Here is a 57,337-nt window from a genome sequence, read left to right as displayed (position 1 = left end):
GTGGTCCTGCCCGCCCTCACGCAAGTGCACTTCGGCACGGAAGTACTTGCGCTCCTCCCCGGCGGCATCGCTCAGGACGAAGCTGGGCATGGCATAGGCGCGTGGGCGAATCTCGTAGACGAACACCTCATCGCTCGGCCCGACCTTGAGCGTCACTCGGCCAGCCTCGCCTTCCTCGACACTGCATTCATAACCCTGGCGACGCCACTCCTCGGCCACCGATTGGCAGGCCGGCAGCGCTACGTCAGCGATGAAGCGCTGCACATGTGAACGACGCGGGAACATCGCCAGGGTGCGCAGACGTCGCTGCCAGTTGCCCGCCGCCCGCGAAGCGGTCGGGGAAATCGCCAGCGCCTGGTAGCGCAGGTCACGCTTGGTGGCGTCGAGCTTGAGCGCCTTGAGCAGCCCGCGCATGCTCAGCAGCAACGCCAGGGTAAACGGCAGCGCACTGGCGATGGTCGCGGTCTGCAGCGCCTTGAGGCCGTCGGCCAGCAGCAGTGCGATGGCGACGATACCCATGCTTGAGGCCCAGAAGATCCTCTGGCGGATCGGTGTGCCCTCCTTGCCGCCGGAGGCCAGCATGTCCACCACCATCGCGCCGGTATCGGCCGAGGTGACGAAGAACACCACCACCATGACCACCGCCAGGGTGCTGATGATGCTGGCGAAGGGGAAATGCTCGAGGAAGGCGAACAGTGCAAGCGACGTATCCTGCTCCACCGCCGCGGCCAGGTCGGTCAACCCCTCGTCAAGGATCATGTGGATCGCTGTGTTGCCGAACACCGTCATCCACAGCAGGGTAAACGCAGTCGGCACCAGCAGCACGCCGGTCACGAATTCACGGATGGTGCGCCCGCGCGAGATGCGCGCGATGAACAGCCCGACAAAGGGCGACCAGGCCAGCCACCAGCCCCAGTAGAACAGGGTCCAGCCACCGATCCAGTCGGTGGGCTGATAGGCGTAGAGGTTGAGCGTGCGACTGACGATCTCGCTCAGGTAGCCACCCGTGTTCTGTACGAAGGTCTGCAGGATCAGCACGGTCGGCCCCAGCAGCATCACCATCAGCAACAGCAGCACCGCCAGGCCCAGGTTTAGCTCGGACAACCGCCGAATGCCCTTGTCCAGCCCGGACATCACCGACAGCGTGGCCAGGAACGTGGTACCGATGATCAGCGCGATCTGCACCGGGATGGATACCGGCACACCAAACAGGGCGTTGAGCCCGGTATTGATCTGCGACACGCCAAAGCCCAGCGAAGTGGCGACGCCGAACACCGTGCCGATGATCGCAAAGATGTCGACCGCATGCCCCAGTGGCCCGTGGATGCGCTCGCCGATCAGCGGGTAGAGTGCCGAACGCAGGGTCAGCGGCAAGCCATGGCGATAGCTGAAATAGGCCAGGATCAACGCGACGATGGCGTAGATCGCCCAGGCATGCAGCCCCCAGTGGAAGAAGGTGATACGCATTGCCTCGCCCGCCGCCAGCACCGTGCCGCCCTCACCCAGCGGTGGCTTGAGGAAGTGCATCACAGGCTCCGCGACACCGAAGAACATCAGGCCGATGCCCATGCCGGCGGAGAACAGCATGGCGAACCAGGTGGCATTGTTGTAGTCGGGGGTGCTGTGGTCGGGGCCGAGCTTGATATCGCCGTAGCGACTGATGCCCAGAAACACCACAGTGCCGAGAATCAGCGCCACACCGAGAATGTAGAACCAGCTGACATTGACGATGATCCAGCCCTGGATATGTGCGAACAACGCCTGTGCATGGGCCTGGAACACGCTGGCGTACAGCACCAGAATCAGCAGCAGGACCGCGGAAATCCAGAAAACCGGTGGGTTGATGGTGGGCTTGCGAGGTTGTTCGGGCGGACTTGCCATGTACGGGTAATCTCCATCAGGGCGCTTCATGCGCACGGTTAGCTACGACAAACGGTAGACGCTGATGGTTTTGCCCGTCGTGACATATCGGATGTTTCTGAATTTTTCAAAGCGCGCCCTCCTGAGCACACGCCCTCCTGCCCGCACATGCCGTGCTGCAAACAGGTTTTTCCCTGGTGCAAACCTGCGCCCGCGCAGGGCTTCTTGTACACTCGCCTGCATAAAATCCACCTGTACATTTTGGTGACAGCATGATCGAGGTAACCGAGGTTTCCATTGCCGAGCTGCGCAACGCGCTCGAGTCCGGCCGCACGACGGCGGTCGAACTGGTCAAGGCCTACCTGGCCCGTATCGACGCTTACGATGGAGCCGACACCGCCACCGCGCTGAACGCCGTCGTGGTGCGCAACCCCGAAGCGCTCAGGGAGGCCGAGGCCTCCGACGCCCGCCGCGCCGCCGGCACCACGCTTGGCCCGCTGGACGGCATCCCCTACACCGCCAAGGACAGCTACCTGGTCAAGGGCCTGACCGCCGCCTCCGGCAGCCCGGCGTTCGAGCATCTGGTCGCCCAGCGCGACGCGTTCACCGTCGAGCGCCTGCGCGCTGCAGGCGCGATCTGCCTGGGCAAGACCAACATGCCGCCCATGGCCAACGGCGGCATGCAGCGCGGCGTCTACGGCCGCGCCGAAAGCCCGTACAACGCGGCTTACCTCACCGCGCCCTTCGCCTCTGGCTCCTCCAACGGCGCCGGTACCGCCACGGCGGCCAGCTACAGCGCCTTCGGCCTGGCCGAAGAAACCTGGTCGAGCGGTCGCGGGCCGGCGTCGAACAACGGCCTGTGCGCCTACACCCCATCGCGTGGGGTGATCTCGGTGCGCGGCAACTGGCCGCTCACGCCAACCATGGATGTGGTCGTGCCTTACGCACGGACCATGGCCGATCTGCTGGAAATTCTCGACGTGGTGGTGGCCGACGACGCCGACACCCGTGGCGACCTTTGGCGCATGCAACCCTGGGTGCCAATCCCGGCAGCCTCGAGCGTGCGCCCCGCCAGTTACCTCGACCTGGCCGTCGGCGCCGGCGCGCTCAAAGGCAAGCGCTTTGCCGTACCGCGCATGTACATCAATGCCGACGCCGAGGCCGGCACGTCGGAAAAACCCGGCATTGGTGGCCCGACTGGCCAGCGCATCAACACCCGCGCCAGCGTCATCGACCTCTGGGAGCAAGCCCGCAAAGCGCTGGAGGCGGCAGGCGCCGAAGTGGTCGAAACCGACTTCCCGTTGGTCTCCAACTGCGAGGGTGATCGTCCGGGAGCGCCGACCGTGTACAACCGCGGTATCGTCAGCAAGGAATTCCTGCACGACGAGCTGTGGGAACTGTCCGGCTGGGCCTTCGACGATTTCCTGCGCGCCAACAACGACCCCAAGCTGAACCGTCTGGCTGACGTCGACGGGCCGAAGATCTTCCCGCACGATCCGGGCACCCTGCCCAACCGCGAGGACGACCTGGCGGCCGGCATGGACGAATACGTCAACATGGCCAAGCGTGGCCTCAAGTCCTGGGACCAGATCGCTACCGTCCCGGACGGCCTGCGCGGCCTGGAGCAAACGCGCAAGATGGACCTGGAAGACTGGATGGACGAGCACAAACTGGACGCGGTGCTGTTTCCCACCGTCGCCGATGTCGGCCCGGCTGATGCCGATATCAACCCAGCCTCGGCAGACATCGCCTGGAGCAACGGGATCTGGGTCGCCAATGGCAACCTGGCAATCCGTCATCTGGGTGTGCCGACAGTGACCGTACCGATGGGCGTGATGGCCGACATCGGTATGCCAGTGGGCCTGACCTTCGCTGGCCGGGCCTATGACGACAATGCCCTGCTGCGCTTTGCCGCAGGTTTCGAAGCCACCGGCTCGCGCCGGGTGATTCCACCGCGCACGCCACCACTGGGCTAAAGTCCGAACGCAAGCCACACTCGCCAGATTCAACCATTTGTGTAAAATTCAACACAATTAAGAATCTGGCGATTTCCCATGCCCACACTCCCCCTTCAGCAAGAACGCCATCTCACCCTCACCGTCCTCAAGGCTGCGCTCCAGGCCTTGGGCAGCGTTGCGCCGCGCAACCTGGAAATCCTCCTGCACGACCTCGACAATCCCGAGCACTCGGTGATCGCCATCGTCAACGGCCATCTTTCGGGCCGTCGAGTGGGCAGCCCGATCCTGGCCGCACCGGAACAGGACCAAGGCTTCAAGGCACTGATGCACGCCGGCCGTACTCAGGACGGCTGCGAGCCGGTGGTGCTGCCGGACTACCCCACAACCCTCAAGGGGCGCACGCTGCGCAGCGCCACGGCAATCTTTCGCGACAGCGGTGGCCACCCGTTCGCCAGCCTGTGCGTGAACACCGACATCACCGGCCTCGATGCCGCCATGACCTTTCTCCAGCACTTTCAGCCACTCGGCGCCCTCCCGGACACACACCCGCCCCGTGAGGCGGCCGACATGACGCTGCTGATGAGCGAAATCATCCAGGACTCGCTGCAGCGCTCGGGCCGAGGGCGGATGAACAAGCAAGCCAAGGTCGAGGCCGTACGAGTGATGCAGGAGCGCGGCCTGTTCATCGTCAAAGGTGGCGTGGAGAAGGCTGCCGACGCCCTGGGCGTGACCCGCTACACCATCTACAACTACCTGGAGCAGCTGCGCGGCGACGCCACGCCGGCTGCCCGCGAACGCTGAATGCGGAGCCCACCATGACCTTGCACGTCCAGACCCCTCTGATCGAATCCCGCCCGCTGTCACTGGCCGCCGGCCGTACCCTGTGGCTCAAGCTCGAGGCCCTGCAGCCCTCTGGCTCGTTCAAGCTGCGCGGCGTAGGCCATGCCTGCGAAGTGCACCATGCGCGTGGCGCCCGGCACTTCGTGTCGTCTTCCGGAGGCAACGCCGGCCTCGCCGTGGCCTATGCCGGGCGCAGGCTCGGCGTGCCGGTAACCGTGGTGGTGCCGGAAACCACCAGCACGCGCGCCATCGAACTGCTGAAACTCGAAGACGCCCAGGTCGTGGTCAAAGGCAGCTCGTGGCAAGAAGCCAACCAGCATGCGCAAGGCTTGCTGGGCCCGGGTGATGCGTTCATCCACCCGTTCGACGACCCGCTGCTGTGGACCGGACATGCCAGCATGATCGACGAAGTCGCCCAGGCCGGACTCAAACCCGATGCAGTGGTGTTGTCGGTAGGGGGCGGCGGACTGCTCAGCGGCGTGGTCGAGGGGCTCAAGCGCAATGGCTGGCACGACGTGCCTGTGCTGGCGGTGGAAACCGACGGTGCCGCATCACTGCACGCCGCCATCGCTGCGGGCCATCCGGTGGAACTGCCGGCCATCACTTCGGTGGCCACCTCGCTGGGCGCCAAGCGTGTGGCGGACCAGGCGCTGGCCTGCGCACAAAACCATCCACTGCACAGCGAGCGAGTAACCGACCATGCGGCGCTCCAGGCCTGCGAGCGCTTCCTGCACGATCACCGAATACTGGTAGAACCTGCCTGCGGCGCAGCGCTGGCCCTGGCCTACGCGCCCGAGCGCCTGGCGCAGTACAGCAACGTACTGATGATCGTCTGCGGTGGCGCGACTGCCACGCTGGAGCAGATTCGCGACTGGCTTGCAGCCTAGCGGCCAGTGCTCGCGAAACAAGGCCACTCCTGCAAAACCTGCAGGAGTGGCCGTTTCTTCAGGCGTGGTTGATATCCCGGTCCTTGGTCTCAGGCAGGAAGAAGATACCCAGCACCGCGGTCATCACCGCGATGACGATCGGGTACCACAACCCGTAGTAGATATCCCCCGTGGCCGCCACCATGGCAAAGGCCACCGTCGGCAGGAAACCGCCGAACCAGCCGTTACCGATGTGGTAAGGCAGCGACATCGAGGTGTAGCGGATACGCGCCGGGAACAGCTCCACCAACCAGGCAGCGATGGGGCCGTAGACCATGGTCACGTAGATCACCAGAAGGGTCAGCAGCAGCAACACCATCGGGTAGTGGATCTTCGCCGGGTCAGCCTTTTCGGGATAGCCGGCCTCCTTCAGCGCGCCGGTCAGGGTCGCGGTGAACGCATCGCCCTGGGCCTTGAGCTCGGCCGCCGCCAACCCTGTGCCTTCGAAGCTTGCAATGACCCGTTCACCGAGACGCACCTGCGCCACACTGCCGGGCTGTGCACGTTCGTTGTCATAGGGAATGGCGCGCTTGGCCAGCAGGCTCTTGGCGATATCGCAGGAACTGGTGAATTTGGCCTTGCCCACGGGATCGAACTGGAACGAGCACTGCGCCGGGTCGGCAATCACCACGACGGGGTTCTGCTCCTGGGCGACAAACACATCCGGGTTGCCGTACTCGGTCAAGCCCTTGAAGATCGGGAAGTAGGTGAGCGCGGCAATGATGCAGCCCGCCATGATGATCTTCTTGCGCCCTATGCGATCGGACAGGCTGCCGAACAGGATGAAGAACGGCGTGCCGATCAACAGCGAACCTGCAATCAGCAAGTTGGCGGTCTGGGGGTCGATCTTCAGGGTCTGCAACAGGAAGAACAGCGCGTAGAACTGCCCGGTGTACCACACCACGGCCTGGCCGGCAGTGCCGCCGAGCAGCGACATGATCACCACCTTGAGGTTATCCCAACGCGCGAAGGATTCGGTCAGCGGCGCCTTGGACGCCTTGCCCTCGGCCTTCATCTTCAGGAACACCGGCGACTCGTTGAGCTGCATGCGGATGTACACCGAAATCACCAGCAGCAGGATCGAGATCAGGAACGGAATCCGCCAGCCCCAGGCTTCGAACGCTTCGGTACCCATCACCGTGCGGCAGGTCAGGATCACCAGCAGCGACAGGAACAGGCCCAAGGTGGCGGTGGTCTGGATCCACGACGTGAAAAAGCCACGCTTGCCAGGCGGTGCGTGCTCGGCCACGTAGGTCGCTGCGCCACCGTACTCGCCGCCCAGCGCCAGGCCTTGCAGCAGCCGCAGGGAGATGAGAATGATCGGCGCCGCCACGCCGATGCTGGCATAGCTGGGCAGTATCCCGACCACGGCAGTGGACAGGCCCATGATAATGATGGTGATGAGGAAGGTGTGCTTGCGCCCGATCATGTCGCCGAGTCGGCCGAACACGATGGCCCCGAACGGCCGCACGGCAAAGCCTGCGGCAAACGCCAGCAAGGCGAAGATGAACGAGGTGGTTTCGTTGACGCCGGCGAAGAAGTGCTTGGCGATGATCGCCGCCAGCGAGCCGTAAAGGTAGAAGTCGTACCACTCGAACACGGTGCCCAGGGACGAGGCGAAGATGACCTTGCGCTCCTCCCGACTGATGCCGCGTTGGGGCGCACTGCCCGTCGATGTGCTGTCGATTGCCGCCATGGGTTGCCTCCGTCTTGTTCTTGTCAGGCCGGAGTACCTCAGAAAAACAGCATCGCACCCTGGCCCCGGGTCTAAGCAGGACTACGGTTGCGCGAAGCACGACAGGGCGGGCTGCCCAGGATCGCAGCAAGGTACGTTGAAGCATAATCGGGATTACGCGGATATCCACTGCGCCCTTGATGACGCTAGGGACGGGTAGCCTGCTCGCCAACAGGCCCTTTCAGCTCGACCTGGTTGCCATCGGGGTCATAACAGTACAGCGACAGGCCCTCGCCCTCGGCGCCGTATCGCACTTCGGCGGCATCGACCGCAACCCCGGCGGCTTGCAGGTAGCGGGTCAACGCCTGCTCGTCGAACGGTTCGATACGCAGGCAGAAGTGATGCAGGTTACGCCCGCTCTCGCCTGCCGCAGCACCGCCCGGGCGTCCCAACTCACCGTCCAGGCTCACCAGATCGATCATCGCGGTACCGGTGGCCAGATGGATCATGCCCAAGTCCGGCCGCTCCTTGCTCACCCGGCAGCCGAGTACATCCCGGTAAAACGCGACACTGCGCTGAAGATCGCGCACTCGCAGCACCAGATGATCGATATGACGAATAGCAAAGGGACGCATGGGACAGCTCCTGGTCGTAGCTCCGAAAGGCATCGCCAGCACCATAACCGATCCCTCGCAGACAGGACAATTCACGATCAGGTGCTAACCATCTACAGGCGCGCGCGCCCTCCTGGCCCGTCCAATGGACGCTCCCACGAACGGAGCACTCCATGAGCAGCCTTCCCTATCAACATGAACAACAGATCCTGCGCACCTTGCCGAACTGGAGCAAGGACCTGCACCCGCAGCACTTCAGTGCGCTGCTGGACACACAGCGCAGCCCCCACCTCTACCCCAGCGGTCACGCGTATGACTGGTACGCCTCGGCACTCCCCGAAGATCAGGCGGCCCTGCGCAATGCACTCGACCAGCGCGCCAAGAGCGTGCGCGCCCTGCAAGCCAGCCTTTCGGAGCTGAAGGGCATCAGCGATTTCTGTCGGCCATTACTGCAACAGTACTTCAGCAATGAGCACACGCCCGATGGCGAGGAGCATTCGGTCGATGTCATGCAGTACTACACGCAAGCTGCCAAGGTCGAACTACCAAAACCCGGCCAGACGGAAATGGTTTACACCCCTACAGGCACTCCTGTTTACCGTTCCGTGCTGGCTGCTGCACTGCACAACTTCAAGAGCGAGCTGGACAGGCCCCGATTCGCCGGCCTGCGGCACTTCAAGGGTGATAATCGAGAGTTCCTGATCCACAACCTGACGGACTTCATCGTCCTGACGCGGCGTCTGGATCTGGGCCAGCAATATCAGGCGCACCTGGCCTCGATCTATGACGGCAGCAAGGCCGAGCAGATCAGGCAAGATTCAATGCTTGCGCGCCGGGACGAGCTGAGGGTGCAAACTCGTATCGCCTACCTCAAAGGCGACATCAGCCAGACGACATACACCGCTCTGCACGAGCTCTGCGCCGATTTGCCCACGGACGGGAGCGAGACACACGAGGTCAAGTGCCAGTCGCTCAGTGTCTTCGGTTTTGAGCTGTACGAACTCATGCTCATTTCGATTGTGACCCCCAAGGCCAGATGCGTGGTGCTCTACCTTCCGGGGGACAGCAGCGAAACGCTGAAAGAGTTCAGATCAATGGCCGAATGTCATATCCACCTGCGCACACGCTTGCTCGATGCAAATGTACGCCAGACATTCGTCGGGTACACCGCACACGCCGTGCAACCTGCACTCAGCACGCGGCTGCGCAATGCGCTGTACAGCAACACGACAGCGAACGATGCAGCGCTGATCGCGCGGACCACCGTCAACCTGGACACCAGCCTTACGGACCTGCCGTCCAGTCCGTGGAGTGAGCTGGAGAGACGCCATGTCAAACGTATGAAGGCCGATGCCCGCTCGATCGCGGTGCCGAGCGCCGACGTCGATGCCCAAGCCCGTCTGGAACGCCTTGAGTTCTGGGCTGTAATCGGGATGGACATCCTCAACATCGCCGCCGCCTATATACCAGGGCTCAACCCCGTCATGTCCCTGGTGGTCGGCGCGCAGATGATGGAATCGGTATTCGACGCGCTCCACGCCTGGGAAGAAAACGACAAGGCCCAAGCCATCGCGCACTTGAAGTCGCTGGCGATCAATACCGGCCTGCTGGTTGGCACGGTCGCGGGTGGCGCGGTACTGCAATCGCATTTCGTCGATTCGATGCACAGCATTCACGTCAATGGCCAGGAACGGCTGTGGAGCCCGAACATGGGGGGATACGCCAGTGACCTGCAGCTCCCCTCCGAGCTCGAACCCAACGCACGGGGTCAATATGTCTACCAGGACAAGACCTATGTACGCCTGGGCGAAGATCTCTACGAGCAGTTCCAGGACATGGACGGCCAGTGGCGCGTACGCCACCCAAGCGACCCGCACGCCTATAGCCCTCTGCTCGTTCACAATGACGCCGGGGCCTGGCGCGTGGCGCACGAAAATCCTCTGGCATGGGGCAGCGACACCCTGCTCGAGCGCCAGGGTTCGGTGGCGCACAGCCTCAGCGTAGAGCAACGCAACAGCGCGCTGCTCAGCACCGGATTGGGCGCAGACGTGCTACGTCGCCAATTGATGGAAAATACTCGTACGCCTGCACAATTACTGGACGCCTTCGAGCGTCTGCGCACATCCGAGAGAATCTCCGGCCTGACACGCAGCGTTCGCGAAGGAACGCGCTTCGCCGCGCTCAAGAATTTTGCTCTCAATGCCCTGACCCAACTGCCAGAATGGCCAAGCGATCACGTTCTGGAAGTGTTCGCAGGGAACGAGCGTGCAGGCGAATCCATCACCTACCCCAGGGCCAGCATGCCCGACGATCATGTGATTCAGCTCAGCAGGGAGGAGCTGGAGAATGGCGAACTAGCCAGCATCGTACTGGCTCAGATGGATGCCGAACCGGCCTCGCGCCTTGCACCCGTCGAAGCTGAACAGACGTCCCAGGTTCTGGTCTTGCAGGAGCGCCTCGCCAACCAGCTGGAAGCTGACCGCCAGTCGATCTTCGACAGCCTGCGCGCGGCCAAGGTCGAACACACTTCACTGGCGACCGAACGCCTGTCGCAGCAGTTCCCCGGCCTGCCCGAGGTCGCGGTGGATGAGATCGTCGAAAGTGCCAGCCCCCAGGAGCGTACGAGGATGAACAGCCGTGATGGGCGCATCCCTCTGCGCGTCGCCGAGGAAGCGCGCCTGATGCAAGCCAGCATCCGTCTGGACCGGGCCATCCTCGGTTTGAAACAGACTGATCTGGCGACCACGGATACCGTGATCCTGCGCGACGGCCTGCAAACACAACCACCAAAGACAGATGCCGCGCTGTTCGAACTCGCCACAGCCGACCGTAACAAGGCCCGCCAACTGATCGGCCAGCAACCGGTCAGGCCCGGCTTCCGCTCTCCCTTGCGCCTGAGTGACGGCCGGCTGGGCTATCGGCTCAGTGGTCGCGGCGTGCCAGGTCCGCGGGCGAGACTCCACGTACTGTACCCCGGGTCTACCGACGCGCGGATCAATGAATTGATAGCGTCCCTGGGCGAAGGCCGCGTACTGCGCGACAACATTTCTCGTCTTGAATATGAGTGGCGCACGCTCAGCCGGGATATCGACCGATGGGCGCAAGCTTCACTGGATGCTGGTATAGATACCGGCGTAGGCTGGGACCTGATGATCGCTTGGCGAAATACGCAGGAGCGCGAACTGGAGCTCACCGCTCTGGGTGGTGAGGTCTCGACACTGCCCAAGATCTCGGCGCGCTTCCCGAATGTACGCACATTACGGCTCAATCGGCTGGGGTTGACGGCTCTAGAGCCCGACCTGCTTGCCTGCTTCCCTGCTTTGGAAAGACTGGAGATACGTGGCAACCCACAGATAAGCGAACCCTCCCTGACACTGGCCCTGCAAGCGGCGCCAAACCTTCGCAGGCTGGTACTCGCCGACAATGGTCTGACCGGGCTCAGCACGCAGATGCAGGAAACCCTGGCCGCCATGCCTTATCTGCGTGATCTGGACCTAGGGTCCAACTCACTTTCCCTGAGTGCCGCAGATATCGACTTCCTCGCCGCGCGCCGCCTTGAAACCCTCAACCTGAGTAACAATCACATCACTCTCGATGCGTCCAGTGCCGGGCGTTTCCAGCACATGGTCGATGTACGGCACTTGAGCCTGCGAGGCAACCCTCTTGGCGTGGCACCAGATGTTGGCTACATGGCTCGGCTGTCGCACCTGAACTTGTCCCGTTGCAACCTGGAGCAATGGCCACAAGGGTTGACGACCCTCATGAGTCAAAGGCGGTACCAGTTGCGCGAGCTCGACCTGTCGACAAACCGCATCAGCACCCTGCCCGACCTCGACGACATCCTCGCCACGCCTTTCGCCCAGGGAATCAGGGCGCGCCAGGTGGGCCTGCGCTGGACCTTCAACTACAACGCGCTGGAACAAGAGGCCCGCTCCGGGCTTGCGCGCATCCAGCTCGTTGTCCACGAGCATGAAGGTGTAATGAGTCCGACAGAGGCATTCATGCAGGCCGACGCCACGCCAGCGCAACGCCTCCTCTGGGCGGATCTGTTCGGCGCTGGTGAAAATCAGGCGCTGCTGGACAAGTTGGGCTTGTTGCGCGAGTCGGCAGACAGTCAGCAACAACCTGCTTATATACGCAAACGGGTCTGGGCCTTGCTCAAAGCGGCCGGCGAGAGTACCGAACTACGCGAGAGGCTCAACGATGTCGCTGAGCAGTACCCCACCAGTTGCGGTGATGCCGGCACCGATGCGTTCAGCGCACTGGAGACGGAGGTCAGCTTGCAGAAAATCAGCCAGGGCAATTTTACCCTCAGGGACAAATGGACCTTGCTACGCCGACGCTACCGCCGTGAGCTGGTCAACAATCTGGCTGACCGCATTGCTCTTGCGCGCAGTTTGCGCAAAGCCGCTCTCCAACGGATGCTGGAAAACAACGGCGAAGACATCCCTGCACTGGATCCACTGGACGATACGGCTGCAGTCCCGGACCACGCGTTGCTCGAGCGGCCGGTAGACGACATAGAGATCCGCCTGGCATTGCGCCAGGCACTCGCTGACGAGTTGGACTATCCGGAGCCGAGCGACAACATGCTCTACAGGCCAACAGCCCAACTGTCCTACAAGGTCGAAGCCAACGTAAGCAACGAAGTGAAGCGCCTGGATCGAGACCCAGCGCAGGTCCGCCAATGGATCGTCGAGCAGCCCACTTGGCAGCTCAGTCTCCGGCGCGCCAGTGCCTCACAGTTCGAGGCGGTCACCGACTTCTGGCGACCCGGGCTTGAATACCTGCAGTATTGCCGAGACTTCGCAGCACAGTTGGATGGTGAGACCTTGGAGCTCGAGCCCATTACATCCTTGTCGGCCTCGGTCAAGAAAGCGTTGGAGAACGCGATCGGCCAGGAGTTGCCCAGCAGCAACGCTGAGCTGCAGCCGCTGGTGCTCACCGATGCACAGGCTGCAGCGGCATACAACGCGCTGCGCGATGAGCAGGCCAGCGTCGAGCGCGGCCTGTTCGACAGCCTGACCCGTGAGGTCGAAACCCCCTGACGCTGTCCACCCTCACTGGCCGCGCAAGTCCTCGAAGAAGGCTTGCCGGCCCTGTACCTGGCTGGACGCACGATGCAGCGACGCTGCATCGCCGCTGACCGCTTCCACATGCCAATAGCAGTGCCTGATCGCCCGCGTCACCCCGACGTAGGCCAGGCGCTGCGCTTCGTCTTTCTGCGCGCTGTCGAACGGCTGTGCATCCCCGGTACGCCCTAACCCAGCCATGCGATACACCTGGTTCTTGTAGGGTGAACTGGTCAGGTACTGACAATCACCAAGCATGAACACGGCATCGGCCTGCAGGCCCTTGGCGCTGTGATAGGTGAGCTGACGCAGGCGACGCTGCTCAGGCGGCAGGCTCGAATCAACCCTGACAACCGTATCTATATGATTTGAAATCAACGACTTATCGCTACTTTTTCGAAACAACATCATCACTGTTTCGCCCCGTTGGTAATGCTCGATCAGGGTCTGCCCGAGAGCCGCTTCGTCGCGCTCGAACACCTTGACTGGCGACAGTGGCAGCGCGGCGGCGCCACCGCAGGCCCTGGCTTTCTTGCCGTTGATCGCCGTTGTACCGCGCACAAGGTGTTCGGCCGCATCGATGATGTGTTGCTGGCTCCGGTAGTTCTCGACCAGCATCACCCGGGTATTGGCCGGTGATGGGAAGGTCTTGCCAAACTCCATGAAGTACTTCGGTGAACTGCCACGCCAGCCATAGATCGACTGCCAGTCATCACCCACGCACATCAACGACGAATGCGCGGCGTTGCGCCCGGTATGCATGCCTGGGCCACGCCTGCGGATCTCGCCCAATGTAGCGCGCAACCAGCTGACGATCTGTGGCGAGACATCCTGGAACTCATCGATCATCAAGTGCGCCAGCGGGCGTAGCAGCGGGTCTGGCAGCAGTTGCAGGTTCTCGGGGTTGTTCTCGCCGAAAAGGGCGAACATGCGGTTATAGGTCATCACTGGCGGCGACTGCCCAAGCAGGTGAGCTTCCAATGCCTTCCAGTACAGGGCCAGGGCTTCGAAAAACGGCGCATCGCTGTCGCCTGGCGCAAAGCTCATGCGAGCCACGGCGCTCCCCACCTCGAGCCCCAGGTTCTCGATGAAGCTCGCCGCACCGACGAAGGCATCGAGCAACGGCGCAGGAGCCAGTTCGCCCTTGACCTTGAACTCGAACCCGGGCCCCGCCACCGCATCACCCGCCAGCGACGCGGCGAGACGTTTTGCCGAAGTATAGTTATCAAGCCAAATCAATGGCTTATCACAGAAAGCTTGAAACAACGTGCGCTTTACAGCCCACTCGGCACGCACCGACAGCTTGGCGTTGGCACGCTGGTACTGGGCGCTTTCCGACGGATCGAAGCCCAGCACCACCCAGGCATCAAGCCCTTCGAGACGCCCGTGCACATGGAAACGCTGGCCACGGATCTGCACGGTTTCCCGACAGGGATCGATGCCCTTGATCGGCCAGGCGCCCGCAGCGAACCACAGGTCTTCGATCACGTCGCACAGTTCTTCGTCGCGCTGGGCAGCCAGTTGAGTCACCTGCACGCGCTTCTGCACATCGGGATGATCCGGATCGAGGGGCTTGAGTTGCAGGGCCTCGCGGCGCATCGTCCCGACCAGTTCGGCAAAGCGTGGACTGTCACGCAGCAGGTCGCGATAACACAGATTGAGCTGCTGGCGCTGGGCATCGTTCAGGCGCAGGTCGAAAGGATTACCTTCGCTCTCGGCTTCGCTGCCAGCCGGTAGGTCGTTACCCAGTGTCTCGAATGCGCGCAGTTGGGAGAACCCCGGCAAGCTGCGCACCAGCGGCAGGATGCGCGAATGGAAGGTGCGAACCAGGTCACGAGCACGGGCCGGCGGCAGCTCGATCTGCCAGATGGCGAAGACCTGCACCAGCCGCTTGATGAAGTCCTTGCGCGACTCACGCGTGAAGGTGACCACGGTCATGGCGTCCAGCTCGAAGCCCAGGTAGTGGCGCAGCAGCAGAATACGCAGCACCAGCGAAGTCGATTTGCCGGCACCGGCACCCGCCACCACGCAGGTAGATGGCGTGTCGCTGAAGATCAGCTTCCATTGCGCGGCGCTGGGCTGGGCGTCGGCAGGCAGGCGCTGGACGACATCGGCCTTGAAGCGTTTCTTCAGCTCCGCTGTCAGCGGCAGGCGCCAGTCGTCGAACAGCTTGTCGTCCTGGCCTGGCACTGCAGCGCTGTCAGGGCGGCTGTCGCGGATCACCAGGACCTGCCGCCCGGCCTCGTACCCTTCGGCACGGCCACGTTCGTAGCCGTCACGCAGGCCATCGGCGTGCCCGCTGCGTTGGCCGGTGGCGTGGCCGAGGAACCATGAGTCGCGGTGCTGCGCCTGCAAACGGCTCAATCCTCGCCCAAGCAGGCGTGCGGCCAGGCGGCGCAACCAGGGTAATTGCGCGGGCGGGGTCAGGTCCGGTGGCGCCGGGGGCTGCTCGAGAGACACGGTCACTCCATTGCTAATCGAATCAGTGGAGCATGTTCCACCGAACTGCTGAAAAGTGCCAGCTAATGCTTGCAGATCATGGGATTAGGCGATGAAACGTAGAAAGTACCGCAACGAAAAACATCGATTTACCAGATAAAAACAAGCCGATATTTACGCTTATTTTCGATACTTGAAAGAGGCATCATGACTCCATTCCCACCTACCGAGGACCCTGATCATGCTGCAACTGCGCCCCTTCGAAAGCCTCGGCCATGCCAACCACGGCTGGCTGGACGCCCATCATCACTTTTCCTTTGCCGAGTACTACGACACCGAACGTATGCACTGGGGCAACCTGCGCGTGTGGAACGACGACCTGATCGCCGCCGGCAGTGGCTTCCCGCCGCATCCGCACCGGGACATGGAGATCATCACCTACGTGCGCGAAGGTGCAATCAGCCACCAGGACAATCTGGGTAACAAAGGCCGCACCGAAGTCGGTGACGTGCAAGTGATGAGTGCGGGCACGGGTATCGTGCACAGCGAGTACAACCTGGAGAAGGTCGACACCCGCATTTTCCAGATCTGGATCGTGCCGGACAAAGTCGGAGAGGCTCCGTCCTGGGGCACTCGGCCCTTCCCCAAAGGGGACCGCGGCGAAGGCTTCGTGACGCTGGCCAGTGGCCGTGTCGAGGACCAGGACGCCCTGCGTATCCGCGCCGACGCCCGGCTGGTGGCCGCGACCCTGCGCGCTGGCGAGAGCGCCGAGTACCGCTTCGATGTCGGACGACGTGGCTATCTGGTTCCGGCCAAAGGCGTGGTCAAGGCCAATGGCGTGCGCGCCAAAGCCCGGGATGGGGTTGCCGTGGAGGGTGAAGAAGTGCTGCGCGTCACGGCGCTCGAGGACAGCGAGATCGTGCTGGTGGACGTGGCCTGAGGCAGATGACCGAACCGTGCTTTTCGCGGCTAGCACGCGAAAAGCACGGTTCGGTATGCGCGTAGGCAATCAGCTGATCGCCGCATCCACCAGTGCCTGGGCCTCTTGCACCAGGCGCCGCAGATGCGCCTCGTCAATGAAGCTTTCGGCGTAGATCTTGTAGATGTCCTCGGTACCCGAAGGACGCGCGGCAAACCAGCCATTGGCGGTCATCACCTTCAGGCCGCCGATGGCCTGGCCGTTGCCCGGTGCGTGGCTGAGGATCTGCTGGATCGGCTCGCCGGCAAGCTCGGTGGACTTCACCTGCTCAGGCGCCAGCTTGCTCAGCAGCGCTTTCTGCCGCGCATCGGCCTTGGCCTCGACGCGGGTGGCGTAGGGCTTGCCCAGGGCTGCGGTGAGATCGGCGTAGGCCTGGCTCGGATTGCGTCCTGTGCGTGCAGTCATCTCGGCCGCCAGCAAGGCGGGAATCAGGCCATCCTTGTCGGTCGCCCAGACGCTGCCGTCCAGACGCAGGAACGAAGCACCCGCACTCTCCTCCCCACCAAAACCGAGCGAGCCCTCGAACAGGCCCTGGGCGAAGAACTTGAAGCCCACCGGCACTTCATGGAGTTTGCGCCCTAGCCGCTCGGTAACCCGGTCGATCATGCCGCTGCTGACCACGGTCTTGCCGACAGCGGCGTCGTTGCGCCACTGCGGGCGATGGCGGAACAGGTAATCGATGGCCACCGCGAGGTAGTTGTTCGGCTGCAGCAGGCCGTCACTGGTGACGATACCGTGGCGGTCATGGTCCGGGTCGCAGGCAAAGGCCACGTCGAAACGCTCGCGCAGGCCGATCAGGCCCTGCATGGCGTGTGGCGACGAAGGGTCCATGCGAATCTGCCCGTCCCAGTCGACGGTCATGAACCGGAAGGTCGGGTCGACCTCGGTGTTGACCACTTCAAGGTTCAACTGGTATCGCTCGGCAATCGCCGACCAATAGCGCACGCCCGCGCCACCCAGCGGATCGACACCCAGGCGCAGGTTGGCATTGCGGATGACCTCGAAATCGATGACGTTTTCCAGGTCTGCCACGTAGCTGTTCACATAGTCGTGACGCTGCGTGGTGGCAGCCTGCAGAGCCTGGGCGTAGTCAATGCGCTTGACACCCTCAAGGCCTGCAGCCAGCAGTTCGTTGGCCTTGGCTTCGACCCACTTGGTCACATCGCTGTCGGCTGGGCCACCGTTGGGCGGATTGTATTTGAAACCACCGCTCTGGGGCGGGTTGTGCGAGGGGGTGATGACGATGCCGTCGGCCAGGCCCTGTTGACGCCCGCGGTTGTAGCACAGGATCGCATGGGACACCGCCGGGGTCGGGGTGTACTCGTCGTCCTTGGACAACCGCACCTGCACGCCATTGGCCGCCAGGACCTCCAGCGCGCTGGCCGTGGCCGGCGCCGACAAGGCATGGGTGTCAGCCCCGATGAACAGCGGGCCATCGATGCCCTTCTCCTGGCGGTACAGGCAGATCGCCTGGGTGATCGCCAGCACGTGATGTTCGTTGAAGCTCAACTCGAACGAGGTGCCTCGATGTCCGGAAGTGCCGAAGGCCACGCGCTGCGACGCGACCGTAGCGTCCGGGCGACCGGTGTAGTAGGCGGTCAACAGGCGGGGAATATCGACCAGCACGCTGGCCGGAGCCGGCTTGCCTGCCAAAGGACTGAGCGTCATGCAAAACCTCGAGTTCAACGGATGTAGATGTTGGAACGCGCAGTGTACTGGGAGTTGCAACGGCGCGCGATGGGGCTGGGTCAGTTGATAGCGGTCTGCCACCAGATGGGAAACATCTGTTGTACCCGCGGCTCATTGAAACGCTCATCGATCAGGAACAGCACGCCACGGTCCTGGTCGCCGCGAATGACCCGACCGGCCGCCTGGATTACCTTGCGCACGCCAGGGTACAGGTACGCGTAGTCGAACCCGCTGCCAAACTGCCGGGCTAGACGTTGCTTGAACTGTTCGTTGACCGGATTGACCTGAGGCAACCCCAGGGTGGCGACAAAAGCACCAATAAGCCGGGTGCCTGGCAGGTCCACCCCTTCGGCGAAGGCCCCCCCCAGCACGGCGAAGCCTATCCCTCGCCCATCCGCCACGAAACGCGCCAGGAACCCCTCGCGTGCGGCCTCGTCCATGCCCGGCGCCTGCCGCCAGTACGGCACTTCGGGATAGCGTTCGGTAAACAGGGCCATCACCTGCTCCAGGTACTCGAAGCTGCTGAAGAACGCCAGGTAGTTGCCCGGCTGACGCTGGTACTGCTCGCCGATCAGCCCGACGATCGGCGCCAGGGACGCATTGCGCTGCTGAAAACGGGTCGAGACCTCACTGACGATACGCACCTGCAGTTGCTCGGCACGAAATGGCGCGGCCACATCCAGCCAGGCGGTATCTGCCGGCATGCCCAGCAAGTCGGCGTAGAACCGTCGTGGCCCCAGCGTCGCCGAAAACAGCGTGACACTGCGCGCCGCAGCCATGCGTGGGCCGAGCAGGCGCGCGGGCACCACATTACGCAGCGTCAGCGTCGCCAGACGACGGCTGCGCGGGCCGTTGCGCAGGCTGATATCGAACAGGAAATGCTCATCGAACAGCTCGGCCACACGGCTGAACTGCAGAGCCTGAAAGTAGAACTGCAGAACCTGCGGCTCGATGTGCGCAGGCGCCTGCTCCATGCCCTCCTGAATCAGGCCGATGCACTGTTGCAACGCCCGCAGGAACGCCTCGGGCAGTTGCTCACTCGCCTGGTACGGTGCCACCTGAGCCTTGTACAGCGCATTCCACTGGCGATTGAGACGATCCAGTGCACCGTTCAAGCCCGCCGGCTTGGTCTTGCGCAAGGCCAGCAGTTGCCCCTGGTCGAGGCTGGCGCTGTACATGGCGCGGCCGCGTTCCACCAGGTTATGCGCCTCGTCCACCAACACGGCGACTCGCCACTGGTTGAGCTGGGCCAGGCCGAACAGCAGCGCCGGGGCGTCGAAGTAATAGTTGTAGTCAGCGACCACCAGATCGACCCAGCGTGCCATCTCCTGCCCCAGGTAGTACGGGCAGACCTGGTGTGCCAGCGCGACCTCGCGCAACCCGGCCCGGTCGAGCAACACCACCTGAGAGGCCGCTTCGCGAGCCGCTGGCAGCCGATCGTAGAACCCCTTGGCCAGCGGGCAGGACTCGCCATGACAGGCACTGCCCGGGTATTCGCAGGCTTTGTCCCGGGCGATCAACTCCAGCGCTCGCAGGCTGGGCTGTGCGGTGGTGTCGGTGATCTGACGCAGTGCATCGAGCGCCAATGCCCGGCCTGGTGTCTTGGCGGTGAGGAAGAACAGCTTGTCCAGTTGCTGCGGGGCCATGGCCTTGAGCAGCGGGAACAGGGTGCCGAGCGTTTTGCCAATACCGGTGCTGGCCTGGGCCATCAGGCAGCGGCCGGTGGCCACCGCCTTGTACAGGGTCTCCGCCAGTTGGCGCTGGCCCTGGCGAAAGTGTGGGTAAGGGAACGCCAGCCCCTGCAGGTCGTTGTCCCGCAGGCGCAGCCGTGCGGCCTGGGCCTGTGCCCAGCCAAGAAAGCGCTGGCACAAGGCCTCGAAGAACTGCTGCAACTCTGCGGCATGATGCGGCTCGCTGAACAAGGTCTGCCGGTCGCTGTCGACATCCAGGTACACCAGCGTGACCTCGATCCGCTCCAGCCCACGCGACTGGCACAATAGCCAAGCGTAAACCCGGGCCTGCGCCCAGTGCAATTGCCGGTGGTTGTCCGGCTGGCGGTCGAGACTGCCACGGTGAGTCTTGATCTCTTCCACACGATTACGCAGCGGGTCGTAGCCATCGGCTCGTCCACGCACCCGCAATCCCTGGTACTCGCCCTCCAGCGATACCTCCGCCTCGTAGCCAGGCCCGCGCCGGGCAACGACCCGCCGATGGCCATCGATGCCCTGCTGGGCGGTGGGCGACGGCGTAAAGCGCAAGTCCAGGTCGCCGACCTTGGCAGCAAACTCACACAGCGCACGCACCGCCACACTCAGACTCACGGCGCAACCTCGCACCACCGCACATGACATACCGCGACCGGCATGCCGTGCTCACGGCAGAAGTCCAGCCAGCGCAACTGGTTATCCTGCAGGCGATCACCCGGCCCCTTGACCTCGATCATGCGGTAGCGCCCTTGCCCCGGCCAGAACTGGACGAGGTCGGGCATGCCTGCGCGGTTGTTGCGAATATCCTGCAGCAGGCGCTGGAAACACCGCTTCAGATGCTCGGCAGGAATGCAGGCCAAGGCCTGCTCGAGCAGCACCTCGTTCAGTACCTGCCAGAACACGAACGGTGACTGCAGGCCGTGCTTGGTGGCAAAACATTCGCGTATCGCCTGTCGGTAGCTGCCATCGTCGAGCCGCCCCAGACAGGTTTCGAACAGCGCGGCGCGGCGCGTCAGGAAATCACTGTCGTGCAAATCCTGCGGCGCCGCCTGATAAGGGTGAAAGAAAGCGCCGGGCAGTGGCGCGAAAATCGCCTCCCAGCACAGGAGGCCGAACAGGCTGTTGAACAAGGTATTCTCGACATAGTGGACCTCGCCGTCAGCGTGCGCCAAGTGCAAGCGCACCGCCTCCTCCACACCCCGTTCGGCCATTTCCACGGGCAACTCCAGTTCGATGAGCGTTTGCGCGGCAGGCGACGGGCGGCGTCGGGGCGGCCCTCCGAGCTTGCGTGCAAGGCGCGGCAGCATGCGCGCCAACGCCTGGCTCTCGAGGGGATTGGCCACGGTCTGGGCCATGTGTGACGCCAGTGCCTGCGCCCTCTGCCACTGCTCGCTGCGCTCGAGCACGCGCACCTGACGAATGCGCGCCTCGGGGTGGTCGAGCCCATCGTAGACGCTCAAGGCCAGGTCCCACTGCCCAAGCCGCTCGCAGCGCTGGCCAATTGCAAACAACAGACGTGCACGACGCCGGGCCAGCCAGGGATTGGTGCTGTCGACCCGTTCCAGTGCCTGCAGCAACGTACTCGGCGCCTCTCCCTGCTCCAGACGCTCGACGCAAGCATGCAAGGTCATCGCCAGATCGACCTCATCGCGCTGGCGCAAGGCGCGTGAATCCGCACTGAAGTTCACCTGCTCGTAGCGCAGCACGCCCAGGTCGGCCAGTACAAACTCCGACCAATCCTGAAAAAGATTGCCAAAGAACAACAGGCGCAGGCGGTCGCACAGGGGTTGCAGGCGCCATTGCAGGATCTGCACCGGCGCCTGCGCGAACCAGGCAGAAAGAGGCCTGCCCGGCAGATCCAATGGCCGCAGCGTGGCCAGCAACTGGGTCTTGGTCGCGCGAGGATCAGCCAGGTGATCGGCAAAACAGGTGAGCAGTTCATCCCGGCGCAACAAGGCGAACAGCTGTTCCAGACCCAGTACCGGCCTCGGGCAGACCCATCCCAGGGTGAGCAAAGGCTGCAAGGCCGCGTCCGTGTCGCCGATCTCGGCATACTCGAGCCGGTCGCCGCGAAACAGCTCGCCTTTGCGCATGACCATGCGCACCAGCAATGCCTGCGTCGGCTGGGCTAGCCCGCTGAAGACTCGGAGAAAGTCTTGCTCGTGCGAGTCAAGGATATCGGCGTATCGGTGTTCGACCCACCTCAGTACCTGGCGGAAGTTATGCAGGTAATAGAGCGGATCTTCGACGGAATGGGCAATCACGGCATGGCGTCGCAGGCTGGCATGAGCACTGGTTATACATACAGATAGAGCCGCCTGGCAAGCGCGCCGGATCGACGGTCAGCCCGACCTGTCCTTTGCGTTGGCACGCAAACACTGCAACCGCTGCCCGAGCTCCCCGAGTGCATCCTCCAGCTCGCCTGCATCGTCCCCCTGCCAGGCCAGCAGCAGGTGGCGATCGTAACTCTCTTGCAAACTGAACAGATTTCCAGGCGCCGCCAGCAGCGCCGGGGTACTCGAGGCCTCCAACAACTGACGCACATCCACTGCCAAGTCCAGGCGACACCAGAGCACGCGTCCGCCTTCAGGCACACTGAACGCCAACAGGCTGCCCAGATGCTGTTCGACGGCATGGCATAAAATCGCCATGCGCAACTCCAGCCGGTCGCGCATTTGCTGCAGATGGCTGTCCACATCGCCTCGGGTCAGCAGACAGGCCACAGCCTGTTGGCGCCGAGGGGGCAACACAAAGCTGCGGCGCACGAAAGCCTCACACACTGCTGGATGCCGACTCAGCACATAGGCATAGGGCGCTTCGGCACCGATCATTCCTTCCAGCGAACCCATGACCAGCAGCCAGTGCGGATCGACCCAATCACGCAGGCGTGTCGCTGGTGGCGCGGCAAAACACTGCTCGCTATCCAGGTCATTTTCCAGCAGCCATGTCGGATATCCCGCGAGCAGACGCGCCACTTCACGCTGTTCCTCCAGCGACATCAGGCGTCCGGGAGGTGTCGACAGACACGACGGCATGAGCAGCAGGCGCACGGTTTCGCGCTTGAACAGCTGCGCCAAGGTACCCAGGTCCACCCCCCCCTGGTTATCCAACGGCCACTCGATAACCCGCATTCCCAGCTGTTGCAGGACCTGCAACTGCTGCCAGCAACAGGGCGTCGCCACCAGCACCGCGCCGCCCTGCAAGTCCAACGCAAGCAGCAATGTCTGCAGCAGCGCCTGGACATCCGTTGCCAGGTGCACGTCCTCAGCCCGCCAGAACTGCCTGGAAGAACGGGTATGGCGGGCCGCCAGCGCACTGCGCAACAGCGCGTTGCCGGTCTGCGTCGTCGCGGATTGACGCGCCAGACGCCGCTCATGCGCCAGCAACAGCGGCTCGAGCGCCCCACATGGCAATGGCGGGAGAATGAACGGTGCACACTGGCCAGATCTGGCAATTGCCCTCGGCGCACTGGCGCGCCCATCGACCGGCACCAGTGCAAAATATCCGGACTTGGGCACCGAATGTACCCGTCCCTCGCGCTCCAACAGGCTGTAGGCATACTGCACCGTGGCCAGGGAAACCCGCAGGCGCCGGGCCAGGTCACGCAGCGATGGCAAGCGCGGGTCCCCTCCTTCGCAGGCATGGCTGATCAGCGTTTCGAGGTAGCGATAGACCGTTTGATAGGCGAACTCGCGCCGCACGGAACGCCCCATCAACTGGCGGCCTGCGCCATCTCGGCCCGGGGCGAGAGGCGCCCCAGCAATCGCAGCCGCACATCGCGCCGTGTCAGCTTTGCCATCAGGCGAGATGCCGTCTGCGGCAGCTCACCCGAATAAATGACCCGCAACTGTGCCAGGCTCAGCCCGCTGGTGCCAATCAGCCAATGGACCACGGCTTCCGGGCAGGGCTGCCCCTGAAGCGCGCGGTGCAGATAAGGCAGTGCGACACGCATGGCCGGGTGACAACGCTGCAGGAATGCCGGCAATCCACGGCCCTGCTCGGCGAACGGGGCGTACAACAGACAGGTCAACTGGTTGTCGTCGATCGCAAAGGCCTCCTGAAACAGATGCCTGCCCTCTCCCGAACGGACGGCGTCGCACTTGCCCAACTGCCATTGATCACGCAGCCGCTGCAGGTGTGTCAGGTACATCGGGTCGAAAAACGCGGCCAGCGGCTCTTCACAACCCGATACAGGCAACTCGATACCCAGCATGTGAAACAACGTGTCGTCCGCTCGACTGTCATTGATCAGGTCATCGACCGCGATCACTCGCAAGGTTGCCTCGCTCTGGCATGACGGAACTCTTGCCTCGGCATGCTCCCTCGGCTTGGCGGCCAGCGTTCGCAGGCGCCCCAGTGTTTCGCACAACACCGCGGCGCACTGGTGTATGGCATGGCTTCCGCGCTCGCCGGTCAGGCGCATGAGCGTGCGACTCCACGCCAGGTACCGGCGCCGCTGCCGCACCGGAATCGCCGTGACCAGCGCGCTGGGGAGCGTCCCTTGGGACAGGACGCAGCGCAGCGTCTCGGCCAGTTCAAGGTACAAACGGCTGCCTAGCAAGGATTCTGGGCGCCCGGCAGCCAGATGACCGAACGTCAGCAGCGCCTCGCGCTCCAGCGGTGTGCCGGCAACTGTCGCGGCGTGGCGGCTGAAAGGCTGCAGTTGTTGGCCGCCAGCCAGCAGTAACTCCACACGGGGGTCATCCTGCAGGAACAGTGCATTGAAGGTGCTCTCCAGGCCGCGAAGCACTGCTGCCCCCGGTGCGGGCTGGCACGCGACCACTACTTGCAGGCGAAAGGTATCGGGCGCTCGCAGCGCGATGCTCAGTTGCGCAGCACGTAAAAATGCCAGCAGGCGTGTGTTACATCGGTCATGCCCGTGTATGACCAGCACACGGAAGTCCCCGATGTACTCCACGCCACCTGCCGCCACCAGCAGACGCTGGATCAGCAATTGCACGCAGGCCCGTTGCGCCTGGGACATATGCTCCAGCAGACGATCCAGTACTTGCTGGTATATGTAGTGCATGGCCTGCTCATGGATATTACTCATATAGTCCACTCCATTCCTTGAGCACAAAGAAAGTCGGCATTAACCGACGTAAGAAACAAGTCGCGATTCACTTCAAAGAACTTTCCCACAAACCATTGGGAGATTTCTAAGCAACAACAGGCCGGCACTCATTGGAAGCAAAGGCATTTACCATGCCCTGCATGCGCCCTGTGCCTCACCAGCAGTGGCCACGTACCTGATTCCGCCGAGCCGCGCCAAGTATCACAGCGCCATTATCGAGGGTTGTCGACTGAATAAAAGATACAGATCCCGGTAAAAAAACCATTCAGTAGAGCAGCATTGATCTACAGACAATAAAGAAATACCCAAGCATGGAGTCATGGCCGCAGTGGCAATTAACCGTCCTTGCCGCGGCAGTGTTATTGCGTCGGATAGTTATTAAGTTTTTGTAGGAAATATCAGAAAAAAACCGGGCCTAAGCCCGGTTTTTCATGCAACTCGACGCGCTGGAATCACGCAGATCCCATGTCCAGCACAATCCGCCCACCACACGGGCATTCATCCATCAGGCGATGGGCTTCGACAACCTGCTCGAACGGATAGACCTTGATGATCTGTGGCGTCAGCAGCTTGTCGGCGGTGAACTGGTTGATGTCTCGCAACGCCCGCTGCAGCGCAACCTGGTCCTGGGCAATACCCAGCTCCGGCTTGCCGGTGAAGTTGCCAATGCAGTGCACGTAGAACTGGATGTTCTTCTGGAATGCCGCACAAGCCGGGAATGGCGTCTGGTTACCACCCTGCAGGCCGTACAGCACCAGGCTGCCACGCGGCGCAAGCACATCGCCGAGCAGCGACATCTGCGGCCCACCCATGCCGTCCAGGACCATGTCCACGCCGCGGCCATCGGTGTATTTGCCGACCTGCATCAGCAGGTCCTGCTCCTCGGTGACGATCACCTTGTCAGCCCCCAGGCCCAGCAGGTATTCACGCTGCTCCGGCTCCTTGGTGGCGGCGAACACCTTCAGGCCCAAGGCCTTGCCCAACTGCACGAAGGCCGGCCCTGCGCAATGGCTGGCATCGGTAACCAGCGCCGTCTGCCCAGCCTTGGCCCGCGCCAGGTCAACGTAGGCGAAGTAGGCGATCAGCAGCGGTGTGTAATGCACGCTGGCCTCGACCGGGGTGAGGTGCTCGGGGTAGCGGGTAATGGCCGTGCGGGGGAGCACGATCACATCACCATAGACCGGATGCTCATTGGGGCTGGTCGCCGGGAAACTGGCGACACGGTCGCCCACGACGATATCGTCGACACCCTCCCCGACCTGCGTGACCACCCCGGCCATTTCGTGACCGATCCCTGCCGGCAGACGTGCCTGCGACGGTGCCAGGTTTTGACGCCAGAGCACGTCATACCAGCTCAGGCCGATGGCCTGGACGCGCACTTGCACCTCGCCCGCTGCGGGAGACGGCTCGGCCTGCTCCTCGCAACGGAGCACATCGGCCGTGCCGAACTTGTGGAAACGGATCATGCGGGACATCGCATACCTCGCCTTTGTGAACCTCGTATTACCACGGACTTTATCCGGGCTTTGCACGTTAGACCATCAGTGGCCGTTAATAGTCGACATGCCTGTCATTGATTGGGCTACGGGCAAATCGCTGCATTGGCACCCGTAAACCCGTGCAGGGTAACAGCCTTTGGCCTTAATATTCACCCCGACCCACCTGAGCAAGGCGAAACGCACCGATGAATCGTAACGACCTGCGCCGCGTAGACCTCAACCTGCTGATCGTGTTCGAGACGCTCATGCATGAGCGCAGCGTAACCCGCGCAGCCGAAAAACTGTTTCTCGGCCAACCGGCGATCAGTGCGGCACTGTCACGTCTGCGCAATCTGTTCGACGATCCACTGTTCGTCCGTACCGGGCGCAGCATGGAGCCCTCGGCTCGCGCCCACGAGATCTTCGCCCTGCTCTCCCCGGCCCTGGATTCGATCTCCACCGCCGTCAGCCGCGCCGCTGACTTCGACCCAGCCACCAGCACCTCGGTATTTCGCATCGGTCTATCGGACGACGCCGAGTTCGCCTTGCTGCCGCAGTTGCTCAAGCGCATCCGCGCCGAAGCGCCAGGCATCGTCCTGGTGGTACGGCGGGTCAACTATTTGCTGATGCCGACGCTGCTCGCCTCTGGGGAGATTTCGGTGGGTGTGAGCTATACCGCCGATCTCCCGGCCAACGCCAAGCGCAAGGTGCTGCGGCGCAGCAAGCCGAAACTGCTGCGTGCCGACAGCGTACCGGGCAACATCACCCTCGACGACTTCTGCGCCCGTCCGCATGCGCTGGTCTCGTTCGCCGGCGACCTCTCCGGCTTCATCGACGAGACCCTCGAGGAAATCGGTCGCAAGCGTCATGTGGTGCTGGCCGTGCCGCAGTTCAACGGCCTCGGCACCCTGCTCGCCGGCACCGACATCATCGCCACGGTACCGGACTATGCAGCAGAAACCCTCACCGCCGCCGGCGGCCTGCGCGCCGAAGACCTGCCATTGGATGTGCGTACCTTCGAACTGCACATGGCTTGGCGCGGAGCGCAGGACAACGACCCGGCGGAGCGGTGGTTGCGGTCGCGGATACAGATGTTCTTCGGCGACCCTGACAGCCTCTAGAGGACAATGTCACCGCGCATGCGCTTCGTGCTCTCCTGGGCCGTTGCCAAGAACATCTGGTGATGTAATCGTGCAGAGAGGTGCGAGAACCGCTCACCAAACAAGCCATTTAGGCCATGCGTAAGTCTCACGAGGTTAAAGCTGGGGGGCTAGGAGTTCTACCAAAGCCAGGGCGGGTATTGATCGGCTTCGATGCCGCCCGTTGGTTGACGTGCCGCGAGCCGCCAGACTGTGGCCTCTGAAGCCGAAAAAAAGGCCCGCATCAAGGCGGGCCGAAGACCTGATGTGGAGAGTCGAACCAACTCTACAACTGTTCTGACGAACGCAATCATCAATGGTTTTGCATATCCGCGTCCCCCTCCGACGGGCGGATAACGCTTGATTGCCGCGGCATGGGTTGCGCTGGCGCGCTAACCGTCCCCTAGTCGACCAAGTGCTGCAGTCTGATGAAAGTGGGGGGTCAGAGGCAGATGCTGAAGCCCCCAGTAGAGGATCTCCTCCCAGCGTTGCTGGCATTGGAAAATGCCCGTCCAGATTAGAGACCGATCAGATGGATACTACCTGAGCCGTTGCGCAGCTCGAGCTCGGCAAGCGGCTCCAAACGCCTCGAAAATCGCGTGATAATGCGGATAGAACATCACCTGCCACTCCGGATGCCACTGCACCCCAAGGGCGAATGAGCGACTGTCTTCCACCGACAACGCTTCGACGAGGCCATCCATTGCCACAGCCTCAATACGCAACCCTTCACCGACCCGTTCTATACCTTGCCCATGTACCGAGTTGACTTCGATCACCTCGGGAAACCCCAACCCGTGTAACACCCCACCTGATCGTACCGTGAGCCTGTGAGCGGGCGCATACTGGTCTTCAATAGGTTCGTTGCTTCGGGGCTCATGCTCTACCCCAGGTTGATGGAGCTGCTGAACGAGCGTGCCGCCGAACGCCACATTCATCTCCTGAAAACCCCGACACACGCCTAGCACTGGCAGCCCTTCTTTTATTGCCGCACGCCAAAGCGGTAGCGTGAGGTGATCACGAGCAGCATCTTTTTTAGTACCAGGCGGGCTCGGGGGACCATCGTAATGGTGAGGCTCGATATTGGACGGTGAGCCGGTGAAGAACAGCCCATCCAGTCCATCGATTATGTCTGCGATGTTCAGCAACTCTGGAAACATCGGCAAAATCAACGGTAATCCATTGGCAGCAGTGGCTACTGCCCGGGCATTCTTGTCGTCATTCAATTGCACTGCATGTGGGCCGACCTTATAACTACAGGCCGTCACCCCGATTATTGGCAGCCGTGACATCTTCTCCCCCTAGTCATGTCTCCTGTCGGTGCAGCCGGTGCGCATGGCTGCACTCTCGTAATCAGCACCGGCAATTGCTTTGAGAAAGGCCCTGTCTGCGAGCTTGCGCAGGTCTCGCCATTCGTGCCAGTCCACCAATCCAAGGCGGTCCATCTCATCGGCTTGACGCAGCAGTTCTTCATGATGGGTGCTGGGGCAATCACGTCTTTGCTCCACGTCGTCGTAACGCAGAAACCACCTATTGATCGCAACGAGTCGGCGCTCTTCCTGGTCTATCTGTCCGCTGATCGCGTTCATGCTGATAACCCGTCAGGGTTGCTAGTAGTGTCCTGGCGATGTGCCGGGCTTGTGGTCATGCACGACACGCTGAACTTGCACATCGGTGAACGATGACGCTTCGTTACGATGCAAACCCTGCAAATACTCGTGCGCAGCCTCGCGAGTAAGGCCCTCCTGGTGACTGCGGAACTCGCAGGTGTCCGGTTGGTTGTCGAAGATGTAGCTGATCAAGTACAGGTATTTGGCCATTTTGAGGATCCCACGGCAGAGATAGAGTGAGACGCGAATCTACTGGGTTGAGCCTGACGCAGTGGCATCCGTTCACCCCGATTGACGATTGGCGTATCCGCAACGGTTCCATGGGCCGTACGCGCGTGGTTCATTAGAGCTATGGCTTTCAGCCCCCCCCAACGGCGACTCGGTCCGCAGCTTCATGGCTTCAAGTACCGAGTGATCAGGGGCTGACAGCTCTCTACCGAAGCAGGGCCGTCACCACCATCAACGGCAGCGAAAGGATTTTCGACGTACTCCCACGCCTCCCCTTAATTCCAAGGGGCCCACCGTCTGGTCCACCCTACATATTGAAATACTTATTGGTGGATAGGCGTGTTGAAGAAAGAATTGGGTGCAAAGCGCAATCAAAAACGAACGGAACAAGCGAGAAAGTTCAGATCGGCTATGCAAATAAGCCCACCCAAATAGTTTGCGCGCCAAACCATTCGTCAGGCCACTTGAACACGTGCTGGTGACAGAAATTCTCAATTACTCTGGCATAACGGAGAACTATCATGACTCAGCCTACCGAGAACCTTCTTGATTGGTTGCGCGACGCCCACGCAATGGAACAGCAAGCCGAAAAAATGCTTAAAGCACAAGCGGAACGGCTGGAGCATTACCCAAAATTGCGCGGGCGTATTGTTCAGCACATCACCGAAACCGAGGGGCAACAGCGATTGCTAGTTGAGTGCATTGAACGGTTGGGAGGAAGCACCTCAACCCTGAAAGATCTAGCAGGAAAGCTTATGGCGTTTGGACAGGCTGTGGGCGGCATGACGATGAGCGATGAAGTGGTCAAGGGCGCGATGTCCGGTTACGTGTTTGAAAATCTAGAGATCGCTTCTTACACCGTGCTTATTGAAGCGGCTAACTTCTCCGGTGATGAGCTGACCGCAGAAGCCTGCCGGTCGATTTTGAAAGAAGAGATCGCCATGGCTGACTGGTTAAGGGAGCACCTACCCGAAATAACTCGAGCGTTCCTTAGCCGCTCGGCTACACCCGGGGAGGAAGCGAAACGGTGAGCAGCGCTCACGGCCGCATGCTCATGCGTGCGGCCCAACACACCAATTGAAGGGCCAAAGATGAGAAGCTCAAGAGGATATGGCGCCGGCTTGAGCATAGTTAAAAAGGCATGCAAAATTGCACACTGGTAATGCAACATAAATAATTAAGCTCCCAATTAAATGCCTGCATCACCGCCCGTTTGATTATTACCGGTGCGAGGCCAAGGGCAGAAGAGCTCCGAGCATGTTCAGCACTCCTTGAATATACAAAGACTGGCACTGCCAAGCCGCAGTCCTGTAGCGAGCATGCTCGCTCCTACAGCCGTGTGTGTTCCCGTTGCAGGGTCGTGCATTAAGTTTTATTCGGCAGAGAAGCACCGCGGCCCGACGCGACGAGATCTTCTGTTGCGTGTATCGCAATGTATCCACGCAGCCCTCCGATACAGTCCCCGTAATTTCCCAGCTTCCCCGAACACAAAGTAGATACAAAGCTGCGCTGAACTATGCAGGCTGTTTGACCCTTCTCGGGCTGCCTCAGCCGGCAGCCGTTCGCTCCTGATTCCCAAGGGGACCACAATGACAACGCCTGTTCCTGATTCCACCCTCAATGTCGGGCCGGTCGACCGCCTGCGGGTCGATCAATACACCCATGGAATCATCGGGCCGAGCCTGACTATGCTCGGCCCGCTGGCTGATCGCGGCACCCTGATCACCGGCACGCCGCCGGGCTGCTGGGGACCGATGATCACCCCGGCCTTCGAGGGCGGCCATGAGGTGACGCAACCGGTGGCCATTGACGGCGCTGAAATCGGCGATGCCGTGGCGATCAAGATCAAAACCATGCGCGTCACCTCCCTGGCCACATCGTCCGGGGTCATGTCGTTCGTCGAGGGTCGCTACAATGGTGATCCGTTCGTTTCCAAGTTCTGCGCCAATTGCGGCACCGAACACCCGGCCAGCCATGTCGAAGGCATCGGCGAAGACTCGATTCGCTGTAACCACTGCGGCGCCGAAGTCAGTGCGTTCCGCTTCAGCCATGGTTACGTTATCGTGTTCGATGCGCAGAATCAGGTCAGCCTGACGGTCAATCAGGACATCGCCAATCGTCTGGCCGGCAAGGCGTCTGAAATGTCAGCACTGCCGGAATTCGCCGCCCAGCATTCGATCCTGTCCCTAGCCCGCGCCGATATCCCTGGTGTCGCCGCGCACATGCGGCCGTTTCTCGGCAATATTGGCACCCTGCCGTCGCGAGACTTGCCCGATTCCCATAACTGCGCGGATTTCGGCCAGTACCTGATCAGCGCCCCGCACCGTTTCGGTATGACAAGAGAAGAGCTGCACGCGGCCAAGACCGATGGCCACATGGACACCAACTCGGTCCGCGAGGGTTGTGTGCTGATCTGCCCGGTGAAAGTGCCGGGCGCCGGGGTGTACATGGGCGACATGCACGCCCAGCAGGGCAACGGTGAAATTGCTGGGCATGCCACCGATTGCTCTGGGGAAACCGAAGTGGTGGTGGAGGTGGTGAAGAACCTGACGCTGGAAGGTCCGATCCTCCTGCAAAACATCGATGATCTGCCGCCGATGGCGCGGCCGATGAATGCCCGTCAGCGCGCTGATGTCCGTGCGCTGAGCGCGCACTGGGGCCAGCAGGAAATCGAGCAGAGCGGTCCAATCACCTTCATAGGCAGCGGCGAAAATCTCAACCTGGCTGTGGAGAACGGCCTGCAGCGCGCCGCTAATGTCACTGGCCTGCCGTATGACGAAATACTTAATCGCGCGACCATCACCGGCTCCATCGACATCAGCCGCCTGCCCGGTACAGTGCGCGTGACCTTTCTGTGCCCCATGAGTGTGTTGGAACGCATGGGCATCGCTCATCTGGTGCGTGAGAAATACGATTTGGCGTAATGGCCTAGTCCGAGGCCGAGCCGTTAGCGCCCGGTGATACCGATTCATTGCTGGAGCGTCCGTTGAAGGTATCGCCCCAAGGCCTGCCCCTTGGCATAAAGCGTGTCTGTCGGCCCGGTGACACACAGACTTACCAGGCAGATCAAAATCGAAACCAACTGGATATGCTAGTGAAATTGGCTGGCGCCCTACCCTAATATTCAGAGCTTGCTGCCATGATCATTCGCTCGAAACTCAAGACCGCACGCATCCCCACCGGCTGGATATCAGCTCTCGCCTTGATCGCACTCCATTCCCAGTTTTCAGCGGCTGCGACTTCACCTGGCGGCGATGCGGTCGTGACAACCACAAACGCGCCAGCCGCCATAGGGCCCTATTCACAAGCGATTCGCGCTGGAGATACGCTGTATCTTTCAGGGCAACTGCCAATTGACCCGGCTACCGGAAGCCTGCCTATAGATGACACTATCGAATCACAGACTCGGCAATCACTGGAAAACATCAAATCCATTCTTGCAGTCGACGGGCTGAAGATGAGCGATATCGTGTCCACCACCGTCTACCTCACGGACCTGGAAGATTTTGGCAAAATGAACGAGGTGTACGGCACCTATTTTTCCACTGTCTATCCCGCCAGGGTCACTGTTGAAATCACACGCCTGCCGAAAGGGGCGAAGGTCGAGATCGCATCGGTTGCAAGCCGACATAAATAATCCAAGGCAGAGCCAAGGAGCTCGACCTTCGCCGCTTTAGCTGTCTAACTGTCAAGGCTACAGCCATACCGAAGTGGCCCGTTCGAAAGGCTTCTTCGGGTCGGCACTGCGCCGATGGGTTAATCAGCTTCAGCAGGAGCGCGGCGGCGTTCTTTGCCGAGTTGAGCACAATGTCGATAGCCTGGTCAGGAAGGTCATTACACTGGGTCTGGCCCCCTGGTTCAGCCAGCCCAGTACCGAAGACCTCGGAGAATGATGCGGGATCATTTCACGCCGGCGTGGGCTCGTTGGTGAACTGGTCCACGACCTTCACCAACCCCTGAACAGCCATCATCACCAACTGCCGGCCCTTTTCCGGCGACGCCTGGCCTGGGTCAGATCCCATTCGCCCGTCCGGGTGGCGCGCGCGAAAATCCAGCGCTTCGCGGATGGGGCCCCAGTTGGCGATCTGCGGCGCATAGTCGGCTGTCTTGATACACGCTGGGTATGCCCATTGGGTCACGGCAATTTCCGACGGCGTGGCATGGATGCCATGCCCGGTCGGGAACTGTTCCTGGGCTAGCGCTTCCACCCCGTCCAGATCCCACCAGTTGCACAGCTTCAAAGCAAACCCTGCTGGCCGGCGGGCAAAGCTGGCCTCGGTGTAGATTTCCGAAAACGCAGCCTCGATTGAGGCCACGTTGCCGCCATGGCCATTGAGAAAGAGGATTTTCTCGAAGCCATGCACCGCCAGCGAGCGGATCCAGTCGGTGATAGCGGCAATGAAGGTCGATGGTCTGAGCGAAATCGTGCCGGGGAAACCGAGATGGTGCTGGGCCATACCGATGTTGAAGGTCGGGGCGATAAGGATGTCGGCCGTCTTCTGCGCCTCAAAAGCGATGATTTCCGGGCACATCCAGTCGGTACCCAACAGCCCCATCGGCCCATGCTGCTCGTTGGAGCCGATCGGGATGACGATGGTTCGGCTGCGCTGGAGGAATCGTTCGGTTTCAACCCAGGTCGATTGATGTAGGAGCATCTTGGTTTTCTCTTGGGAAAGGTGGTTGACCGGTTACGCCTGCCCAGTGATAGCACCCTCACACCTGACCCGACAGCATACGAAGGTATCGACGCCGCTCCCCGCGATCCGCGGCTAACAATAGCTAACAGCAGATAACGGGCAGTCCGCTGCCTGGCGCTTCACGCTGGAGGCCAGAGTACGGATCACGAGAATTACCCATGCTGAGTGTCGAAAAATTTCTGTACAGCGCACGCACCCAGCCCTGCTGGTGCAGGCGGCCAACCAGAATTGCCCCTACCCCAAGGCGACACGGGACAACATTACCGTGACGCTGAGCCTTGCACCGACACCTTGATGCAATGGCGCAGCACTCAAGCAACCGCTAGAAGTGCGTGCCTCAAGGTTCAAGACGCAAAAGGTAGCGCAGATGGAACATGTGGATCACATCCTGATCGTAGACGACGATCGCGAGATCAGGGAGCTGGTGGGCAACTACCTGCGCAAGAACGGCCTGCGCGCCACCGTCATGGCCGACGGCAGGCAGATGCGCAACTTCCTGGAGTCAAACCGTGTCGACTTTATCGTGCTTGACATCATGATGCCTGGCGACGATGGCCTGGTGCTCTGCCGCGAATTGCGTGCCGGCAAGCACAAGGCAACGCCAGTGCTGCTGCTGACCGCGCGCAACGAAGAGGCCGACCGCATCGTCGGCCTTGAGATGGGCGCGGACGATTACTTGGTCAAGCCTTTCGCCGCCCGCGAACTGCTGGCGCGCATCAACGCGATACTGCGTCGCACACGCATGCTGCCACCCAATCTGATCGTCAGCGAGGCCAACCGGTTGCTGGCGTTTGGCGCCTGGCGACTGGACACTACGGCGCGTCACCTGCTCGACAGCGAGGACACCGTCGTGGCCTTGAGCGGGGCGGAATACCGCCTGTTGCGGGTGTTCGTCGACCACCCACAGCGGGTGCTGAGCCGCGACCAGTTGCTCAATCTGACCCAAGGCCGTGACGCCGACCTGTTCGACCGCTCGATCGACCTGCTGGTCAGCCGCCTGCGCCAGCGCCTGGGCGACGACGCCCGCGACCCGGCCTATGTGAAGACCGTGCGCAGCGAGGGCTACGTGTTCTCCTACGCTGTGCAGATCCTGGGGGAACCCGCATGAAGCCTACGCGCTGGCCACGCACCCTGGCCTCCCGACTGTCGCTGATCTTCCTGGTCAGCCTGGTGATCGCTCACGGTCTGTCTTTCGGCCTGCAGTTCTATGAGCGCTACCAAAGCGCCAAAACCCTGATGCTGGGCAACCTGGAGCAGGACCTGACCACCACCGTGGCCATGCTCGAACGCCTACCAGCCGAAGAGCGCAAGGCGTGGCTGCCGCGTTTCGTACACCCCAACTATCGTTACCAGCTGGATGAGGGCTTACCCGGCAAGCCTCTGGACATGGCGTCGTCGCCGGAATTCGTGCGATCCATGGAGGCGACCCTGGGCCGCGAGTACACCTTGAACTACATCCAGCTGGAAGACCTGCGCCCTCACTATCAGGCCCACTTGCGCTTGCACGACGGCAGCCCCTTGACCATTGATGTGCGACCTTCAATTTCACCGCTCTCAGCCTGGCTGCCGCTGGTGCTGGTCGGCCAGTTGCTACTCCTGCTGGGCTGTACTTGGCTGGCGGTGCGCACGGCTATTCGCCCGCTGACGCACCTGTCGAAAGCCGTCGACAGCCTCGACCCAAACGGCGCCGGCACACGCCTGGATGAGTCGGGCCCGGTGGAGGTCGCCTACGCCGCTGTCGCCTTCAACACCCTGCAAGCACGCATTGCCGCCCATGTGAAAGAGCGTATGCAACTGTTGGCGGCCATCTCACATGACCTGCAAACGCCCATCACGCGCATGAAGCTGCGCGCCGAGCTGATGGACGATTCACCCGAAAAAGACAAGCTGTGGAGCGACCTGAGTGAAATGCAGCATCTGGTCCAAGAGGGCGTGGCCTACGCCCGCAGCATGGATAGTTCGACCGAAGTAAGCCGCCGCATTGATGTGCAGGCTTTCCTGGAGAGCCTGGTGTTCGATTACCTCGACACCGGCAAACACATCAACCTCGACATGGCTTGCGAGGCTGTACTCGACACCCGCCCCCATGCCCTGCGTCGGCTGCTGGTGAATCTGCTGGACAACGCCCTGAAATATGCTTCAGACGTCGAGATCGCGGTAACGAGACCCGGCGCTGGGAGCCTGACCATCCAGATTCTTGACCGTGGCCCCGGCATTCCCGACGAGTTGCTGGCCGAAGTGCTCAAGCCTTTCTATCGCCTGGAGAACTCTCGCAACCGCGACACAGGCGGAACCGGGCTCGGCCTGGCCATCTCCCAGCAACTGGCGATATCGCTGCAAGGCACGCTGGTATTGCGCAACCGTGAGGGCGGTGGGTTGTGCGCTCAGCTGAGCCTCCCTGCCCTCGTTACCGAGCAGGTCAAAGCGTTGACCAACAGCTGACACCGTCTTCAGCGCGCAGCCATGAACGCACTGGGCGAATCACCCATCACCCGACGGAACATACTGCTGAACGCGCTGACGCTGGAATAACCGAGCGCCTTCGCAACGACGCTGATCGCCTCGCCATTGTCGAGCCGGTCCAGGGCGCTGGCCAAACGTACCTGCTGTACCCAGCTGCGGAATGTCATGCCGGTCTGTTTGAGGAACAGACGAATCAGCGTGCGCGAGCTGGCTCCGACCTTGTCCGCCCAATATTCGATGGTGCGGGCATGCCCTGGTGCCTCAAGGATCGCATTACAGATCAGCAACAAGCGTCGATCGGCCGGCCAGGGAATCTGCAGCGGCAAGGTCCGGGCAGACTCCAGTTCACTGAGGATCAGCGCGACCACGTGAGCATTACGCCCCTCCAGCTCATATTCGATGGGTTGGCTGGCCAGTATCAGGATCAGCTCGCGCAACAGCGTGGAAACCTCTAGCACCCGGCAGCGTTCACCGTAGCGGGCGGCGAGATCGGCCTGGATGTAGATAGAGCGCATGCTGACCGCACCCAGCATCAGCTGGTCATGCACCACGCCCGCCGGGATCCACAGGGCGCGCCTGGGTGGCAAAAACCATAGCCCGTCGTCCTTCGCCACGCGCATGACACCATGAGTGGCGTAGAGCAATTGGCCGTGGCGATGGGTATGCGGTGCGTTGTAGGCGCCGGCGGGCTGGTTGCGCAACAGCGCCGTCATCGGCAGCGCGACGTCCTGATAGTCGCGATAGTCCTCACTACGCCCACACAACGCATCGGAGTCGTCGCGCGCCCGAGCTTCTCTGTTCATCTCATACCCTTTGAGGTTGTCACTTGGCCGATACATTTTGGCACTTATCATCGCCAATGCCTCGTTACGATCCTTTGCAACCACCCGATACAAGGCGCGTCAACATGGCATCCGACAAACATCATCTACGGGCCATCATCGGTCTGCTGGTGCTTTCCCTGGCGCTGCGCCCGGCGATCGTCTCCATCGGCCCGATCCTGCTGCCGATCCAGCAGCACTTCGGCCTGAGCTTCACCCAGGCAGCCTTGCTAACCGCCATCCCGGACGTTTGCATGAGCCTCATGGCCTTGCTGGCACCCAGCCTGGCCCGACGTCACGGCACCGATCGCTGCGTGGTTGCCGCACTGGTTCTGCTCGGCGCCGCCTGCCTGCTGCGAGCGTTGGCCGGCACCACGATGCTGCTGTTGTTCAGCACCTTCCTGGTCAGTGTCGGCATCGCCATCGCCGGAGCGCTGATCGGTGGCTGGATCAAAACACACTTTCCCCAGCGTCCGGCATTGTTCATGGGTATTTACGCCGCCGGCCTGAGCGTCGGGGCCAGCCTGTCAGCAGTCCTGACCGCGCCCATTACGGCGCTTGCGCAAAGCTGGCGCGTAGGCAGCGGGATTTGGAGCATGCTGTGCGTGAGCGCGGTGCTTAGCTGGCTGTGGATGGGCAGGCGCTTGAGCGTAAGCACTCCGATAGTCGCACCGCTCGACAACCAGCCGACCAGGTTGCCCTGGGCCGAGCCGCAGGCCTGGCGGGTAGCGCTGCACTTCGGCGCCAGTCAGTTCGTGGTCTATGCGCTGTTCGCCTGGCTGGCGCCGGCGTCCAGTGAACGGGCGCTGACATCCCTGCCTCCCGGCATTCTGCTCGGCCTGTTCACTGCGGTGTTTGCCGTAGCGAGCATCGTCGCCGGAGTGGTTCCCGGTAACCCCGAGGACCGTCGCGGTGTGCTGGCGCTGTCGACCTTGCTTGCCCTGGCCGGCGCTGCCGGCATGGCTTTCGCCCCTGCCGCAGCGCCGACGCTGTATGTGCTGCTGGTCGCTACCGGTCTGGGCATGGGTTTCACCGTGGGCATGACGCTGCCACTGGACCATGCGCAAACACCTGCGCAGGCCAGCGCCTGGACCGTTTTCATGCTGTTCATCGGCTATCTGATCGCCGCACTGGGACCCATCTGCTTCGGCGCCCTGCGCGATTACACCGGCAACCATGACCTTGGGTTCGAGCTGCTGTTTGCCGTGCTCGTCTTGATGCTGTGCCTGACCACGGCGCTCAAACCGGCCCGCTCAGGCGCAGAAGGATTGAATCAGCTAACAGAAGCTGACAGGGCATAACGGGTAGTCGCCGGCATCGGCCCTCACTCTGGGAACTCGCCACTCTGTGCGCTGGCAAGCAGTGGCATCGACCTGTTACTTGCCATCGGACGACTGTGCGAAATTCTGTCGCCCAGCGTGGCCTGCTTGCTACTCGAGGCCCAGTGGACATCACAGCATCTGCTCAATCTGTACACCGCCAGCCTGCTGTTGGCGTCCCTGCTGGTCTGGTGCAGCTACCGGTCGCGCAGTGACACCTAGGTATCTATCGGCACATTTCCCGCCGCAGTGCACGCTCACTCGGCGGTGCCCGCAACACAGAGAATCGTCATGCCCAACGAACCAGACCTAAGCCACCTAATCAATGCCGTGCCCGGCTTCGTCTGGAGCGCCGACGCCAATGGCGAGGTCAATTTCATTAACCAGCGCTGGTGCGATTACACCGGCATGTCGCAAGAGCAGGCACGTGGCCAAGGCTGGACCGCATCGCTGCACCCGGACGACGCCGGAGGACTGCAGCAGTACTGGGTGGCCTTGATGCAGGCTGGCACGCCAGGTGAATACGAAGCTCGGCTAAGACGCTACGACGGTGCCTTTCGCTGGTTCCTGATCCGCGCCGTGCCGCAACGTGATGACGCCGGAGCAGTGGTGTGCTGGTACGGCGAGAACACCGATATCGAAGACCGCAAGCAGGCTGAAGAAGCGCTGGACAAAGTCCGATCGGAAATGGCCCACCTGGCACGGGTAGCAAGCCTCGGCGCGCTCACGGCCTCCATTGCCCATGAGGTCAATCAGCCGCTGGCAGGCATTGTCACTAACGCCAGCACCTGCCTGCGCATGCTCGGTGCCACCCCACCCAACGTCGATGGCGCGATGGAGACCGCGCGGCGCACCATTCGTGACGGCAACCGTGCTGCGGATGTGATCAAGCGCCTGCGCGCCTTGTTCGCCAGGCAAAGCGTGATGACCGAAGCAGTCGATGTAAACGAGGCGGCGCACGAAGTCATCACACTGCTGCTCGGCGAGCTACGGCGCAACGGCATTGCGCTACAGGTGCAGTTTGCCAAGGGGCTGCCAGCGGTCATGGGGGACCGCGTGCAGCTGCAGCAGGTGATCCTCAACCTGATCATCAACGCCATCGAAGCCATGCGCAAAGCGGCCGGCACCGCACGGCAGCTGCTGGTGACCACGGTTCTGGACGGCCAACATGGCGTGCACCTGGCTGTACGCGACAACGGCAGCGGTTTCGACCGCCAGGCCATGGAGCGCATGTTTGAGACGTTCTACACCACCAAGGAATCCGGGATGGGAATCGGCCTATCCATCAGCCGCTCGATCATCGAACGCCACAATGGGGAGCTCTGGGCCACACTCAATGATGGCCAGGGGGCAACCTTTCACTGTGCCATTCCTCTGCCGACAGCCAGCAGCGAAGCAACAGCCGACGGTGTCATCAAGGGGGTAAACGGATGAAAGGGCCCTTGCTCGTAGCAGTGGTCGATGACGACGAGTCGGTCCGCGAGTCACTGCCCGACCTGCTTAGAGAGTTCGGGTTCGCGGTAGAAGCATTCGCTTCGGCCCAGTCTTTGCTGAGCGCGTCTGGCCTGCAGCAGATCCGCTGCCTGATCCTTGATGTGCTGATGCCCGGCATGTCAGGCCCGGATCTGCTCCAGGCCCTGCAAGCCTGCGGCCATGCCATGCCGGTAATCCTCGTCACCGCCAACACCGATGCTTGCCGGGACCCTCGCCTGCAGGGCGCCGGCGTGGTCGACTGCCTGGCCAAGCCTTTTAGCGAAGCACAACTGCTCAAGGCACTGAGTGCCGCGTTGCCGGTTGGTTGATCAAGGACTTGAAGGATCTGACCCGATGATCGCCTGCCCCCTCACAGCCCCCGTGACGGCCACTGCAACGCCTGTGGTGTATGTCGTGGACGACGATATTTCCGTGCGCGAGTCGCTGGAACCGCTGATTCGCTTCGCCGACTGGCAGCCGCGGCTGTTCGCCTGTGCCCAGACCTTTCTCGCTCACCCCCGGGAGGTCGTGCCCAGTTGCCTGGTGCTGGATATCAATCTGCCGGGCCTGAACGGCTTGGACTTACAGGCCAACCTGACCGGCGCGCAGCCGACCATGCCGATCATTTTCATCACCGGCTACGGCGATATTCCAGGCACGGTTCGCGCCATGAAGGCCGGCGCGCTGGAGTTCCTGACCAAGCCGTTCGACGCTGACATTCTGCTCGCGGCCATCAGCGCCGCGCTGGAAAAAAGCCGCAGCGCGCTGGAGCGCGAAGACCACCTGCACGACCTTCGCATGCGCCATGCGTCATTGACCCCTCGCGAGCGGGAGATCATGAACCGGGTGGTGGCTGGCTGCATGAACAAGGTCATCGCCGCGGACCTCGACATCAGCGAAATCACGGTGAAGGCCCACCGCGGCAAGGTCACCCGCAAGATGAAAGCACGTTCGGTGGCTGAGCTGGTACGCATGGCGTCACAGCTGACGGGGCCCACTGCTGACGAGCAGTGAGCCCCGCGCCTGCGTGGCAGGCATTGGTGGTTCCGGGTTTACCAATTCATGGCTGCGCTCCCTGTAGACGGATCGAGTCGGTTGTAGATTTCAGTTTTCACCGATGCAGTTGCTGGAAAAGGTACGGTAGTTCATCACTTGGGTCTGATTGTGCGAGTCGAGGTAGGTCAGCCGGGCATTGACCGGTCCGCAGGTCGGCGCGTCATCCTGGCTGGTCGACACCACCTTCTTGATATCCAGCGGAGTGCCGTAGGTGTAGTTGCGCACGTTGTCGGCCGCTTCTGCGCGGGCAGCCAGGGTGCAGACATTCAGTGCGGCGAACAGGCAGGCGGCGTAGACGGTTTTGCGGTTCATGGTCGGGCTCTCCGGGCTTCAATGGGCTGTTCGTTTGAACCGAGGCGTTGCTGCTTCGCTTCGATGGAGCCCATTTAAAGCCGGCAAAGTACCTGGCCTGTGTCACGAACCCGGATTAATCGATCACAAGGTATCAACGCCGCCTGCCAATACGCTGTGATACAAACCCGCTGACACTGTTCGATCTAAACCAAAACGAATGTGTCGAGCAGACCGCGGGCGTCCAATCACCCCAAATCCCAGGTAGCGGAAGATCTCGCCAAGCGCTCATGCATACGGGCGCGCTTGCCCAGTGGCCTACCCTCCCCATGGCAGCTATCCCATGAGGACCACGCCTTAAAATCGACAACCGGGCTTAGCGCCCGGCCACCTGCACGGATAATCAGCGACGGGCTTTCCTGTCGACCTCGGCCAGACGCTTTTCGATCTGGCGCGTCTTTTCCTCCTGTTCCTTGATGGAGGTGGGCGTAATGATCTTGTCCACCGCCTCGGTATCCCGATCCGGGCGCTCAAGCACCGGGCCCGGCACCCGCTCGCCTTGCTGTGCTTCTTCAGAAGAGAGCGGCCGTGGGACTTTGTCGCCGTTCTTGCCATCGTCAGCTTTCATGGGCTGTTCCTCGCGGTCTAATGTGTTCTCAGAAGAGCCCTAATGCAGCCAAAAAGTTTGATCCGGTTTGCATCAGCGCAGATACCGCTCAAGCGTCAGCGCGTTACCCAGTGCTGCGCCGGAGGCCGTGTTGTCGAAGATGCACCAGGTATCTGCACCTGCAGCCTGGCTGCGCCGCAGCCGCTCAGCCAGTTGCTCCAGGTACTGTTGGGCATACTCGCTGTGGTAGATCCGCGGCTCGCCGTGCAAGCGCCAGTAGACCAATCCAGGCCAGCCAGCGGGTTGCGCGTCGGCAGCGAAGCGTGAAGGGCTCGCCGCCACCTGGGCAATACGCAAGTCGATCAACATCGATTGCGCCGCTTGCCAACTGGCGTGCCTGGGCTCGACCGCGACCGGCCCGGCATAGTGTTCGCGCAGGACTTCAAAGAAACGCCGATCGCGCCCGGCATCATGGGCGAGCGATGGCGGCAACTGAACGAGCAGGCAGCCCAGGCGGTCCCCCAATTGCCGGCATTGGCCAAGAAACGCATCAAGCGCAACCTCGCAGCCTTCCAGGCGTAGCTCGTGGGTGATGAGCCTGGGCAGCTTGACGGCGAAGCGAAAATGTTCCGGAACCGAGCAAGCCCAACGGGCATAGGTCGCAGGTAGATGCGCACGGTAGAACGAACTGTTGATCTCCACGGCATCAAGCCGCGCGGCATAGCGCTGCAGGTGGCTGCCCGGCAGCCGGAACTCGTCGGCGTACTGGCGGGACAAGCTCCAGCCCGCGCACCCCAGATGAATCATCATGGCATTCCAAATGCACTGTGTTGCTGCAATGGAGTCGTCAAGGCAGGTCGTCGTTCAATAAGCGCAAAGCGCCGAACAAGAGGCGCCAGAGACGAGTCGGCGCTCTGCCTGGCTTATTTCGATTATCGCGTTCATCCCGGCAACCCCTCAGGGTTGCTGGTAGTGTCCTGGCGATGTGCCGGGCTCGTGGTCATGCTCAAGACGCTGCACTTGCACATCGGTGAATGAAGACGCTTCGTTGCGGTGCAGGCCCTGCAAGTATTCGCGCGCAGCTTCGCGGCTCAGGTCTTCCTGGTCACTGCGGAACTCGCAAGTACCGGGCTGGTTGTCGAGGATATAGCTGATCAAGTACAGGTAGCTGGGCATTTTGAAGGTCCTAGGGCGAGTGGAGTGAGAAGCGAATCTTCCAGGTTGAGCCTGACTCCGTTGCCTCCGTTCACCCCAATTGACGACTGGCGTTGCCATAACGGCTTAATGCGCCATACCGCAGGGGTCCAAGTGCTGCGCCTGTCCCTTCACCATGCTCTCAGGTTGTCGAGGGAACCAGCTTCGAAGTGCTTGTCACGTCATCCATGCCTGCATCACACCACCACTGAACCAGTTGCTCTGAACTTTGCCCGCCTAACAGCCTTCCCCTGAATACCCCCCACGTTTTAGGGAGCTTGCACCATGATTGATCAAGCGACAGGCATGAAGCCAGGTGAACGGTACAGCGTTGAAAACCTTGAACGCGCCCATCAGTTCCCAGGCTTTTTCCAAGACGGCAAGTATTACCTCAGCCCAGAGCTTTTGACGGCTATCGGATGGCTGGAAGGCGACCGATTCATCTACGACAGTCTCGATGCTGAAGGCGAGCCCATTTTCCCTGGGCGGGTGGCCGGCACCATCAGCGACTTGACCTTGAATCTTGTGGACGGTACCTCCCTCCAGCTCTCGCGCATCGAAGCCAGTGAGACCTTCACGGCGCCGATAAGCGAGCCCATTTCACCCGCCGATGAGCCGCCCCCGTTGACTCGCTCGCCGATCAGAGGCCCGCTGCGCGGCAAGGTGGTGGTGATCACCGGAGCGTCCAGTGGCATAGGCCGCGCCGCAGCCCATGCCTTTGCCTGCAAAGGCGCGCGCCTGGTTCTGGCCGCACGAGATGAGCAGGCGTTGTTCGAAACGCTGGACGAATGCACCGATTGCGGCACCGATGCTGTCGCCGTAACGACCGACATGACCCAGAGCGATCAGGTACTCGCCTTGGCGGAACGTGCTGCCGAGTTTGGTCATGGCCGAATAGACATCTGGATAAACAACGCGGGCGTGGGTGCGGTGGGCAGTTTCGAGGAGACACCGCTCGAAGCCCATGAGCAGGTCATCCAGACCGACTTGGTGGGCTACCTTCGAGGGGCCTATGTGGCGCTCCCCTACTTCAAGAAACAGGGCAGCGGTACGCTGATAAACACCTTGTCGCTAGGGAGCTGGGTTGCACAACCCTATGCCGCAGCCTACTCAGCCAGCAAATTCGGCTTGCGCGGGCTCACTCAGGCACTCAGGGGCGAGCTCACTGAATTCCCCGACATCCACGTCTGTGACATCTACCCAGCCGTAATGGATACCCCTGGCTTCCGCGATGGCGGCAACTACACAGGCCATGCGCTCAAACCGCCAGGGCCCATCTACGATCCAGAGCTGGTGGCAAAGGCGATGGTAGCCTGCGCTATTTCACCTCACGCCAACACCACTGTCGGTGCAAGCGCCCGCCTCGCGCATTTGGCCAGCTATCTGATGCCTGGGTTACCGGCGCTATCGGGATGGCTCACGCGCTGGGGATTGAACCGTAGCCCTGGCGCAGCGAAGTCTTCAGGCAACCTCTTTGAACCGCCGATTGGTCGGCGAAGTATCGAAGGCGGATGGAGAACCCCGAAGGCCAAAACCCCTTTGTTGCTGAGTGCCGCAGTGATCGGGTTCCTCGCCGGGTTCGTCATTACCCATGCCCAACGCCGGCGCCGGTGAACGATCTCGATGAGGCATAGGTTCGGTTGGCGAGCTGATCTCGCCTGGGTTTCTCTCAAGCGGAAATCCAGGCGTTCTTTTGACGCGTTTGCTGCTGATCACTGCCAGAGCCTCATCAGCGCACCATGTGCGCCAGTCACCGGGTCTTGCTCAGGGTGCGGCACTCGGGCAATACGCGCCAGCGCCTGCTGGTGAGCGCCGGTTTCGGGTCGCTGGGTATCATAATCTTCCTGCCCTTGGGGATAGGCGCCCACGACCAGGAATTCGTCGCTGGACGAGATGCAACGATGGCCTGTCCCTGCCGGCAAAACCAGAACATCACCCGCCTTGACCGTCAGCGCCTGACCCGCTGCGCCGCCCAGCATGAGCCGAGCATGGCCGCAGGCAACGCCGAGCACCTCGTGTGCATTGGGGTGGAAATGGTGGTAGTCGAAAATCCGGGCCCGCCACAGCGGGGTCCACTGATGAGCGGCGAACAAGGACTCGAACGCGCTGGCGTTGTCATGCGCAGGCGCAAGTTGCAGCCGGTAGAGCAACACGGGGAAACGGCTATTGGGTGTCGCGCCGTCGTCCTCGAATCGCAAGGCCTGGATGGGCTGGGCGCTACTGTCGATGGCAATCATGAAGGCATCCTGATCAGGCTGGTAATGTCCTTGAGAAGCCATACCCGTGCCGAGGTTCCTATGGGCTGACCACCTACAACCTGTTGAAACTTTACCCTCCGCGGCCCAGTCCAGACCCTATCGATCACAGATAGGGAGAAGACGATGACAACGACGGTAGGCGACTTCCTGGTCGAGCGCTTGTACCAGTGGGGCGTTCGACGCATCTTCGGCTACCCGGGGGACGGCATCAATGGCGTATTTGGTGCATTGAGCCGAGCCAACGGGAAGATTGAATTCATCCAGGCTCGCCATGAAGAGATGGCCGCATTCATGGCCAGCGCTCACGCCAAGTTCACCGGCGAGCTCGGTGTGTGCATCGCCACCTCCGGACCCGGCGCCTCGCACCTGCTGACCGGCCTCTACGATGCACGAATGGATCACCAACCGGTACTGGCCATCGTTGGCCAGCAAGCGCGTGCGGCGCTAGGCGGGCATTACCAGCAAGAGCTCGACCTGTTGTCGATGTTCAAGGATGTGGCCGGAGCCTTCGTACAGCAGGCCTCGACCCCGGAGCAAGTGCGGCACCTGCTCGATCGTGCAGTGCGTACCGCCGTCGGCGAACGTCGGGTCACCGCCATCATCCTGCCCAATGACTTACAGGACCTGCCCTATCAGGAGCCGGCGAGGGCACACGGCACGGTGCATTCGGGCATCGGCTACAGCAAGCCCAAGGTCGTGCCGTTCGACGCTGACCTGCAGCTGGCGGCCGAGGTGCTCAATGCCGGGAAAAAGGTGGCGATCCTGGTCGGTGCCGGCGCCTTGCAGGCCACCGAGCAGGTCATCGCCGTCGCCGAAAAGCTCGGCGCCGGCGTGGCCAAGGCACTGCTGGGCAAGGCCGTGCTGCCTGACGATCTGCCCTGGGTCACCGGTGCCATCGGCCTGCTCGGTACGGAACCGAGCTACCAGTTGATGAACGAGTGCGACACCTTGCTGATGATCGGCTCAGGCTTTCCATATGCCGAGTTCCTGCCCAAGGAAGGTCAGGCCCGTGGCGTGCAGATCGACCTGCAACCGGACATGCTCAGCCTGCGCTATCCAATGGAAGTCAACCTGGTCGGCGATGCCAGCGAAACCCTGCAAGCGTTGCTGCCCTTGCTGCAGCACAAAAGCGAGCGGCGCTGGCGCGGCAAGGTCGAACGCTGGCGCACACAGTGGGACAAGACCCTGGAAAAGCGCGCGCAGGCCAAGGCCGACCCGATCAACCCGCAACGCGTGGTGTGCGAACTCTCCCCGCGCCTTCCGGACCACGCCATCGTCACCAGCGACTCTGGGTCGTGCGCCAACTGGTTCGCCCGCGACCTGAAGATCCGCCAAGGGATGCAATGCTCATTATCCGGCGGCCTTGCCAGCATGGGCGCGGCGGTACCTTACGCCATCGCGGCGAAGTTCGCCCACCCTCAGCGCGCGGTGGTGGCGTTGGTGGGTGACGGTGCGATGCAGATGAACAACCTGGCCGAGCTCATCACCGTGGCCAAGTACTGGCGCCAGTGGGACAACCCGCAGTGGATCTGCGCGGTGTTCAACAACGAAGACCTCAACCAGGTGACCTGGGAACAACGGGTCATGGAAGGTGACCCCAAATTCGAGGCCTCGCAATCGATCCCGGACGTGCCCTATCACCTGTTCGCCATTTCCATTGGCCTGCAAGGCATCTATGTGGAGCGTGAAGAAGACATTGCCAGCGCCTGGGAGCGCGCCCTGGCAGCCGACCGACCGGTGTTGATCGAGTTCAAGACCGACCCGGACGTCCCGCCGTTGCCACCCCACATCAAGCTTGAGCAAGCGAAGAAGTTCGCCAGTGCGTTGCTTCATGGCGATCCGAATCAGGGTGGTGTCATCGTCCAGACTGCCAAGCAAGTGTTCAGCTCAGTACTGCCGAGTAAAAAATAGACCCTGCCCGAGACCCGCGCTCATGCGCGGGTTGCGGTTCAGCTATCCGGGGCGGCGCTCATCTTGTGGATGAGGCGTCGGATCGCTTGTCAGGATGCGGATCTATCAGATATTCGACGAGCGTGACGGCACAGGCCGAGATTCCTTCCAGCAGGGCCATCTCGAAACCATGGGTATTTTCGGTCGGTATCGCGATGCAGCCAGCCCTGGCATCAATACCTGTACTCAACACCGCGCTGGCATCGGATGCAAAATCTACCAGCAATGCGGTTTGGGGAATGTACCCTGCCCGCCGAGCAGCGGTCATCAGCGCCTGCACCACGGTGCGGCTGTAGTATCCCTTCTGATCGCCGGTATTGATGATCGGGTTGGCCGTCAGCTCCGTTCCATATTCTTCAAGCACCGGCCCGACCTCGACTGCAATGGTGGTCTCTCCCGGTAACCTGGCTGCCGCGTAGAGCGCACCAGCATTGGATTCCTCTTCCAGCGTGGTCAAGACGAACCACACATCCTGGTGCAACTCCTCACGCCTTGCTCGCAGCAAACGGGCGCACTCGATCACCGCAGTGAGCGGTGCACGGTCATCAAGAAAATGGGCAGCCACACAGTCATGGACAGTGAACGGTTTGCGCCAGTGCTGACTGAGCACCACGCGGGTGCCGGGGCGCACGCCGGCGCCTTGCAGCTCGCGCTTCGACATGCGCGTGACCACGTACACATCCTTCCACTGAACATTGCCTGCGAGCACATCTCGCCCATTGGAAGTCCGACCGCTGTTGTGCATCGAGCCATAGGACAGAACACCGGGCAGGTTTTGTTCATCGCCAAGGATATCGACTGGGCAGACAGCGAAGCTGATCGGCTGAGCACCACCCAGGGCCAAAACTTCCAGCGTTCCATTCTCGCGGACGTTCTTGACGATCATTGCGATCTCATCAAGGTGTGCCATGACCCTGATGGCGTCTTCTGGATTACAGGAATGCCCCGCTCGAACCACGCCCACGACATTGCCAGCCCCGTCAATATGCGCATCGTCGCAGAAAGAAGCCAATTCGCGCTGACAGATGGCCCTTACCTCATCTTCCTGGCCGCCAGGGCCGCGAGCATTCAGCAGCTCGGTCAATAATGCATTGATTTCCACCGCTCACCCTCCTCACTCCATCGCAAGGTGTTGACCCCGTCCCAGCAGCCCGCGTTCAGCCGATTGGCTGGTATTGCAGGCATTTCTTTGAGCAACCACCTTTGGTGGAAACAATGCCAGAGGGCTGATAAGTGGCGATTCAGGCTACTTGCGGCGCAGGCTCTAGGACACATGAAATAAAGCGCCTAATACTTCACGCGTTTCGTCCGGTGAATGCGAATTTGTGGGAGTGATTGCCTCCAGGCTAGCGGTCGAAGTTGAACACAGACTTTCCTGTGTGACTGACATGAGGTGAAAGATCATGGCTAACAACCAAACCAATCGCGGGCATCAAGGCGGCACTGCACAGAACAACCCTGGCAATTTTGCCAACGACCGAGAGAAAGCGTCCGAGGCGGGGCGCAAGGGTGGCCAATCCTCGGGCGGCAACTTTGCCAACGACCGTGAACGCGCCTCGGAGGCTGGCCGCAAGGGCGGACAAAACAGCCACGGTGGCGGTCGCAACAGCTAAGGCCGCTGGCCAATGTTGAAGGTGCCAGGGCGAGAACTCGCCCTGGCGCTCTTCAGAGAGATTGGCCATCGTCGTCGAGGTCTTCCTCAGCCTCTGCAGCACCAGTGGCGTCAGCGTCATTCAAAGGCGGTGAAGTCGGTTTTTCTGGATCGTTGATGAACGGCACACCACTTGGGCCGTGCTCTTCAAGACCTTCGGTTTTTGGTTGCATAGCAAAGCCTCCCGGCAATATTACTCATGTGCCTGTGAGGGACGAAGGACGAGAAAAATTCAAAGGAAACGCCAGGCGGCAAAATACAACGCCACGCCAGCAATCACGCCTGCAATTTTTTTCAATTGCTGCCCATTGGTCAGCTTGACGCGATTCGAAGCATCGTCTTTGAACTTCGCGGGTGATGGAATGGCCTTCCCTTTCAGGTCCATCGTAAACGGAGAATTCACAATGAATGCGCAACTGAGCGGCAAACGCGTGGCTTTCCTGGTCACTGACGGGTTTGAACAGATAGAGCTCACCGGCCCGCGTGACGCCCTGGAAAAAACTGGCGCCGTGGTCGACATCCTGAGTGACAAGGAGGGAACTGTACGCGGCTGGAACCATGACAAGCCGGCAGACGAGTTTGCCGTGGATGCAACGTTCGACAGTGCCCACCTGGATCTCTATGACGCCATCGTGCTGCCGGGCGGCGTGCAGAATTCCGACACCATCCGACTGATACCCGGCGCCCAGAAGCTGGTGAAAAGCCACGACTCTGCAAACAAGCCATTGGCGGTCATCTGTCATGGCGCCTGGCTGCTGGTGTCGACCGGCCTGGTCCAAGGCAAGCGGATGACCAGCTACAAGACGCTGCAGGATGATATTCGCAATGCGGGCGGTGACTGGGTTGATGAAAAAGTAGTGGTGGATGGCAACCTGATCACCAGCCGCCAGCCGGACGATATCCCGGCATTCAATGAGCAGCTGATCAAGATGCTGGTCGGTTGAGCCTTTTCTCAGCACACCCAACAAGGCAAGGAGCGCTGACACGATCAGCCTTAAAAAATCCGTGGCACAACCGCAGGAGCTTTTACCATGCGAGACTTCCCTACTCCGCCCTTTCCTTCGCAACCGCAAAGCGTCCCCGGCTCACAACGCAAGATGGAGCCCTATCCAGATTGTGGTGAGCAGTCTTATATCGGCCACAACCGCCTGGAAGGCAAGATTGCGCTCATCACCGGTGCTGACAGTGGCATCGGGCGGGCAGTCGCCATCGCCTATGCACGCGAGGGTGCGGACGTCGCCATCGCTTACCTCAACGAACATGAAGATGCGCAGGACACTGCGCGCTGGGTCGAAGCAGCAGGTCGAAAATGTCTTCTGCTCCCTGGAGACTTGGCGCAGAAACAGCACTGCCATGACATCGTCGAGAAGACCGTCAAACAGTTCGGGCGTATCGACATCCTGGTCAACAACGCCGCCTTCCAGATGGCCCATGAAACCCTGGAGGAGATCAGCGATGAGGAATGGGTGAAAACCTTCGATACCAACATCACTGCTATCTTCAGGATCTGCAAAGCAGCATTACCCTCCATGCCCAAGGGCAGCTCGATCATCAACACGAGCTCGGTCAACTCCGACGACCCATCCCCCAGTTTGCTGGCCTACGCCACGACCAAGGGCGCCATTGCCAACTTCACGGCTGGGTTGGCTCAGCTACTAGGGAAGAAAGGGATTCGAGTCAACAGCGTTGCGCCCGGCCCCATCTGGACGCCTTTGATCCCGGCTACCATGCCCGACGAGGCCGTAAGAAACTTCGGCTCCAGCTACCCCATGGGGCGGCCAGGACAGCCGGTGGAGGTCGCTCCAATCTACGTGCTGCTCGGCTCCGACGAGGCGAGCTACATCAGTGGTTCACGGTACGCCGTTACCGGCGGGAAACCGATCCTCTGACGAAAAAGAGGCTCGCCGAAGGCGAGCCTACTTCCTGATTTTCGGGATGGAATCAGCGTTGTGCTACCCCTCCTCACGTGCTGGTTTTTGCGCCGTGGACACCGATTGCGCTGAACCAATCACCGCTTGATTGCGTCCACCGCACAACAACAAGCGAGTCGATGTCTTATGGCAAGCGAACCCGTATTGACTGCCCTCAGCTATCTCAAAGACAACAAGTTGATCCTGACGACCGCAGAGTCGTGCACGGCAGGCTGCATGGTCGCGCTTCTGGCGGCGGTGCCAGGCACCGGGGAGGTGCTGGAAAGTGGCTATGTGGTCTACTCCCCCAGCGCCAAGAAACGCTTGCTTGGCGTCAGCGCCGAAACCATCGAACGCTACGGCCTGACCAGCGAACCAGTAGCCTGGGAAATGGCGCTGGGGGCGTTGAGAGACAGCGACGCCAATGTTGCGATCGCAACCACCGGCGTCGCGGGGCCCGCGCCTGAGTCTGGTGTGCCACCGGGCACCCTGTGCTTTGCCTGGGCTTTTGCCGGGGAGCCCACAGCCGTATTTACCCGTACCCAACGTTTCTTCGGTGAGCGGTCTGAGGTCATGCGCCAGGGAGCGTTGTTCGGGCTGACGCGGCTTGCTCACTATCACCAACGCTGGCTTCGCGGCGAGCGCGCCTGAGGGCAAGGGATCATGCCGGAAGACGAATGGGCGTCCAGACGCAATCCTGTTCAAGAAGACATGTCGATGCAGCAACGCGTCTGGCGCTTCGAGCGCGTTGGCTGGTATGTACTCGTCATCATCGTCCTGCTGGCCTTGGCAGGGCTGTTCGGCAACGGCCCGCTCAGCGATGCTGAGGTGGTCAGCCCGGATGGTCGTGTCAAAGTCGAGTATCAGCGCCTCAGTCGCAGTGGTACGACCGACAACCTCTACATCACTGTTCGAGGCGAGCCTGGGCAGCCGGTGGAGATAGAGCTCGAGGGCTCTTTACTTCGCGCAGCCAGTATCGAGACGATGCAGCCGGAACCGCAACGTTCGATGTCGCACGGCCCTGCCCTGTTACTGCAACTGGGTACCCGCAAAGACGGCGTGGCCACCTTGTACCTGACGCTTCGAAATGATCACGTGGGTACCCTTGAGGGCGTCGTCAGGGCAGGCCCCCGAAGCGCTGTCCACTTCTCCACATTCCTCTACCCATAGGAGTGCGTCATGGATTCGATCCTCCGCGCAGCTGGGATGTACCTGGCCCTTATGCTGGTATTCCGCGTAGCCGGACGACGCTCTCTGGCCGACCTGACCACCTTCGACTTCGTCTTGCTGCTGATTATTGGGGAGGCGACTCAACAGGCGCTGCTGGGTGAGGATTTTTCGTTCACCAACGCCATGCTGGTGATTGCTACGCTGATCGTCCTCGACGTAGGGCTGTCGTTGGCGAAGCTCAACTCCAAGCCCTTGGCGCGGCTTCTGGATGGGCACGCTACCCTGGTCGTCGAAAACGGGCGCTTTCTGCATCACCGAATGCGCCGCGCGCGCCTCACGGAAGACGACATTCTTGAGTCGGCGCGGGATAGCCAGGGTATCGAAAACATCGAGCAGGTGAAATTTGCCATCGTGGAGCGAAACGGCAAGATCTCGATCATTCCAACCGATTAAAGCACCCATATCGCCTGGGCATGATCGATGCTGGGAACGGGCATCCTGTCGCGATGGGACATCAACCACTCGCGCATACGTTCGGCATCGAAAATCTGCCCCTCTTCCATCATTATCAGAATGAGTGAATGGGACATCCGATAACAACCACATCGGGAGCATCGCCGCTCTTCCCAGCCGCTGATGCATTCGACGGACTCAGCCTGACCCGCGCAGATTAGACAACTCATGTAAGCCCCCTTTTGTTCTTGTTCAGTTGAGGGTGGGTGAAAGGATCTGGCGCATTCAATGTCTCTCGCATGACATATGATTTCCACGCCACGCCTAAATTCCTTCTACTTGGCAACCCATCACAAGACCTTATCCATCTGGCTGTTAATCGGGGAGCGCTGGTCATCGCTGATCTGTGCCCGGATCGATGATGCCACCCATCGTGAACGTTGAACCCCGCCGCTTCGCCGTGACTCAACCCCAGGCAAGTTTTGTATTCTCAACCCGTGATGAGGTAACGCCATGAACGCTATCGATTTGCTGATTCAGGATCACAAGCTGGTGAAGAAGCTTCTTGAAGAACTGTCCGCCACCACAGAGCGAGCCGTGAAAAAACGTGCCGAGCTACTGCAGAGAATCGAGCAGGAATTGCAGATTCACACGGCGCTCGAGGAGGAAATCCTCTACCCGGCCATCAAGGAAGCCGGGGGCAAGGAAGAAGCGAAGATGTACTACGAGGCCAAGGAGGAGCACCGCACTGTCGACTCCCTCGTCATCCCTGACCTTCTCGGCACTGACACCGGCACCGTTGAGTTTGCCGGTCGGGTCAAGGTCATGAAAGAGCTGCTGGAGCATCACATCGAGGAAGAAGAAGGCGAGCTCTTCCCGACCGCCAAAAAACTCCTTGGCAAAGATATGCTGGAACAGCTCGGGCAAACCATGGAAACCCAGAAAAAGTTGCTCAAGGGCGAGCAGCGGGCCGCCTGATGGGGCCATTCCCTGCCAGCCTGATGAAGCTGGCAGGGAATTTCTCATCGAGCTTGTTCCAGGAAGCAGTTGAAACGGCTCAGGCAGCAGGTCTGAGCGCCCCGAGCCAGCTTGCTCAGGCGCTGGGGGTGAGCTTGATGCCACCACAGCGACCCCGAGTCAGCAGGTAATCCACCTGCCTGGCCCGATTGACCGCCACGCGGATTTCACAGCTGGCCGAGTTGACCACATCGCCCCAATACTCGGTATGCACCAGTTGGCCGTTCTGCGGACCGGTGTAGGTACCCAGCGCTTCACGCGACACATAAGAGGTGTCGCGGCGATAGATCAGCACCACCCAGTCCTTCTCCGGTGCCAGCGCGATCTCGCTGGGTGTACCGAAGTGATCGACTGCCTGGGCCACCGGGCGGTTCTTCCAGTAACTGCGGGCCTGGGCTTCGGGCAGGGTCGGAATGGCAGAGCAGCCGACGAGCAGCAGTGCGGCGATCGTCAGCGAGAGCAGTGTTTTCATCGCACCACCTCCTTGGCAGGTGCATTCCGGGCGGGCATCTGGTCGAAGGCCTGATCGACCATCTTCAGGATGAGGTCCCTGCCATGCTCTCGGTTACGCAACTGGAACAGGCCTGGAGCGGTCGCCACCATCTGGGTGGGCAGCATCTTGCCCATCGGAATCATGAACTTGGCCTGGCGCTGGCTTGGCTGGCAAAGAAAGTCACGGCTCTGCGCCAACCACGTCTCGGGCTTCTTCTGCCACTGAGTGGAGACCTTCACCGGCCGGATATCGTTGTAGAACTTGTCGACGTTCTGCGCACCCTTGAGGCGCACACGATTCTTGGCGCAATCGACCTCGACGTCATAGGCGGTCATGGTCGGCTTGGCGCCCTCTTCGTAAAGCCTGAATACCCCAAGCGAACGGATACCGCCCGGGCGCTGGAAGATATTGGCAGGCTCGCCATCGACGACGAAGGCTTCGTTCTTGTACATGCCGCCTTGCTGGTGGATGAGCCAGTAGTCGCCGACCGAGGAAGGTTCGGCTTGTGCAGTAACTGCACCGCAGCAGAGCAATGCCGCAAGCCCGTGCTTGAGGGAAATGGTCATGACGCAACAGTCCTTGTCAGTGTTATCGCCCAGACGCAGCGCATCGGAGGAAGTAGGCATGGAAAGCTAGTTGCCTGACAGGGTTACGTCAAATCAAGTGTCGACGACTGTGAGCGGAAGCACACATGGTTGCGGCGTCAGCATGCCGCTAGCATCACCTCAAGAAGCCACGCAACCAAAGGCACAGATTCCCCCACGCCCGGCTCAGCCATCCGCCCTCGGGTACGGCATGCTGCCCGTAAGTACTGCAAGCGTGACCGGGGTCTGCAACTCAATTTCCACGCGACTGGTCATATCCTTCCAGACCTTGATGGAATCCAAATATCTCGACGCTTGCTCTACTTGCCACGACATTTATTAGGCTCTATCTCAAGCTGCCCGGTGCTAGTGTGGCTTCGCCAGTGGACATGGATAAGGGCCAAGCATCCCAAGGATCCGATGATGGCTACCAATGTCGTGATACCCGTGGACAATCCGAAGAAGTCGATCAAGTAGCCGGTGACCACTGGAATTGTTCCAGCTGGAATGTACCCACCCATATTGAAAATCGCATTGGCTTCAGCCCTCCGCTCGCTGCGGACATTGTCTGCGATAAGTGTGAGGCCACCCAATTGGCCTAGCCCTTGTCCTGCTCCGGCGAAGAGGGCTGAAGCAATCAGCCAGGACACAGAGTTCATTTCCATGGCGATCCAGACGCTACTCATCGACGCAATCGTGGCCGCCCCGCTAAAGGTGAAGATCGTGCGATGGCCAAATCGTTTGGCTGCGAACTGGACACCTACCGCGACAATGAACATGAAGAATGCCATGCAGCCGGTAATCAACGGACTGCTCATTCCCATGAACGTGGCGATCAGCTTCGGGCCCAAGGAAAGGATGAACGAAGTAGATGTGAGGCCGGGCCCAAAGAAAGCGATGCCCAGCAGCACGATACCTACGCTCTCTTTCGGAACGGTTGGTAAGCGCAGCTTGAACGAACCAACCCCCAGCTTGCGGTTTTTTTGGCCTAAAAGAGCAAAAAACGCCAGGCAAAGAAGAGCGATCTCAATCTCAAAGACCGTGTGAATGGGAGTGGCGAAATACTGCGCGACGATGCCAGCCAGTAACGGCCCTGCACCTGCACCGGTAACCATCGCCACAGACGCCATCAACGAAGCAAAGTGCTTTCGGTGCGGTTGAGCGTGCTCAACGACATTGGCCATACCTCCGGATACCACCAATCCAACAGATATACCGGTGAGGAAGCGAGCCGCCATGAGGGCACCAATGCTTTCGGCCTGGTGGAACAGGATAGCGCCGATGATTGCCAAGCCGATGCAGGGCAGCAGCAGAGCTTTGCGTCCGTAGTGGTCGGATAGCTGTCCTGCCACCGTCAGAGTGAACAGCAGTCCGATGATGTAGCAAGCGAAAATCACGGCCAGGGTTCCAGACGTAAAGCCTAAGGCCTGCTGCCAGATGCTGTAGAGCGGAGTAGCGGCGTTGGAGAGGATAAAAATCGCGGTGACGATCCATGCTGTTCGATACACAGCGAGTGTCCCCTGTTGGGGTGTCGTGCTGTTCATGAGCGAGGTCTCTCTGGTAACTGGTTGCGGGCCAGATTAATCAGAGGACTGATGGACGCCCATTCGCAGGAGGCGCAAACGGGGTGTGAAAAAATTCACATTGATGTGGTTTTTCCCAAGCCTTCAATGAGGAAGTCGAGTACCACTCTGATCTTCACTGAGTTTCGCAAGTCCTCGTGGAATGCGAGCCAAATTGGAAGCTCAAGGGCAGGGATATCCTTGTCAGCTCTCACAAGCCCATACTCGGCAACCAAGAAGTCCGGCAGGTAAACCACTCCCGCTCCCCCAACTGCTGCGAGTGCCTGGATCCGCAAGTCGTTGCTGGTCACCGAAAGCTCCCGGCCATCGAGATGATCCATAAGCCATCTCTGCTGTGCTGACGCCACCATGCTTCGATCATAGCCAATGAACTCGAAGTATTCAGGAGATCGCTTCGCCAAGTAGGCCTCGCTCGCACAAGCGTAAAAGCACAATGTTCCCAAGTTTTTGGCAACAACACTCCGCTCTTCCGGTCGAGTGAAGGTGATCGCGATATCCGTTTCTTTTCTCGCCAAGGACGCGGTCGATTTTGCGCCCACCAACCTGATCTGAAGTCGAGGATGACGCTCACGTAGCTCCCCCAATCTGCGAGCGACCAGAGTGCCTAGGTAGGCAGGAGGCGCTGATAAAACGACCTCACCTTCCACTCGACACTCCTCGCCATCGACAAAGCGTTCCAGCGCGAACGATGCCGACTCCATCAGCGCTGCATACTCGCCCACTCGGAGGCCGTCCTCGGTGAGTGCGTACATGCGCGCTCTCCGGTCGACAAGCTTCATGTTCAATGCGGTTTCGAGGGCAGAGATCCTTCTTGCAACCGTGGCATGCTCGACACCTAAAGACCGAGCTGCTGCTGCCAATGATCCTTCTCGAACGAAAGCGATAAAATATCGGAGGCTTTCCCAATCAAACATAGCGACTCAATAGATGGTTGATCAACAGTCATGAATGTATCAGCACCCACTCAACTAGGGCACTGTCAAGGCTAGCAAAGCACAGGGTAGGCAATTTTCTAGGAAAACTCCGAACACGTTGCCCATCAGCCGGAAATGGATGGCTA

The 57,337-nt window shown here is 61.1% G+C and carries 51 protein-coding genes (1 of these 51 cut by a window edge); 24 read left to right on the top strand and 27 right to left on the bottom strand.

Going from position 1 to position 57,337, the window contains the following annotated elements; genetic code table 11:
• Window positions 1-1,881, bottom strand: partial view of a choline BCCT transporter BetT gene (locus tag APH44_RS17190; protein ID WP_054893763.1) — the 5' portion only. It extends 90 nt beyond the left edge of the window; only the first 1,881 of its 1,971 coding nucleotides appear in the window; its start codon is at window positions 1,879-1,881; the stop codon falls past the left edge of the window.
• A 251-nt stretch (window positions 1,882-2,132) separates the two neighbouring features.
• Here APH44_RS17190 and APH44_RS17185 point away from each other — a divergent pair, with 251 nt between their 5' ends.
• The 3 genes from APH44_RS17185 to APH44_RS17175 all read left to right on the top strand — a co-directional run bounded on the left by APH44_RS17185 (window position 2,133) and on the right by APH44_RS17175 (window position 5,545).
• Window positions 2,133-3,836, top strand: coding sequence for an amidase (locus APH44_RS17185; RefSeq protein WP_054893762.1), 1,704 nt, complete (start codon window positions 2,133-2,135; stop codon window positions 3,834-3,836).
• A 78-nt stretch (window positions 3,837-3,914) separates the two neighbouring features.
• A complete protein-coding gene (locus APH44_RS17180; protein WP_054893761.1) occupies window positions 3,915-4,619 on the top strand; it encodes a transcriptional regulator in 705 nt (234 codons plus the stop codon).
• Between the two features lie 14 nt (window positions 4,620-4,633).
• Complete coding sequence (locus APH44_RS17175) at window positions 4,634-5,545, top strand: pyridoxal-phosphate dependent enzyme (protein WP_054893760.1); 912 nt, start codon at window positions 4,634-4,636, stop codon at window positions 5,543-5,545.
• A gap of 58 nt (window positions 5,546-5,603) precedes the next feature.
• On the opposite strand, the gene APH44_RS17170 is transcribed toward APH44_RS17175, so the two are convergent.
• Both APH44_RS17170 and APH44_RS17165 read right to left on the bottom strand, forming a co-directional pair.
• The gene (locus APH44_RS17170; RefSeq protein ID WP_054893759.1) at window positions 5,604-7,280 is read right to left on the bottom strand and encodes an MFS transporter; all 1,677 of its coding nucleotides are present in this window, start codon (window positions 7,278-7,280) and stop codon (window positions 5,604-5,606) included.
• Between the two features lie 185 nt (window positions 7,281-7,465).
• Window positions 7,466-7,894 (bottom strand): VOC family protein, encoded by a 429-nt coding sequence (locus tag APH44_RS17165; RefSeq protein WP_054893758.1) that lies wholly within the window; start codon window positions 7,892-7,894, stop codon window positions 7,466-7,468.
• A 152-nt stretch (window positions 7,895-8,046) separates the two neighbouring features.
• On the opposite strand from APH44_RS17165, the gene APH44_RS17160 reads away from it, so the two are divergent.
• Complete coding sequence (locus APH44_RS17160) at window positions 8,047-12,921, top strand: NEL-type E3 ubiquitin ligase domain-containing protein (protein WP_054893757.1); 4,875 nt, start codon at window positions 8,047-8,049, stop codon at window positions 12,919-12,921.
• Between the two features lie 12 nt (window positions 12,922-12,933).
• On the opposite strand, the gene APH44_RS17155 is transcribed toward APH44_RS17160, so the two are convergent.
• A complete protein-coding gene (locus APH44_RS17155) occupies window positions 12,934-15,405 on the bottom strand; it encodes a UvrD-helicase domain-containing protein (RefSeq protein ID WP_054893756.1) in 2,472 nt (823 codons plus the stop codon).
• Window positions 15,406-15,625: 220 nt separating this feature from the next.
• Between APH44_RS17155 and APH44_RS17150 the strand changes: the two genes are divergently transcribed.
• The gene (locus tag APH44_RS17150; protein ID WP_054893755.1) at window positions 15,626-16,324 is read left to right on the top strand and encodes a pirin family protein; all 699 of its coding nucleotides are present in this window, start codon (window positions 15,626-15,628) and stop codon (window positions 16,322-16,324) included.
• Window positions 16,325-16,393: 69 nt separating this feature from the next.
• Here the strand turns inward: APH44_RS17150 and pgm are convergent, their stop codons facing one another.
• From pgm to APH44_RS17120, 6 genes are all read right to left on the bottom strand, one after another.
• A complete protein-coding gene (gene pgm / locus APH44_RS17145; RefSeq protein ID WP_054893754.1) occupies window positions 16,394-18,031 on the bottom strand; it encodes a phosphoglucomutase (alpha-D-glucose-1,6-bisphosphate-dependent) in 1,638 nt (545 codons plus the stop codon).
• Window positions 18,032-18,111: 80 nt separating this feature from the next.
• On the bottom strand, window positions 18,112-20,373 hold the full coding sequence (locus APH44_RS17140; RefSeq protein ID WP_054893753.1) for an ATP-dependent DNA helicase: 2,262 nt from the start codon (window positions 20,371-20,373) through the stop codon (window positions 18,112-18,114).
• Complete coding sequence (locus APH44_RS17135) at window positions 20,370-22,022, bottom strand: VRR-NUC domain-containing protein (protein WP_054893752.1); 1,653 nt, start codon at window positions 22,020-22,022, stop codon at window positions 20,370-20,372. Before APH44_RS17135 ends, APH44_RS17140 begins: the two co-directional genes overlap by 4 nt.
• A gap of 78 nt (window positions 22,023-22,100) precedes the next feature.
• Window positions 22,101-23,471: an aminotransferase class I/II-fold pyridoxal phosphate-dependent enzyme gene (locus APH44_RS17130; protein WP_054893751.1), complete on the bottom strand. Its 1,371-nt coding sequence runs from the start codon at window positions 23,469-23,471 to the stop codon at window positions 22,101-22,103.
• Entirely contained in the window at window positions 23,471-24,811 is a 1,341-nt protein-coding gene (locus APH44_RS17125; protein ID WP_054893750.1) for a hypothetical protein, read from the bottom strand. The genes APH44_RS17130 and APH44_RS17125 overlap by 1 nt, the downstream gene beginning before the upstream one ends.
• A gap of 473 nt (window positions 24,812-25,284) precedes the next feature.
• On the bottom strand, window positions 25,285-26,307 hold the full coding sequence (locus APH44_RS17120) for a zinc-dependent alcohol dehydrogenase family protein (protein WP_054893749.1): 1,023 nt from the start codon (window positions 26,305-26,307) through the stop codon (window positions 25,285-25,287).
• Window positions 26,308-26,516: 209 nt separating this feature from the next.
• On the opposite strand from APH44_RS17120, the gene APH44_RS17115 reads away from it, so the two are divergent.
• Window positions 26,517-27,431, top strand: coding sequence for a LysR family transcriptional regulator (locus APH44_RS17115; RefSeq protein ID WP_054893748.1), 915 nt, complete (start codon window positions 26,517-26,519; stop codon window positions 27,429-27,431).
• A gap of 557 nt (window positions 27,432-27,988) precedes the next feature.
• On the opposite strand, the gene APH44_RS17110 is transcribed toward APH44_RS17115, so the two are convergent.
• Genes APH44_RS17110 through APH44_RS17100 form a run of 3 tightly spaced genes read right to left on the bottom strand, consistent with a single transcriptional unit; the run spans window position 27,989 to window position 29,269 of the window.
• A complete protein-coding gene (locus APH44_RS17110; protein ID WP_054893747.1) occupies window positions 27,989-28,741 on the bottom strand; it encodes a gamma-glutamyl-gamma-aminobutyrate hydrolase family protein in 753 nt (250 codons plus the stop codon).
• A gap of 9 nt (window positions 28,742-28,750) precedes the next feature.
• Window positions 28,751-29,038 carry a hypothetical protein gene (locus tag APH44_RS17105; protein WP_054893746.1) on the bottom strand — a complete coding sequence of 96 codons (288 nt, stop codon included), beginning with the start codon at window positions 29,036-29,038 and terminating at the stop codon, window positions 28,751-28,753.
• 21 nt (window positions 29,039-29,059) lie between these two features.
• Window positions 29,060-29,269 (bottom strand): hypothetical protein, encoded by a 210-nt coding sequence (locus APH44_RS17100; RefSeq protein WP_054893745.1) that lies wholly within the window; start codon window positions 29,267-29,269, stop codon window positions 29,060-29,062.
• A 539-nt stretch (window positions 29,270-29,808) separates the two neighbouring features.
• Here APH44_RS17100 and APH44_RS17095 point away from each other — a divergent pair.
• From APH44_RS17095 to APH44_RS17085, 3 genes are all read left to right on the top strand, one after another.
• Window positions 29,809-30,318 carry a ferritin-like domain-containing protein gene (locus APH44_RS17095; RefSeq protein ID WP_054893744.1) on the top strand — a complete coding sequence of 170 codons (510 nt, stop codon included), beginning with the start codon at window positions 29,809-29,811 and terminating at the stop codon, window positions 30,316-30,318.
• Between the two features lie 558 nt (window positions 30,319-30,876).
• A complete protein-coding gene (locus APH44_RS17090) occupies window positions 30,877-32,211 on the top strand; it encodes an acetamidase/formamidase family protein (protein WP_054893743.1) in 1,335 nt (444 codons plus the stop codon).
• Between the two features lie 281 nt (window positions 32,212-32,492).
• Window positions 32,493-32,924, top strand: a complete 432-nt coding sequence (locus APH44_RS17085) for a RidA family protein (RefSeq protein ID WP_371105608.1) — start codon at window positions 32,493-32,495, stop codon at window positions 32,922-32,924.
• A gap of 268 nt (window positions 32,925-33,192) precedes the next feature.
• On the opposite strand, the gene APH44_RS17080 is transcribed toward APH44_RS17085, so the two are convergent.
• The gene (locus APH44_RS17080; protein WP_054893742.1) at window positions 33,193-33,942 is read right to left on the bottom strand and encodes a creatininase family protein; all 750 of its coding nucleotides are present in this window, start codon (window positions 33,940-33,942) and stop codon (window positions 33,193-33,195) included.
• 409 nt (window positions 33,943-34,351) lie between these two features.
• On the opposite strand from APH44_RS17080, the gene APH44_RS17075 reads away from it, so the two are divergent.
• Both APH44_RS17075 and APH44_RS17070 read left to right on the top strand, forming a co-directional pair.
• Window positions 34,352-35,092, top strand: a complete 741-nt coding sequence (locus APH44_RS17075; protein ID WP_054893741.1) for a response regulator — start codon at window positions 34,352-34,354, stop codon at window positions 35,090-35,092.
• Entirely contained in the window at window positions 35,089-36,426 is a 1,338-nt protein-coding gene (locus APH44_RS17070; protein WP_054893740.1) for a HAMP domain-containing sensor histidine kinase, read from the top strand. The genes APH44_RS17075 and APH44_RS17070 overlap by 4 nt, the downstream gene beginning before the upstream one ends.
• An 8-nt stretch (window positions 36,427-36,434) precedes the next feature.
• Here the strand turns inward: APH44_RS17070 and APH44_RS17065 are convergent, their stop codons facing one another.
• Window positions 36,435-37,250, bottom strand: coding sequence for a helix-turn-helix domain-containing protein (locus APH44_RS17065; protein ID WP_054893775.1), 816 nt, complete (start codon window positions 37,248-37,250; stop codon window positions 36,435-36,437).
• 104 nt (window positions 37,251-37,354) lie between these two features.
• Between APH44_RS17065 and APH44_RS17060 the strand changes: the two genes are divergently transcribed.
• The 4 genes from APH44_RS17060 to APH44_RS17045 all read left to right on the top strand — a co-directional run bounded on the left by APH44_RS17060 (window position 37,355) and on the right by APH44_RS17045 (window position 41,074).
• The gene (locus APH44_RS17060) at window positions 37,355-38,569 is read left to right on the top strand and encodes a CynX/NimT family MFS transporter (RefSeq protein WP_177339375.1); all 1,215 of its coding nucleotides are present in this window, start codon (window positions 37,355-37,357) and stop codon (window positions 38,567-38,569) included.
• Between the two features lie 309 nt (window positions 38,570-38,878).
• Window positions 38,879-40,021, top strand: coding sequence for an ATP-binding protein (locus APH44_RS17055; protein ID WP_082420937.1), 1,143 nt, complete (start codon window positions 38,879-38,881; stop codon window positions 40,019-40,021).
• Complete coding sequence (locus APH44_RS17050) at window positions 40,018-40,389, top strand: response regulator transcription factor (protein WP_054893738.1); 372 nt, start codon at window positions 40,018-40,020, stop codon at window positions 40,387-40,389. Before APH44_RS17055 ends, APH44_RS17050 begins: the two co-directional genes overlap by 4 nt.
• A 25-nt stretch (window positions 40,390-40,414) precedes the next feature.
• Entirely contained in the window at window positions 40,415-41,074 is a 660-nt protein-coding gene (locus APH44_RS17045) for a response regulator transcription factor (protein WP_054893737.1), read from the top strand.
• A gap of 90 nt (window positions 41,075-41,164) precedes the next feature.
• Here the strand turns inward: APH44_RS17045 and APH44_RS17040 are convergent, their stop codons facing one another.
• The 4 genes from APH44_RS17040 to APH44_RS17025 all read right to left on the bottom strand — a co-directional run bounded on the left by APH44_RS17040 (window position 41,165) and on the right by APH44_RS17025 (window position 43,190).
• Complete coding sequence (locus APH44_RS17040; RefSeq protein WP_054893736.1) at window positions 41,165-41,428, bottom strand: DUF2790 domain-containing protein; 264 nt, start codon at window positions 41,426-41,428, stop codon at window positions 41,165-41,167.
• A 382-nt stretch (window positions 41,429-41,810) separates the two neighbouring features.
• On the bottom strand, window positions 41,811-42,035 hold the full coding sequence (locus APH44_RS17035; protein ID WP_054893735.1) for a hypothetical protein: 225 nt from the start codon (window positions 42,033-42,035) through the stop codon (window positions 41,811-41,813).
• A gap of 72 nt (window positions 42,036-42,107) precedes the next feature.
• Complete coding sequence (locus APH44_RS17030) at window positions 42,108-42,821, bottom strand: DUF72 domain-containing protein (protein WP_054893734.1); 714 nt, start codon at window positions 42,819-42,821, stop codon at window positions 42,108-42,110.
• 150 nt (window positions 42,822-42,971) lie between these two features.
• A complete protein-coding gene (locus APH44_RS17025) occupies window positions 42,972-43,190 on the bottom strand; it encodes a hypothetical protein (RefSeq protein ID WP_054893733.1) in 219 nt (72 codons plus the stop codon).
• Window positions 43,191-43,493: 303 nt separating this feature from the next.
• On the opposite strand from APH44_RS17025, the gene APH44_RS17020 reads away from it, so the two are divergent.
• The gene (locus APH44_RS17020) at window positions 43,494-44,822 is read left to right on the top strand and encodes an SDR family oxidoreductase (RefSeq protein WP_054893732.1); all 1,329 of its coding nucleotides are present in this window, start codon (window positions 43,494-43,496) and stop codon (window positions 44,820-44,822) included.
• Between the two features lie 98 nt (window positions 44,823-44,920).
• On the opposite strand, the gene APH44_RS17015 is transcribed toward APH44_RS17020, so the two are convergent.
• Window positions 44,921-45,445, bottom strand: a complete 525-nt coding sequence (locus APH44_RS17015; RefSeq protein ID WP_054893731.1) for a cupin domain-containing protein — start codon at window positions 45,443-45,445, stop codon at window positions 44,921-44,923.
• A 144-nt stretch (window positions 45,446-45,589) separates the two neighbouring features.
• Here APH44_RS17015 and APH44_RS17010 point away from each other — a divergent pair, with 144 nt between their 5' ends.
• Window positions 45,590-47,377 (top strand): thiamine pyrophosphate-requiring protein, encoded by a 1,788-nt coding sequence (locus APH44_RS17010; protein WP_054893730.1) that lies wholly within the window; start codon window positions 45,590-45,592, stop codon window positions 47,375-47,377.
• Between the two features lie 58 nt (window positions 47,378-47,435).
• Here APH44_RS17010 and APH44_RS17005 read toward each other — a convergent pair whose 3' ends face one another.
• Window positions 47,436-48,518, bottom strand: coding sequence for a M28 family peptidase (locus tag APH44_RS17005; RefSeq protein ID WP_054893729.1), 1,083 nt, complete (start codon window positions 48,516-48,518; stop codon window positions 47,436-47,438).
• A 301-nt stretch (window positions 48,519-48,819) separates the two neighbouring features.
• Between APH44_RS17005 and APH44_RS17000 the strand changes: the two genes are divergently transcribed.
• Window positions 48,820-49,029: a general stress protein gene (locus tag APH44_RS17000; RefSeq protein ID WP_051096970.1), complete on the top strand. Its 210-nt coding sequence runs from the start codon at window positions 48,820-48,822 to the stop codon at window positions 49,027-49,029.
• Window positions 49,030-49,081: 52 nt separating this feature from the next.
• On the opposite strand, the gene APH44_RS30090 is transcribed toward APH44_RS17000, so the two are convergent.
• Both APH44_RS30090 and APH44_RS29790 read right to left on the bottom strand, forming a co-directional pair.
• Window positions 49,082-49,240: a hypothetical protein gene (locus APH44_RS30090; protein ID WP_177339376.1), complete on the bottom strand. Its 159-nt coding sequence runs from the start codon at window positions 49,238-49,240 to the stop codon at window positions 49,082-49,084.
• Between the two features lie 59 nt (window positions 49,241-49,299).
• Window positions 49,300-49,452: a hypothetical protein gene (locus APH44_RS29790; protein WP_156343768.1), complete on the bottom strand. Its 153-nt coding sequence runs from the start codon at window positions 49,450-49,452 to the stop codon at window positions 49,300-49,302.
• 19 nt (window positions 49,453-49,471) lie between these two features.
• Here APH44_RS29790 and APH44_RS16995 point away from each other — a divergent pair, with 19 nt between their 5' ends.
• The 6 genes from APH44_RS16995 to APH44_RS16970 all read left to right on the top strand — a co-directional run bounded on the left by APH44_RS16995 (window position 49,472) and on the right by APH44_RS16970 (window position 53,578).
• Window positions 49,472-50,011: a type 1 glutamine amidotransferase domain-containing protein gene (locus tag APH44_RS16995; protein WP_054893728.1), complete on the top strand. Its 540-nt coding sequence runs from the start codon at window positions 49,472-49,474 to the stop codon at window positions 50,009-50,011.
• An 87-nt stretch (window positions 50,012-50,098) separates the two neighbouring features.
• A complete protein-coding gene (locus APH44_RS16990) occupies window positions 50,099-50,956 on the top strand; it encodes an SDR family oxidoreductase (RefSeq protein ID WP_054893727.1) in 858 nt (285 codons plus the stop codon).
• 168 nt (window positions 50,957-51,124) lie between these two features.
• Window positions 51,125-51,628: a CinA family protein gene (locus APH44_RS16985; protein ID WP_054893726.1), complete on the top strand. Its 504-nt coding sequence runs from the start codon at window positions 51,125-51,127 to the stop codon at window positions 51,626-51,628.
• Window positions 51,629-51,640: 12 nt separating this feature from the next.
• A complete protein-coding gene (locus tag APH44_RS16980) occupies window positions 51,641-52,147 on the top strand; it encodes a hypothetical protein (protein WP_054893725.1) in 507 nt (168 codons plus the stop codon).
• A 9-nt stretch (window positions 52,148-52,156) separates the two neighbouring features.
• A complete protein-coding gene (locus APH44_RS16975) occupies window positions 52,157-52,600 on the top strand; it encodes a DUF421 domain-containing protein (protein ID WP_054893724.1) in 444 nt (147 codons plus the stop codon).
• A gap of 513 nt (window positions 52,601-53,113) precedes the next feature.
• A complete protein-coding gene (locus tag APH44_RS16970; RefSeq protein ID WP_054893723.1) occupies window positions 53,114-53,578 on the top strand; it encodes a hemerythrin domain-containing protein in 465 nt (154 codons plus the stop codon).
• A 115-nt stretch (window positions 53,579-53,693) separates the two neighbouring features.
• On the opposite strand, the gene APH44_RS16965 is transcribed toward APH44_RS16970, so the two are convergent.
• From APH44_RS16965 to APH44_RS16950, 4 genes are all read right to left on the bottom strand, one after another.
• On the bottom strand, window positions 53,694-54,089 hold the full coding sequence (locus tag APH44_RS16965) for a hypothetical protein (RefSeq protein WP_054893722.1): 396 nt from the start codon (window positions 54,087-54,089) through the stop codon (window positions 53,694-53,696).
• The gene (locus APH44_RS16960) at window positions 54,086-54,676 is read right to left on the bottom strand and encodes a hypothetical protein (RefSeq protein ID WP_054893721.1); all 591 of its coding nucleotides are present in this window, start codon (window positions 54,674-54,676) and stop codon (window positions 54,086-54,088) included. The genes APH44_RS16965 and APH44_RS16960 overlap by 4 nt, the downstream gene beginning before the upstream one ends.
• A 338-nt stretch (window positions 54,677-55,014) precedes the next feature.
• Entirely contained in the window at window positions 55,015-56,238 is a 1,224-nt protein-coding gene (locus tag APH44_RS16955) for an MFS transporter (RefSeq protein WP_054893720.1), read from the bottom strand.
• A 95-nt stretch (window positions 56,239-56,333) separates the two neighbouring features.
• On the bottom strand, window positions 56,334-57,191 hold the full coding sequence (locus tag APH44_RS16950) for a LysR family transcriptional regulator (RefSeq protein WP_054893719.1): 858 nt from the start codon (window positions 57,189-57,191) through the stop codon (window positions 56,334-56,336).
• Window positions 57,192-57,337 lie beyond the last annotated feature (146 nt).

Origin of the sequence: Pseudomonas sp. NBRC 111143, assembly GCF_001320965.1 — a bacterium.
Classification (GTDB): Bacteria; Pseudomonadota; Gammaproteobacteria; order Pseudomonadales; family Pseudomonadaceae; genus Aquipseudomonas; species Aquipseudomonas machongensis.
This window is presented reverse-complemented; position numbering and strand designations above follow the sequence as displayed.

Excerpts from the sequence above, each read along its gene's own strand:
- APH44_RS17185 (WP_054893762.1), top strand. The coding sequence starts at position 2,133 with ATGATCGAGGTAACCGAGGTTTCCATTGCCGAGCTGCGCAACGCGCTC.
- APH44_RS17180 (WP_054893761.1), top strand. The coding sequence starts at position 3,915 with ATGCCCACACTCCCCCTTCAGCAAGAACGCCATCTCACCCTCACCGTC.
- APH44_RS17175 (WP_054893760.1), top strand. The coding sequence starts at position 4,634 with ATGACCTTGCACGTCCAGACCCCTCTGATCGAATCCCGCCCGCTGTCA.
- APH44_RS17170 (WP_054893759.1), bottom strand. The coding sequence starts at position 7,280 with ATGGCGGCAATCGACAGCACATCGACGGGCAGTGCGCCCCAACGCGGC.
- APH44_RS17165 (WP_054893758.1), bottom strand. The coding sequence starts at position 7,894 with ATGCGTCCCTTTGCTATTCGTCATATCGATCATCTGGTGCTGCGAGTG.
- APH44_RS17160 (WP_054893757.1), top strand. The coding sequence starts at position 8,047 with ATGAGCAGCCTTCCCTATCAACATGAACAACAGATCCTGCGCACCTTG.
- APH44_RS17150 (WP_054893755.1), top strand. The coding sequence starts at position 15,626 with ATGCTGCAACTGCGCCCCTTCGAAAGCCTCGGCCATGCCAACCACGGC.
- pgm (WP_054893754.1), bottom strand. The coding sequence starts at position 18,031 with ATGACGCTCAGTCCTTTGGCAGGCAAGCCGGCTCCGGCCAGCGTGCTG.
- APH44_RS17130 (WP_054893751.1), bottom strand. The coding sequence starts at position 23,471 with ATGGGGCGTTCCGTGCGGCGCGAGTTCGCCTATCAAACGGTCTATCGC.
- APH44_RS17125 (WP_054893750.1), bottom strand. The coding sequence starts at position 24,811 with ATGAGTAATATCCATGAGCAGGCCATGCACTACATATACCAGCAAGTA.
- APH44_RS17120 (WP_054893749.1), bottom strand. The coding sequence starts at position 26,307 with ATGTCCCGCATGATCCGTTTCCACAAGTTCGGCACGGCCGATGTGCTC.
- APH44_RS17115 (WP_054893748.1), top strand. The coding sequence starts at position 26,517 with ATGAATCGTAACGACCTGCGCCGCGTAGACCTCAACCTGCTGATCGTG.
- APH44_RS17110 (WP_054893747.1), bottom strand. The coding sequence starts at position 28,741 with ATGTCACGGCTGCCAATAATCGGGGTGACGGCCTGTAGTTATAAGGTC.
- APH44_RS17105 (WP_054893746.1), bottom strand. The coding sequence starts at position 29,038 with ATGAACGCGATCAGCGGACAGATAGACCAGGAAGAGCGCCGACTCGTT.
- APH44_RS17100 (WP_054893745.1), bottom strand. The coding sequence starts at position 29,269 with ATGGCCAAATACCTGTACTTGATCAGCTACATCTTCGACAACCAACCG.
- APH44_RS17095 (WP_054893744.1), top strand. The coding sequence starts at position 29,809 with ATGACTCAGCCTACCGAGAACCTTCTTGATTGGTTGCGCGACGCCCAC.
- APH44_RS17090 (WP_054893743.1), top strand. The coding sequence starts at position 30,877 with ATGACAACGCCTGTTCCTGATTCCACCCTCAATGTCGGGCCGGTCGAC.
- APH44_RS17080 (WP_054893742.1), bottom strand. The coding sequence starts at position 33,942 with ATGCTCCTACATCAATCGACCTGGGTTGAAACCGAACGATTCCTCCAG.
- APH44_RS17075 (WP_054893741.1), top strand. The coding sequence starts at position 34,352 with ATGGAACATGTGGATCACATCCTGATCGTAGACGACGATCGCGAGATC.
- APH44_RS17070 (WP_054893740.1), top strand. The coding sequence starts at position 35,089 with ATGAAGCCTACGCGCTGGCCACGCACCCTGGCCTCCCGACTGTCGCTG.
- APH44_RS17065 (WP_054893775.1), bottom strand. The coding sequence starts at position 37,250 with ATGAACAGAGAAGCTCGGGCGCGCGACGACTCCGATGCGTTGTGTGGG.
- APH44_RS17060 (WP_177339375.1), top strand. The coding sequence starts at position 37,355 with ATGGCATCCGACAAACATCATCTACGGGCCATCATCGGTCTGCTGGTG.
- APH44_RS17055 (WP_082420937.1), top strand. The coding sequence starts at position 38,879 with ATGCCCAACGAACCAGACCTAAGCCACCTAATCAATGCCGTGCCCGGC.
- APH44_RS17050 (WP_054893738.1), top strand. The coding sequence starts at position 40,018 with ATGAAAGGGCCCTTGCTCGTAGCAGTGGTCGATGACGACGAGTCGGTC.
- APH44_RS17045 (WP_054893737.1), top strand. The coding sequence starts at position 40,415 with ATGATCGCCTGCCCCCTCACAGCCCCCGTGACGGCCACTGCAACGCCT.
- APH44_RS17040 (WP_054893736.1), bottom strand. The coding sequence starts at position 41,428 with ATGAACCGCAAAACCGTCTACGCCGCCTGCCTGTTCGCCGCACTGAAT.
- APH44_RS17035 (WP_054893735.1), bottom strand. The coding sequence starts at position 42,035 with ATGAAAGCTGACGATGGCAAGAACGGCGACAAAGTCCCACGGCCGCTC.
- APH44_RS17030 (WP_054893734.1), bottom strand. The coding sequence starts at position 42,821 with ATGATTCATCTGGGGTGCGCGGGCTGGAGCTTGTCCCGCCAGTACGCC.
- APH44_RS17025 (WP_054893733.1), bottom strand. The coding sequence starts at position 43,190 with ATGCCCAGCTACCTGTACTTGATCAGCTATATCCTCGACAACCAGCCC.
- APH44_RS17020 (WP_054893732.1), top strand. The coding sequence starts at position 43,494 with ATGATTGATCAAGCGACAGGCATGAAGCCAGGTGAACGGTACAGCGTT.
- APH44_RS17015 (WP_054893731.1), bottom strand. The coding sequence starts at position 45,445 with ATGATTGCCATCGACAGTAGCGCCCAGCCCATCCAGGCCTTGCGATTC.
- APH44_RS17010 (WP_054893730.1), top strand. The coding sequence starts at position 45,590 with ATGACAACGACGGTAGGCGACTTCCTGGTCGAGCGCTTGTACCAGTGG.
- APH44_RS17000 (WP_051096970.1), top strand. The coding sequence starts at position 48,820 with ATGGCTAACAACCAAACCAATCGCGGGCATCAAGGCGGCACTGCACAG.
- APH44_RS30090 (WP_177339376.1), bottom strand. The coding sequence starts at position 49,240 with ATGCAACCAAAAACCGAAGGTCTTGAAGAGCACGGCCCAAGTGGTGTG.
- APH44_RS29790 (WP_156343768.1), bottom strand. The coding sequence starts at position 49,452 with ATGGACCTGAAAGGGAAGGCCATTCCATCACCCGCGAAGTTCAAAGAC.
- APH44_RS16995 (WP_054893728.1), top strand. The coding sequence starts at position 49,472 with ATGAATGCGCAACTGAGCGGCAAACGCGTGGCTTTCCTGGTCACTGAC.
- APH44_RS16990 (WP_054893727.1), top strand. The coding sequence starts at position 50,099 with ATGCGAGACTTCCCTACTCCGCCCTTTCCTTCGCAACCGCAAAGCGTC.
- APH44_RS16985 (WP_054893726.1), top strand. The coding sequence starts at position 51,125 with ATGGCAAGCGAACCCGTATTGACTGCCCTCAGCTATCTCAAAGACAAC.
- APH44_RS16980 (WP_054893725.1), top strand. The coding sequence starts at position 51,641 with ATGCCGGAAGACGAATGGGCGTCCAGACGCAATCCTGTTCAAGAAGAC.
- APH44_RS16975 (WP_054893724.1), top strand. The coding sequence starts at position 52,157 with ATGGATTCGATCCTCCGCGCAGCTGGGATGTACCTGGCCCTTATGCTG.
- APH44_RS16970 (WP_054893723.1), top strand. The coding sequence starts at position 53,114 with ATGAACGCTATCGATTTGCTGATTCAGGATCACAAGCTGGTGAAGAAG.
- APH44_RS16965 (WP_054893722.1), bottom strand. The coding sequence starts at position 54,089 with ATGAAAACACTGCTCTCGCTGACGATCGCCGCACTGCTGCTCGTCGGC.
- APH44_RS16960 (WP_054893721.1), bottom strand. The coding sequence starts at position 54,676 with ATGACCATTTCCCTCAAGCACGGGCTTGCGGCATTGCTCTGCTGCGGT.
- APH44_RS16955 (WP_054893720.1), bottom strand. The coding sequence starts at position 56,238 with ATGAACAGCACGACACCCCAACAGGGGACACTCGCTGTGTATCGAACA.
- APH44_RS16950 (WP_054893719.1), bottom strand. The coding sequence starts at position 57,191 with ATGTTTGATTGGGAAAGCCTCCGATATTTTATCGCTTTCGTTCGAGAA.